Raw genomic sequence first — 55,086 nt, 5'->3', positions numbered from 1 at the left:
TTGCGCTCGAGCCAGGACACCAGGGGATCCAGGCCCAGTGCGAAGAACAGCGCCACGAAGACGTAGGTGAGCACCGTGCTCAACTCGACGACCAGGCCGCCGAGCACGAGGGCCACGAGCACGCCGAGCCCGCCGAACAGCCCGATGCGGAACGAGCGGATGGTGAAGACCGGGCGCTCCTGGTCGGCCGTCACGACGATGTCGGAGTCGACCGGCGGCGGTGTCGGCGCGGCCGCGCGCCGTCGGGCGCGGGCGAACATGCGTCTGGTCCTCATGGGACGAGCGTAGCGGCGCCCAGGAGGCGCTCCTCCGCGCCCGGAGGGACTTGACGCGGACCTCGCCGGCCCCCGCTCAGCCCTCCGGATCGTGGTCGTCGACGACCGGATCGTCGCGGTGGAGCGCCGCGTGGCGGTCCCACTCCTCGAGCAGGTGCTCGATCGCGGCGTGGAACCGCGCGGTCGCGGCTCCGGGGCGGGTGTCGCCGAAATAGTGGGCCACCCAGCGCTGCAGCCGCTCGACGGCCGCCGCGTCGTGCTCGACGCCTGCGAGGCGCGTGGTGATCGAGGACGCGTCGGCGGCGAGGAGCCACTCGGCGTCCCCGAGGTAGCCGGACTCGTCCACGTCCGCCTCCGGGCTCACGGGACGCGTCACCATCAGGGGCAGGCCTGTCGCGAGCCGGTCGTAGACCATGGCCGAGACGTCGAGGACCGCGACGTCGGCGGTGAGCTGCCAGCCGAGCTCGGCCGCGGTGTCGTGGACGTGGGCGGCGGTGCCGTCGGCGGCGTTCGCCGCGGCGATGAGGGCGATGATCTCGCGGTTCGCCGCTCCGTACGCGGGGTCGACCGCCCCGCTGCGGGGGTGGGGGCGGTAGACGAGGCGGTAGCGGGGGTCGGCGAGCAGGGCGCGCACGAGCGCCACTCCGTGGCTCGCGACGGAGCCGTAGCCGGCGGCCGCCCGATCGCCCTCCCAGGTGGGCGCGTAGAGCACCACGCGGCGCTCATCCGGCGTGAAGGGCGTGCGACCGGCAAGGTGGTCGGCCTGGGGGCGTCCGATCGGGATCGCCCGCTTCTCGAAGTCGAAGTCCCAGAGCACGCGGTGCAGCCGGGCGAGGGCGGCGTCGCCGGCGATGAAGCTGTAGTCGTAGGCCTTGAACTGGTTCGTCGTCATGTACATCTTGTCGCTCTCGCCGTGGTTGACGAAGACGTGCCAGCGGCGCCCGTAGCGCATCATCTGGAAGTTGCGGGAGTTCTGGTTGACGTACAGCACGATGCGCAGCGGCTGCCGCGCGATCGTCTCCTCGAGGTCCACGACCGAGCGGACGTAGGCCACCGGGACGGGCTCTCGCGGAGCAGGACCGCTGCGGCGCTCGCGTTGCGCGTCAGCAGCACCACGGGCCGCGTCGTCGCGAGCTCGACCAGAGGGCGGTACCACTGGCGCACCTGGTAGAGGTTGATGTCGCCGTCGGCGAAGTACACGCCGATCTCGAAGCGCCCCTCGGGCAGCGGGGCTCGCGCGGCGAGGAGCCGGGCGACGGTGTGCCGGGCGCGGCGGGCGGCGAGGAGGTCGGCTCCGACCTTCCGCGCCAGCCGCGCGTCCCTGACGAGTCGGAGGAGGAGATCGCGGGACGTCATCGCTCCAGGCTACAAGCCGCCCCTCCGTCCAGGGGGCGCCGCGAGGGGCGTCAGGAGAGGGGGTCACCCGGAGCCAGACGAACTGCAGCGGTGCGAGACGGAAGCCCTCGCGGAGGTCCACGGTGACCTCGGTCACGAGATCCAGGGCCCACGGATCCACGCCGCCGAACCGCTCCGGGGCGATCTCCTGCACCTCGTCCGAGACGTTCGCCAGCACCAGCAGCGCCTCGCCGTCGCCCGGCCGCTGGTAGCCGAGCACGTGGTTGTTCTGCGCGTCGAAGACGGTGAGCGCGGTGCCCGCGAACAGCGGGACCGACTTGCGGATGGCGATCAGGTGCAGCAGGCCGCCGAAGACCTCGCCGGCGACGGTGCCCGGCGTCTCGCGCTCGGCGTAGCGCTCCGCCGGGCGGCGGGGCCGGTTGACCCATCGGGAGTCCCCCGCGGTGGCGGGGTCGTCGCGGTAGGAGTAGTCGTTCAGCTGGCCGACCTCGTCGCCGAGGTAGAGCAGCGGGAGCCTCCTGTGCTGAGCGCGATCGAGTGCGCGAGCAGGACCCGCTCGATCCCGTAGGGGTCGCCCGCCTCGATGCCGGCGAGGGACGCGGTGGTGCCCGACACGCGGCGGTCCCCGGTGCGCGGGTTCTCCTGGAACGGGACGCCGCGGGCGAACGTGCCCTCGAAGCGATCGGTGTAGAAGTCGTTGAGGAAGCGGCGGTGGCCCGCGGCGTCGATCCCGAGCTCGGCCGCGTCCTCGTCGGCGAAGGTCCAGCCGATGTCGTCGTGACCGCGGACGTAGTTCACCCAGGCGGTGCCGTCGGGCAGGGCGTGGCGGCGCTCGAGCGCCTGGGAAAGCAGACGGACGTCGCGGGTCGCGAGCGCCTCCACGTCAGTGCCATCTGCAGCGGGTTGTACGAGAGCTGGCACTCCTGGACGTCGATGTACTCGACGACCTCGTCCGGGTGCACGATCGCCTCCGACTTGAACAGCAGCGACGGAGCGGCGAGACGGCAGACCTCGTTGAAGGCGCGCAGCAGCAGGTGCGCCTCGGGCCGCGACTCCGAGGTCGTGCCGAGCTCCTTCCAGATGAACGCGACCGCGTCCATCCGCAGGGCGTCGATCCCCTGGTTGGCGAGGAAGAGCATCTCGCCGGCCATCGCGCGGAAGACCTCGGGATTGGAGTAGTTGAGGTCCCACTGGTAGCGGTGGAAGGTCGCCCAGACCCAGCGGCCGTCCTCGAGCGGCACGAAGGAGCCCGGGTGGTCCTCGGGGAAGATCTCGCGGGTCGTCCGCTCGAAGGCGTCGGGCTGCTCGCGGTCGGGGAAGATCCAGTAGTAGTCCTCGAACCGCTCCTCACCGGCGAGCGCGCGGCGCGCCCACTCGTGCTCGTTCGAGGTGTGGTTGAAGACGAAGTCGACGACGAGCGCGATCCCCTGGGCGCGGAGCTCGGCGGCGAGCAGGCGCAGCTGGTCCATGTCGCCCAGGTCGGGCCGGACGCGGCGGTAGGCTCGAGACGGCGTAGCCGCCGTCGGACTCCCCCTCCGGGGCGTCGAAGATCGGCATCAGGTGCAGGTAGTCGAGCCCGATCTCGCGGAAGTACGGGATCTCGGCGCGCAGCCCCTCGAGGTCGCCGGCGTAGCGGTCGACGTAGCAGACGCCGCCGAGGGCCCTGTTCGAGAGGAACCAGTCCGGGTGCTGCTCCACGCGACCGGTCGAGCGCCCGCAGCTCCTCGGGTCGCTGCGCCCAACGACGACGCTGCGAGCGCGACGACGCCGAGGATCTGCTCGGCGAGGTCCTCGCGGTGGCCGTAGACCCCGGCGAGGAGTTCCACCAATCGGGGCAGGTGCTCGTCCAGGCGGGCCTGGAACTCGTCGTCGTCCCCGACGACGGCCCCCTCATCGAGGTGCGTGCGCACCGTGGCGAGCAGCTGCGTCGAATCGAACACCGTCGTCCTTCCGGGGGCAGCCGCCCCGGCGGAGCGGCTGCCCCGATGCTAGACGATGGGCGGACGCCCGGCGAAACCCATGCGGAGCACGGTCCGCCAGGACATCGCGCGGCGCGGGCCCGGGTCCGCGAGCCAGCCCTCGCGCCATCCCGCGAACCAGGCCCGGAGCGCCGGGAGGTCGCGCGCCCAGCGCAGGCACTGGATCGCGGTCCAGGAGCCCACGTAGGCGAGCGCGAGCGGAGCCGGCAGATTGCGCCGCGCGAGCCAGACGCGGTTGCGCGCGTTCAGCCGGTAGTAGTCGGCGTGCCGGGTCTGCTGGATCACCGGGTGCTGCGCGACGAGCTCGCCCGCGTACCATGTGGTGCGCCCCGTGTCCCAGACCCGCCAGGCCAGCTCGATGCCCTCGTGGGCGTAGAAGAACGGATCCGCCCAGCCGCCCGCCTGCTCGAACACGTCGCGGCGCAGCACGACCGCGCCCTCCCAGACCGAGAAGACGGGGCCGGAGCGGCGGGGGTCGCCCTTGAGGATCCGCGGGATCCAGCGGCGCGGCGCGGGGGTGCCGTCGGTGCTGTCGACCCGCGGCTGCACGAGTCCGATGCGCCGGGGCGAGTCGAGCAGGGCGATCGCGTCCCGGAGGAAGGTGGGCGACGGAACGCGCACGTCGTCGTCGAGGAAGAAGAGGTGCTCGCCCCGAGTCGCGGGAACACCGGCGTTGCGTCCCGCGGGGATCCCGAGGTTCTCGGGCAGTGCGAGCGGGCGGACGCCCTCCGGCATGCCGCGCGCTCCCAGCCGTTGCCGACGCAGACCACGTCGAGCTCGACGCCCTGCTGCGCGAGCACGCTCGCGAGCCCGGCGGCCAGGTCGTCGGGGGCGCGTTCCCTGCGTCAGGACGACGACGCCGACTCAGGGCAGCGGCGCCGTCCGATCAGGAGCGGACACGCTTGGACGCCATGATCGCGACGAAGTGGCCGACGAGGGCGAGCACGGCCAGCGGCAGGAGCGCCGCGACCAGCACGCGGTCGGCGGTGCCCGCTCCGACCACGAGGCCGACGAGGGAGGCGGCGAACGCCAGCATGGTCAGCTCGACCGAGTGGTAGAGGCGGTGGAGGGCACGAACCGGGCCGCCCGGCGGAGTCTCGCGAGTCCGGAGAGACGGCACCGCCTCCCCCTTCGTGTCGGCGAGCTTGGTCAGTCCCGCGTTCGCGCGGGCGACGCGCACCATGTCGTTGAGCGCCTTGTTGAGGACGATCACGAGCGCCGGGCGAGGCCGATCGTCGTCCAGGGAAGTCGCCCGGCGTCTCCGAACGGGAACCAGCGGCGCGGAGCCCGAGCGCGATCGGGATGAGCGACTCCGTGTGTAGTGGCCGACCTTGTCGAGGAAGACCCCGCAGGGACGACGTGCGGCGCCAGCGGGCGACCTCGCCGTCGCAGCAGTCGACGAGCACCTGCAGCTGCCCGAGCAGGGCGCGACGCCGCGCCCGCGACGCCCGGGATCAGCAGCGCGGCGGCCGCGCTCCAGCCCACCAGGATCATGCAGCCCGGTGACGCCGTTCGCCGAGATCGAGGTGCGCAGCAGCACCCAGGTCAGGTACGGCGAGAAGCGCCGCAGGTAGAGCGACGCCGTCCAGTGCTCGGCGCTAGCGGCGCCCGCGCACCTCGGGGGCTGCGCGACCGCCTTCAGCTCGGCGATGGATCGGGGTCTCGTGGTCGCGGTCATGCGCCCTCGCAGTGTCGGTGCCGTCGTCGCCGGCCGTCGGGACCCCGCCGGTGCGCGGCTGGTTGCGCGCGGCCGAGATGTTGCTGGTCAGACCTGCGAACCCGAGCACGAATCCGGTGCCCCACGCCACGTGGATCGACGGGATCACGACGGCGAACCACAGCATCGCGGGGGACCGTCGACCCGGGCGACGGCGACCGTGGCGGCGGCGACCAGCACGAGGTAGCCGAGCGGCACGACCAGGCCGAGCAGGAGCCAGGGCGCGGCGCCGACCAGCGCCTGGACGACTCCGGCGGCCCCCGCCAGCAGTCCCAGGGCGAGCAGGGCGACGAGCACGGGCGGCGCGAAGTAGCGCAGCGACCGCGAGGCGGGGAACAGCCGGGTCAGCTCCCGCGCCACATCCCCGTCGAGAGGAACTGGCGCAGCAGCGCCCGCATCGACGGGCGGGTCGGTAGGTCACGGTGAGGCGCGGCGTGAACCAGACGGTGCCGCCCAGCTCCCGCAGGCGCCGGTTCAGCTCCCAGTCCTGGCCGCGCTTGAACCGCTCGTCGAAGAGCCCCGCGCGCTCGAGTGCCGCGCGCCGGAAGACGCCGAGGTACACCGTCTCGGCCGGTCCCTCCTGCCCGCCGACGTGGTGCGGGGTGCCGCCGAGGCCGATGCGGGAGCCGTAGGCCCGCGCGACGGCGCGCTGGAACGGGGTGAGCCCCTCGGCCGCCATCACGCCTCCGACGTTGTCGGCGCCCGAGCGCTGCAGGGTCTCGACCGGCGATGCGCGCGTAGTCGCGCGGCAGAACGGAGTGGGCGTCGACCCGGACGACGACGGGATGCGTCGACGCGCGGATCGCCGCGTTCAGGCCCGCGGGAGTGGAGCCGACGCTGTTCGCGACCACGCGGATCCGCGGGTCGGCGGCGCTCAGCTGCTCGACGAGCGCCTCGGTCCCGTCGATGCTCGGCGCCGACCGCGAGGACCACGTCGAACGGCCCCGGGTAGTCCTGCGCGAGCAGCGAGTCGACGGCGGCGCGCACGTGGGTGACCTCGTTCAGGACGGGCATCACGTACGAGACGCCGGGGAGCTCCGAGAGGTCGTCCGTCGACGCCTTGTCCGTCGGGTTCTCGGGCTGCATGTGTCCAGTTCGTGCGGGGAGGAGCCGGTCGTCCACGAGGATCCGGGCGGAAGTCCGCACCACCTAGCAGCCCTCGAGGACGGATCCTCGGGGGCTGCTCGGGAGTGCGGGAGGAGCGTCAGCTGGTCGCCATCGTCCCCAGCGTCGCGTCGAGCTCGTAGCTCTGACCGCTGCGGACGTAGGTGATCTGCACGTCGGCGTTCGCGGCCCGAGCGCGCACCTGCGCGGTCAGGTCGGAGGCGTTCGTGATGGGGGTGCCGTCGATCGCGGTGACGATGTCGCCCGCCTTCAGACCGGCCGCCTGCGCGGCACCGCCCGAGGTCACCTCGCGGATCGCGGCGCCGAGGACGTCCTCGGTGGAGTCGGTGACGCTCGCTCCGAGCAGGCCGTGGGTGGCCGACCCGTTCGCGATGATCTCCTTCGCGATGCGCTCCGCGACCGCGCTCGGCACGGCGAAGCCGACTCCGATGTTCCCGCTCTGGATCACCCGAGCTCGAGGAGCCCGCGCTGGCGATCGCCACGTTCACGCCGATCAGCTCGCCGTCGCTGTCGAGCAGGGCACCGCCCGAGTTGCCGGGGTTGATCGCCGCGTCCGTCTGGATGACGGGGAGGAGATCGTGCTCGTGGCCTGGGTCTGCGGGGCCTGACCGGGGATGTCGAAGTTGAACGGGCTGTCGGTGCTGCCGCTGGAGCTGTCGCCCGAGTCGTCGGGCGCCGCCGAGGAGGCGACCTGGATGCTGCGGTTGAGCGCGCTGACGATGCCGTCCGTGACGGTTCCGGAGAGGCCCAGCGGCGCTCCGATGGCCACGGCGGTGTCGCCGACGTTGATCTCGGAGGAGTCGGCGAAGGTGATCGGCGAGAGATCGGTCGCGTCGGTCAGCTTGATCACCGCCAGGTCGAGCGTGGGGTCGGTGCCGACGACGGTGGCGTCGTAGATCCGGCCGTCGCTCGTGGTGACCGTGACGGCGGCGTCCGCGACGCCTCCGTCGAGCGTCACGACGTGGGTGTTGGTGAGGACGTAGCCGTCCTCCGACAGCACGATGCCCGAGCCGGTGCCGGCGGACGAGCCGCCGCTCACCGCGATCGTGACGACGCTCGGAGTGGCCTTCGCCGCCACCGCCGTCGCGGTCGTCGCGTCCTCGGCGTTGTTGACGGTGATGGTCTGCGAGCCGCCGGACGACACCACGCGCGTCGCGGAGCCGTTGGAGGCCGACCAGAGTCCGAACACGCCGGCTCCGGCGACCCCGCCGACGACCGCGCCGATCGCGAGGGCGGCGACGACGCTGACCCCGGCGCGGCGCTTGGGGGCGGCGGGGGCTGCTCCCCGCGGGGCCGAAGGCGCTCGAGGACGGCGGGTTCTCCGAGCTGTGCACCGTGTTCGCGGCGGGCGGCGCGTACTGGCCGTACCGGGGACCGGGGGCCACGGGGCTGCGGCCGGTTCTCCTCGGAGGAGTTCGACGTGTACGGGGCTGCGGCGAGGAAGCGCGCTGCGGCGAGGACTCGGGCAGCGGGACGGTGGGGTGCTCGGACCCGCGGCCCTGCTCGGGGGCCGGGGACGCCTGAGGGCCCGTCGGCGTGGTGGGATCCTCGGGCTGACGGGGACCCTCGTGACTCTCGGTCATGGGTAGTGCTCCTTCCAAGCGGGGATAGCTTGACCAGCGAACCCGGGGGTTCCTTATGACCGGGGCTGGAAGCGGGACTCGAAGACGGCGATGGCGCCACGGTGCAGACTGGTGGCGTGAGCATCCACGGATCCTGGACCCGCGCGGCCGCGGGCGCCGGACTACTCGGGCCCCGCGGCGAGGTCGCCGCCACCGTCTTCAGCGAGATGAGCGCGCTCGCGCAGCGCACGGGGGCGATCAACCTCGGGCAGGGCTTCCCCGACGAGGACGGCCCCCGCGAGGTGCTCGAGACGGCGCGCGAGGCGATCGCGAGCGGTCTGAACCAGTACCCGCCGGGCCCGGGCTTCCCGGCGCTCCGCGGTGCGATCGCGGCGCACCAGAAGCGGTTCCACGGGCTCGAGCCCGATCCCGACGGCGAGGTCCTCGTGACGACCGGAGCGACGGAGGCGCTGGCGGCGACCCTCCTGGCCCTGCTCGAACCGGGCGACGAGGTCGTGACCTTCACTCCGCACTACGACGCCTACGGGGCGCTGATCGCGCTCGCCGGCGGCGTGCACCGGACCGTGCTGCTGCGCGGTCCGGACTTCTCGGTCGATCCCGCCGAGCCTCGCGTCGGCGGTCTCGGACCGCACGCGCATCATCCTCGTCAACGATCCGCACAACCCCACCGGCGCGGTCCTGCCGCACGGGACGCTCGAGCTGATCGTCCGCCTGGCCGAGCGCCACGACGCGGTGATCGTCACCGACGAGGTCTACGAGCACCTGCGCTTCGACGGGCGGCACGTCCCGATCGCGACGCTGCCAGGAGCCTGGGAGCGGACGCTGACGATCTCCTCCGCCGGCAAGACCTTCAGCACCACGGGCTGGAAGATCGGCTGGATCACGGGACCGCGCGAGCTGATCACCGCGGTCCTCGCGGTGAAGCAGTTCCTCACCTACGTCAGCGGCTCCCCGTTCCAGGGCGCCGTCGCCCGCGGTCTGGGCTTGGACGACGTGTTCTTCACGGGGATCGCGTCGACGCTCGAGCGCAAGCGCGACATCCTGTCGGCCGGGCTCGCCGCCGCCGGGTTCGAGGTCGCCCCCTCGCGGGGCGGGTACTTCGTCGTGGCCGACGCCGCGCCTCTCGGGTACTCGGACGGCGTGCAGTTCTGCCGGTCGCTGCCGGAGCTCGCCGGCGTCGTCGCGGTGCCGGTCTCGGCGTTCTGCAGGCCCGAGGACGCGGCGCCCTACCGCTCGCTCGTGCGCTTCGCCTTCTGCAAGCGGTTCGAGGTGCTCGAGGAGGCGGGCCTCCCGGCTCGCGGGCATGCGCGCCTGAGGGGCGGCCGACGGGCGCGGCATCGGGCGGGCGCGGCACGTCCGGCCCGCGCCGGCGCGGGCGGGGTCAGAGCGGACGGACGGTGAAGCGGCGCAGTGCGAGCGCCGGGTTCTTCGCCCGGGCGGCGTCGATCCGCTCGCGCGAGAGCCAGGCGACCGCGACGTCCTCCGCCTCGCCGAGGGTCGCGATCTCGACGCCCATCGGGTCGACGACCATGCTGTTGCCGACACCGATCGGCGGGGTCTGATCGGCCGCGACGAGGTAGATCGTGTTCTCGAGGGCGCGCGCGGTGACGAGCGTGCGCCAGTGCGCCTCCTCGAGCGGGCCCCTGACCCACTCGGCGGGCGCGGCGACCACATCCGCCCCGGCGTCGACGAGCCACCGCGTCACCTCCGGGAAGCGGAGGTCGTAGCAGGTCTGCAGCCCGACGACGAGGTCGCCCACCGCGAAGGTCTCGGGAGCGCCGATCTCGCCGGCGGCGATCCAGTCCGACTCCGTCGACCCGAAGGCGTCGTAGAGGTGGAGCTTGCGGTAGTGCGCGACGAGCCGTCCCTCGGGGTCGACGGCGACGAGCGTGTTGGCGACACGGCGGTCGTCGGCGACGGACTCGACCATGCCGGCGACCACGAAGACGTCGAGCTCCCCGGCCAGGGCGCCCAGCCCGAGCACGAACGGCCCGTCGAGCGGCTCCCCTGCGGCGAGCAGCTCGGGTCCGAGCGGGTCCGAGAAGGAGGAGCTGTACTCCGGGCAGCACGACGACGCGCGCCCTGCGCTGCACGGCCGTCGTGACTGGACGGCGGATGGTGGCGAGGTTCGCGTCGCGGTCGGCGACCGGAGCGAACTGCGCGACGGCGAATCCGATGCCGCCCGCGGCGGGGCCGGTGCTCACGCTCAACTCGGCGGGTAGAGGAAGAGCGGGACGCTCGAGGCCGGCACCGTGCGCGTGTGGTACGAGTGGTCGTTGCCCCAGTTGTACTTCCCGAGCGAGACCGTGCCGTCGGAGTTGACCGACTGCACGTACGCGACGTGGTTGCCCGTGAACCAGGCGACGCTGCCGGGCACCGGGGTGCTGCTGGTCACCCAGCCGTGCGACGCCCACTGGCCCGCCCAGGCGTAGGCGCTGCCTCCGCCCGGGGTCATGTTGCCCCAGGTCCACTTCCACGGAGCGCCCGTGGACCCCTGGTCGCGGTTGAGCCGCCACGCGACGAAGTCGACGCACTCGCGGTAGTAGTAGCGCAACGGCGAGAGTCCGCCGCCCTGGTCGTCCGTGAGCTGATCGCGCCACGGGTAGTCGTCGCCCTCCTCGCGGGGGGTGACCGAGGTGCTGGAGCCCGGAAGGGCCGTGCTCGTGCCGCTCGCAGCGGCCTCCTCTGCCTCCTGGGCCTGCTGCGCCTCGCGGGCGGCGCGGCTCGGCCGCCTCGGCGAGGGCGCGCGCCTGGGCGGCGGCCTCGTCGAGCTGCTGCTGCGTGGGGGCCGTGAACGAGTCGCGGATCACCTGCTCCTGCAGTCGCGGACGCCGAGACGGTGAGCTTCTGCGTGCCGAGTGCGCGGATGCGGCGGCGCGGCCTCGACGGCGGCCTGGGAGTCGTCGGCGGGATCGAACGAGTAGGCGGGGAGCGCCATGACCGCGACCATGCCCGCGATGGCGGCGACGGCGACGGTGCTGACCGCGCCGCGCAGCGCCCGGGCGCCGCGACGGCGGACCGGGGGCACGGACGAGAGGACCGGGGGAACCGACGAGAGGACCGGGGCTGCGACGGACGTCGCGGGATGACCCGGAGCCGCGGGGACGGGAGGCGTCGTCGCGGGGAGCGTCCGCGGGCACGATCGGCACGGCACCGGTCGTGGCGGAGCGGCGGCCGGCGGCGGGGCGCGCCGGTCGGTCGCCGCGGTGGGCGGCGTCGCCCTCGGACGAGTCCGAGCGGGGCTGCTGAGTTCCCGATGCGGAGGAGGACTCGGCCTCCCGGCGGCTGCGCCGGGTGGGGTGGTCGATCGCGCCCGTCCCGTCTCCGGTCGTCGGGCTCTCGTCCACCTGGTCGTCCGTCACCTCGTCACCCTTTTCATCCCGGACGAGAGATACCCCGGGGGGCACCGTCGTCGCAACCGTCCGGCGCGCCCTCACGACGTGCGCAGCGGGTGCGCCAGCTCGTCCGGTCCGAGGCGGGCGAGCAGGAGCGTGACGACCGCGGAGAGTGCCGCGAGGACTCCCACCACGGCGAACGTCCGACCGATGCCGACCGACTCGCCCACCGGGCCCGCGACGGCCATCGAGACCGGCATCAGCGCCAGCGAGACGAAGAAGTCCAGGCTCGAGACCCGGCCCAGCAGAGCCGGCGGCACCCGCTGCTGCAGCAGCGTGCCCCACAGCACCTGCGCGGCCGACCCGGTCACCCCGTCGAGGAACAGGATCGCCGCGATCATCCAGAGCCGGTCGACGAGGCCGAGGAGCGCGAACGGCAGCGTGCCCAGGCCCCACAGCAGGATCATCGTCGTCAGGTAGCGCCGCGGCACCGCGCGAGGAGACGACGAGGGAGCCCACGACGCCTCCCGCTCCGTACGCGGTGAGGGCGAGGGCGTAGCCTCCGGCTCCCGCACCGGTCTGATCGCGCACCGCGAAGGGCACGAGCACCTCGATCGGACCGACCACGAGGAACACGAGGACGACGGCGAACAGCAGCGTCGCCAGGAGCCAGCGCGTCCGCACCATGTAGCCGAACCCCTCGCGCAGGTCGCGGAGTGCGGAGCGCAGCGGTGATCCTCCGGCGGCCGGCGCGCGCTCGACGGGCACGGGTCCCATCAGGAGCAGGGCCGCGAGTCCGAGCGCGTACCCCAGCGCCGCGACGGCGAAGGCGGCCGAGGGAGCGGCCACCGCGATGACCGCCCCCGCGATCGCCGGTCCGGCCGCGCTCTGCGCGATGGGGCGCAGCGCTCCCTCGACGCCGTTCGCGGCGAGCAGCTGATCGGGCGGCAGCAGTCGGGGCAGGATCGCGGAGTACGCGGGGAAGAAGAACGCCTCGCCCACGCCGAGCACGAACGCGATCGCCGTCAGGTGAGCGACGGTGAGCACGCCGCCCGCCGCCAGGCCGACCGCTCCGAGCACCACCATGACCCGGGCGGCCTCCACCGCGACCAGCAGCCGGCGCTGGGGCACGCGGTCGGCGGCCACTCCCCGAGCAGCACGGCGAGCACGAGGCCCGAGGCGCTGGCGGCCGCGACCAGCGAGACGTCGCTCGGCCCGCCGCCCAGGGCGATGACCTGCCAGACCAGCGCGACGATCCAGACACCGCTGGCGACGAGGGACAGCGCGAGCGCGCCGGCGAGGAACCGGTAGCGGCGGGTGCGGAAGGGCCGGAGGGCGCGAGGGCAGCGCGACGGCCATGCGGGTTCCTCCTCCTCGTCGTCCGGAGCCGCCGGCGGTGGTGACGCGGGCAGCCGATCAGAGTAGCGTCCGAGGAGACGGAGCGGCAACGGAGCCGCCCGCGGGCGGAAGAGTGCGCCGTGGTCACGAGCGAGCGCGTGTTCAGCGGTTTCAGCGTCGACGACATCGAGGCCGCGCGGGCCTTCTACGGCGGCGCGCTCGGGTTCGACGTGTCGGTGAACGCGATGGGGATCCTCGAGATCGACCTGCCCGGCGGCGGGCACGCGATCGCCTACCCGAAGCAGGACCACGTCCCCGCGACCTTCACGATCCTCAACCTCGCGAGTCGACTCGGTGGACGACGCGGTCGCCGGGCTGAACGCCGTGGAGTGACCACGAAGATCTACGACGACGACGAGCTGCCGACGGACGCGACCGGAGTGATGCGCGGCCACGGCCCGGACATCGCCTGGTTCCGCGACCCGGCGGGCAACGTGCTCAGCGTGATCGACGCGGGCTGAGCGCCGCGCGGCACACGCTCGGGAGCCGCCCGTTAACGACGAAACCCGGCCTCTGACGAGACCGCTTCGCTTTCCTGTTGCGGGGCAGGATTTGAACCTACGACCTCTGGGTTATGAGCCCAGCGAGCTACCGAACTGCTCCACCCCGCGGCACAAGAAGAAACACTACACGCGGATCGGGAGGAGGCGCAAATCGAGGACGGAGCAGATCGGGGCGCTGCCCGATCAGGAGCGCTTCGAGGCCGTGATCGCGAGCGCGAGCGGCAGCCACTCCTGCTCGGGCCAGGCCCAGGCGCCGTCCTCGCGCTGCACCAGCTGGGGCGCTACGCGCCAGGGTGCGATCGGCTCCTCGCGCAGCTCGGTGATCGAGAGGCCCGCACCGAGCAGGGCGGAGGCGATCGACCCGAGCGAGTGGCTCCACTCGTGGGCGCGATCGTTCTCGAAGGCGACGTCCGTGCCTGCGCAGTCGCCGGCACCCTCGACGACGCGCGGCTCACCGCCGCCGTCGTACGGCTGCTGGAAGCGCGGCTCCGGCCCCTCGGGCGAGCCGGTGAGCACGGCCGCGGCCGGATGCGTGTCGACGAACACGAACGAGCCGCCGGGCGCGAGGAACCACTCGACGATCCGCGCCCACTCGACGAGGTCCGGGAGCCACACGACGGTGCCCCAGGTCGTCACGACGACGTCGAAGGAGTCGGGCTCCGGCAGCATGTGCCGCAGCTCGTAGAGGTTGGAGCAGACGAAACGGGCGCGGCCGGCGAGTCCGAGCTCGGTCGCGAGACGACGCGCCTCGCGGACCGCCGCCATCGAGAAGTCGACGCCGATGACCTCTGCGCCGCGCTGGGCGAGCGCGAGGGTGTCGGCTCCGAAGCGGCACTGCAGGTGCAGGACCCGCTTGCCCTCCCAGCCGCCGGGGGCGACGCGGGCGAGCGACTCCTCCTCGACCGGGAAGAGCCGGCCCGCGCCGCCCCGCAGCGCCGACAGGTCGTAGAACGCGCTGCCGGCGTGCGCGGCGACGCGCTCGTCCCAGAGGGCGCGGTTCAGATCGAGCCACTCCCCCGAGCGCAGGTGCTCGCCCCGGTCCACCTGGACCATCGTGCCACTGCTGCCCCCTCCGCCTCGAGCGCCCGGGGTGAGGGCCTCGGTCAGCTGCTCGTCGGCTGCGGCGAAGGCGGTGAGGTCGCCGTCGCGCAGCGCCGCCTCGCGGGCTGCGAGCGCCGTGCTGGCGTCGGCGAGGGCCTGCTGCAGCGGCGTCTGGTCGCCCGTGCCGGTGTCGGTGTCGGTGCCGCCGGTCTCGGTGTCCGTCCCCGGTCCGCACCGGTGTCGGTACCGGGATCGGTCCCGGTGCCGGTGTCGGGTGTGACCGGGGTGCCGGTGTCGCCCGCGTCCGCGCCCGAGTCCCCGCCGAAGAGGCTGTCGAGAGCCGCGTCGAGGGTGTCCTCGAAGGCGATGTCGTCACCGAACGCGACGAGCACCTTCTGCAGGAGCGGGAAGCTCGTGTCGCCGTTGGAGCTCACGTAGATCGGCTGCACGTAGAGCAGTCCGCCGCCCACCGGGAGGGTGAGCAGGTTGCCCTGGGTCACCGTCGTGTCGCCGCGCGAGAGCAGGGCGAGCTGGTTGGCGACCGTCGGGCCGGTGTTGAACGCGTTCTGCACCTGACCGGGGCCGGGCACCGTGTCGTCGCTCGGGAGCTCGAGCAGCCGCAGGGTCCCGTAGCCGTCGGCGACGCCCTCGGTCGCGCCCGCGTCGGAATCGGCCACGAGGTACCCGGTGAGCACGTTGCGGCTCGCCTGGCTTCCGGGCGTGCTGGCCGGGATGTACGTCGAGTAGAGCGAGTACGACGGCACCTCGACGTCGGGCGTCTGGAGCGTCAGGTAGTACGGGGGCCGCAGCAGTCCCCGCCGACCGCCGCGGCGGTCGAGGTGCCGCTGGTCGGGTCGTTCGGAGTCGACCAGGCCGCCTCGCGCGAGTAGAAGGAGCCCGCGTCCGTGACGTGGTAGGTGCCCAGGACCGCGCGCTGGACCTTGAAGAGGTCCTCGGGGTAGCGGACGTGGCTGAGCAGGTCGGCCGACATCTCGCTGATCGGCTCGACCGTGCTCGGGAAGATCTTCTGCCAGGTCTGCAGGATCGGGTCCTCGGTGTCCCACGCGTAGAGCGTGACGCTGCCGTCGTACGCGTCGACGGCTCGCCTTCACCGAGTTGCGGATGTAGTTGACGTCGTCGGTCGGGAACTGCTGCTGCGTGTTCGTGTCGGCGATCGCCTGCGAGAGGCTCTGCACCTCCGAGTACGGGTACTCGGCGGAGGTGGTGTAGCCGTCGACCACCCAGACCACTCGGCCGTCCACGACGGTCGGGTAGGCGTCGGAGTCGAGCGTCAGGTAGGGGGCCACCTTCTGCACGCGGTCGACCGGATTGCGGTCGTAGAGGATCTGCGACTCGGTGTTGACCCCGTCCGACAGGAAGATCTGCTCGGACTGGAACTTGATCGCGTACACGAGCTTCTTGAACACGTTGTCGAGCGCGGGTCCGCCCTCGCCGTCGAAGGTCGTGTAGGTCTGCTGCTCGCCCTCGGTGCCCGACGGGTAGTCGAGCTCGATGTTGCGGTCGCCGTTCCCGCCGACGATCGAGTACGCCGGGGAGTTCTCGCCGAAGTAGATGCGCGGCTGGTAGTCGCCGAGATCACCGGTGGTCGGCACGCCCGACTCGATGAAGACGGGCTCGCCGTCGGCGGAGCGCTGGTTGCCGTACGCGGCGACCAGTCCGTAGCCGTGGGTGTAGACGAGGGTCTGGTTGTACCAGGTCTGGTTGTTGCCCAGACCGTTGAGGTTCAGCTCGCGGACGCCGACGACCGCGTCCTGGGTCGCGCCGTCGATGCTGTAGCGGTCGACGTCGAGGGCGTTCTGCTCATCGCCGAACGCGTAGTACTGACGGAACTGCTGGAGCTGCGAGAACGCGTCCGTCACGACGGCGGGGTCGAGGATGCGGATGTTCGCGGTGGTCTCGGCGTCGGAGCGCAGCGCGCCCGGCTCGGCGTCGGTGGTCGCGTCGTACGGGATGACCTGGACGTCGTCCACGCCGTACGCCTGGCGGGTCATCTCGATGTTGCGCTGGATGTAGGGCTCCTCGAGCGTGCGCTCGTTGGGCTCGACCTGGAACTTCTGCACGACCCACGGGTAGAGGGAGCCGACGAGCAGGCTCGGGACGATCAGGAGCGCGGTGCCGATGACGGGGAGGCGCCAGCGTCCGATGAACGCGGTGACGACGAAGAGGACCGCGACGAGCACGGCGACGCCGGCGAGGATCTGCAGGCCTCGGGATGGTCGCGTTGACCGACGAGCAGGTCGCTCCGGTGATGCGGGCGCCCTGGTCGGTGAGGGTCGCGTACTGGTCGAGCCAGAGGCTGACGGCCTGCACGAGGAGGTAGAGCGCCGCGATGATCGCGAGCTGGATGCGCGAGGACTTCGAGATCCGGACCTCGCGGCCGTTCACGCGGATCGCGCCGTAGAGGTAGCCCGTGGCCAGAGTGGCGAGCGCCGAGATGATGAGGACCGCCGAGGCGAAGCCGACGAGGCTCTGGTAGAAGGGCAGCTCGAACAGGTAGAAGGACGTGTCCAGCCCGAACTGCGGGTCGATGTCGCCCGAGGGGGTGCGGTTCCAGAAGGTCGGGCTGGTCTGCCAGCGCGACGCCGACGAGACGCCCGCGAACAGTCCCAGGACCGCGGGGATGCCGAAGGTCGCCAGACGGCGCAGCGGCTCCACGACCTGCTGGTAGCGGTCGATCTGCGAGTTGAGCTTCGCGTAGACCGGGCGCAGGCGGTAGGCCAGCGTGAGGCTGATGAAGACCGGGATCGCCATGGCGGCGAAGCCGATGACGAAGAGCCCGCCGGCCGCCGCCCACTGCGTCGTGAGGACGGAGAGGAAGCCGAGCTGGTCGTACCAGAGGATGTCGGTGTAGAGACCGGCGAAGACGAAGAACGCCACCACCAGAACGGCCACCACCACGACAGTGACGGCGAGGACGCTCCGTCTCTTCCGCTGCGGGGTTTCGGTTGCTGTGGAACTCACGGATAGGCCTCTTGCTGTCGAGATGTGAGGGGAGGCCACCCATGCTATGCGACGGGTGCGGGCCCCACCTGAGCGTCGGCCTCGACAGCAGGAGGCGCGCGTCAGCCGATCGGAGTCGCCCCGTCGCAGGTGGGCAGTCCCGAGACGTCGCCGGAGGCGATGCCGTCGAGCGCGGCGAGCGCCTCGTCGAGCGTCGCCACGCTGAGCACGTCGATGCCGTCCGGCACGTGCCCGACGACCTCGCCGCAGTTCTGCGCGGGAGCGAGGAACCAGTCGGCGCCCGCCGCCACCGCGCCGAACATCTTCTGCCGGATGCCGCCGATGGGCCCGACCTCGCCCGTCCGCGTCGATGGTGCCGGTGCCCGCCACCTCCTCGCCGCCGTTGAGCGAGCCCTCGGTGAGCTTGTCGATGATGCCGAGGGCGAACATCATGCCCGCGCTCGGGCCGCCGACGTCGTTCAGCTGGATGTCGACCTCGAAGGGGAAGTCGAAGGCCAGGCCGGCGACGATGCCGATCACCGCGGCGCCGTCGCTGTCGACGGGCACCACCTCGACGTCCTGGCGCGCGCCGTCGCGCTCGATCGTGAGGTCGACCGGGACACCGGCACCGGACGCCTGCACGGCGTCGCGGGAGAGCGGCGACGTGCGGACACGGGGGCGCCCTCGACCGCGACGACCGCGTCGCCCGGCTCGAGCACGTCGACGGAGGGCGAGTCCTCCGGGATCTGCACGACCGACACCTGCTGGGCGACCGGATAGCCGAGCTCGGTCAGCGCCACGGCGATCGCCTCCTGCTGCGAGTCGGTCATCTCGGCCTGGTTGGCCTCGTCGCGCTCCTGCACCGTGACCGATCTCGGGAAGATCGACTCCACCGGGACGACGGCCTTGCTGCGGTCGAACCAGGCGCCGACGATCTCGACCCAGTTGGGCAGGCTCTCGGGATTCCCGACGACCGAGACGGTCAGCATGTCGAGCGTGCCGGTCGCGGGTAGGTGGGCTCGTCGGGGATGGAGATGAGCGGGACGTCCTCGCCGTCGGCCTCGCTGGTGCCGAGGGTGTCGAAGACGGGACCCGGCTGCTCGATGACGTAAGGGGCGGGCGCGATGCCCAGCGCGACCACCAGGGCGACGCCCGAGAACAGCACGGTCGGTCCCACCCACGCCCGCTTCCCGCGTGAGGGCGAGTGCCGGGGATCGTCGGAGAACAGCGTCACGGGGGCCTTCCTCAGGGCGTGCGGGGAAGCTCCGCCGGAGTGTTCGCGGCGGGCGGAAGCGGGCCCTGCGGCTGCGGTCGTCTTCAGGCCGATCGCCCGGGCACTCGGGCTAACGTAGCTTGCACGACTGGGAGTCGAGTCACGATCCCGCGCCCGTCACGGGCGTTCACCCGAACGACGGAGGGCTGATCCGAATGGCCGCAGGCGACAGTGCTGACCGACCCGGCGAGGGGTCGGAGGACGAGTTCCGCGAGATGCTGAGCCGGTTCCTCTCGGGTGACGGTCCGATCGATCCGTCGCAGCTCGCGGGCGCCGCCGGACTCCCGAACGACCCGGTCGCCCTGCAGAACCTGCTCTCGCAGCTGCAGCGCGCGATGCAGCAGAACGGCGACGGCATCAACTGGACGCTCGCGAGCGAGCAGGCCAAGCAGCTCGCCCGCGCCGACCTGCGCCGGTCACGGACTCAGTGCGGGCCCCCTTCGACGCGGCCTTCGGCGTCGCGGCCCTCTGGCTGGACGAGGTCGCCTACGTCTCGGAGCTCTCCCGCCCGCCGCGCACGATCAGCCGCCTCGAGTGGATCTCGCTCACGATGCCGGTGTGGACGCAGCTCGCCGAGCCCGTCGCCCTGAGCATCTCGGACGCGCTGACCCGCGTGATGCGCGAGCAGGCGCCGGAGGAGATGCGCGAGATGATCGCCGGAGCCGAGGGCATGATGCGCGGCATCGGCGGAACGCTCTTCGCCCTCCAGCTCGGCCAGGTCGTCGGGCAGCTCGCCGCGGAGGTCGTCTCGGGAGGCGAGCATCGGGATCCCCCTGCTCGAGGAGAACGACGCCGCGATCCTGCCGCAGAACGTGGCCGCGTTCGGCGAGGGACTCGACATCCCGATCGACCAGGTGCAGATCTACCTGGCCGTGCGCGAGCTCGCTCACGCCCGCCTCTTCCGCCACGGCAAGTGGCTCCGACTGGCCCTCATCTCGCAGATCACCGACTTCGCGCGCGGCATCAGCATCGACACCACCCGCCTCGAGGAGCTCGCCGGGAACTTCGACCCGTCGAACCCCGAGGAGCTGCGCGACGCGATGACCTCCGGCGCGCTGATCCCGCCCAAGACCGAGGAGCAGCTCGCGGCGCACGGCCGCCTCGAGACGGTCCTCGCGCTGATCGAGGGCCGGGTCGACGTCGTGACCGCGGCCGCGACCACCCGCCTGCCCAGCGCCGGGGCGATCGCCGAGACCGTCCGCCGCCGCCGCGCCTCGGGCGGCCCGGCCGAGTCCGCGTTCGCGACGCTCGTCGGCCTGGAGCTGCGCCCGCGCCGGCTCCGCGACGCCGCCGCCATGTGGCAGGCGGTGACCGACGCCGTCGGACCGGAGGCGCGCGACAGCCTGTGGTCGCACCCCGATCTGCTGCCGGGTTCCGAGGATCTCGACGACCCGAGCCGCCTCGTGGCCCGCCTGAGCGCGGAGGCCCGCGGCGAGACCCCGGAGCCCGACGAGATGGACCGCGCGCTCGAGGAGCTGCTCAACGGCGGCACCCCCGACGCTCCCCCGGCCGACGGAGCGGGCGACGGCCCGGACGACGCGGCCGGCCCGACGGGCGACCGCCCGGTCTGATCGCCTCCCGGCGGCGGGACCTGTGGAGAACTCCCCGGCCCCGCCGCCGACTCGGCCATGCTCTCGGCACGGTCCTCCGACTCGATCCCCGGTTCCCTGCTCCTCTGGCGCTCAGCGACCGCGATGCAGGTCGGGCTCGACCGCCCGCACGTGGTCCTCGACGGCGTCGGCTACGCGGAGGAGCTGCTGCTGCACGCGCTGCGGGTGGGCACCAGCGCCGGAACCGCGCGGCTGATCGCGCGGCGGGCGGGCGCGTCCGACGAGCGGATCGACGAGCTGCTCGAAGCGCTGCGCCCGGTGCTGTCGCGCAACGTCTCACCCGGCCCTCCCCCGCACCGCGCGTGGTCGTCGAGGGCGACGGCACCGCGGCGGACGCCCTGCGGAGCCTGCTGCGTGGCGAGGGCTGCGAGCTGGTCGGGGAGGACGCGGTGCCCGACGTCGCCGTGCTGCTGGCCGACTTCGCGGTCGCTCCGGTCCGGGCCGCGCACTGGCTGGCCGCCGACGTGCCCCACCTGGCGGTCGTCTTCGGCGACGAGGCGGTGCGGGTCGGGCCGCTGGTCGAACCGGGCGCGGGCCCGTGCCTGCACTGCGCCGAGCGCGACCGGATCGACCTCGATCCCGAGTGGCCGCGGCTCGTCATCCAGGTGCTCGGCCGACGCGCGCCGACCCGACCGCGCTCGCGAGCGCCGCGATCGCCGTCGTGGCGGCCGACGCCGTGCTGCGCCGCGTCCTCGCGGGCGGGACGGCGCTGAGCGACCGGGAGCGGATCTACTCCGACGCCTCGGGCGGCTTCAGCGAGCGGCGGCTGGAGCCGCACCGCGAGTGCGCGTGCCGAGCTCTTCCAGGAAGCGGGACGGCTCCCTCCGCGTCACCCGGCCCACCGTCGAGCGCGACCACGAGAGGCGCAGGCGCCGCCGCGCGCGGGTGATGCCGACGTAGAGCAGGCGGCGCTCCTCGTCGATGCCCTCGGAGTCCGCTCGCGTAGGAGATGGGGAGCAGTCCCTCCGAGAGGCCCATCAGGTGGACCGAGTCCCACCCGAGGCCCTCGGCCGAGTGGATGGTCGCGAGGGTGACCGCCGCGCGGTCCGGCTCGTGGTGCACCTGCTGCCGGGCGAGGAGGTCGTCGGTGAACTGCCGGAACGTCCAGTCGGCGGGAGCCTCGTCGACGAGGCGGGCGAGGGTGTCGAGCGACTCCCACCGATCGCGCACGGCACCGGGGCCGACGGCGGCTCCGCGCTCCAGCCGAGCGAGCGGAGGACGTCGCTGACCGACTTGAAGAGCGGCTCCCCCGCGATCGAGACGGAGGCGGCGCGCAGCTGCATCACCGCCTGCTTCACCTCCGGCAGGTCGAAGAACCGCTTGCCGCCGCGCATGTACGCGCTGACACCGCGCTCGGTGAGGGCGTGCTCGAGCACCGCCGACTGCGAGTTGGTGCGGAACAGGATCGCGATGTCGGAGGGCCGCACTCCGCCTCGATGTCGGCGGCGACGCGGGCGGCCACTTCGCGCGCCTCCGCGATGTCGTCGGGGTACGCGTCGATCGACGGCTCCGGCGCCTCGCCCTTCTCGACCGCGTGCAGCACGAGCGCACCCGGGCGCCCGCGCATGAGCCGGTTCGCGGTCTGCACGATCGGGGTCGCGGACCGGTAGTTCTCCTCGAGGCGCACCACGGTGGCGGCGGGCCAGTGCGCGGGGAAGTCGAGGAGGTAGTCCGCCCGCGCGCCGGCGAAGGAGTAGATGGTCTGGCTCGCGTCGCCCACGACGCAGAGGTCGCTCCGGTCGCCCAGCCAGAGCTCGAGCAGCCGCTGCTGCAACGGGTTCACGTCCTGGTACTCGTCGACGACGAAGAAGCGGTACTGCTCGCGCACCTGCATGGCCATCGCGGGCTCGGACTCGAGCATGCCGGCGGTGACGAGGAGCACGTCCTCGAAGTCGATCTGCCGGCGCTGGTCCTTCAGCCCCTCGTACTCGTCGACCAGGGCGACGGTCTGATCGAGCGTGAGCCGACCGGGCAGGGTCCGCGTGCGCGCGGCGACGGCGTACTGCTCGAGCGACAGCGCCGAGACCTTCCGCCACTCGATCTCGGCCGAGAGGTCGCGCAGCGTCGCGGTGTCGAGCTTGAGACGGAGCCGCTCGGCCGCGTGGCCCAGCAGGCGGGCCTTGCCGTCCAGCAGCTGGGGCATCGTGCCGCCGACCAGCTGCGGCCAGAAGTAGCCGAGCTGCGAGAGCGCGGCGGCGTGGAACGTGCGCGCCTGCACCCCTCCTGCACCGAGGACGCGCAGGCGCAGAGCGCAGCTCCGCGGCCGAGCGGCTCGTGAAGGTCAGCGCCATCACGCGGCCCGGGGTGTAGACGCCCGTGGCCACGCCGTGCGCGATGCGGTGCGTGATGGTGCGGGTCTTTCCGGTGCCCGCTCCCGCGAGCACACAGACCGGCCCGAGCAGCGCCTCCGCCGCCTCCCGCTGCCCCTCGTCGAGCCCGTCGAGCAGGCTCACGCGATGGGCCCGTTCTCGAGCTCGCCCCCGTACCAGTCCTCGATCATGGCGCGGGCGATGGAGGAGCGGCCGGGCAAAAGCACCGACTCGAGCGAGTCGCGCAGCTGGTCGCGGGTGAACCAGCGCAGGTCGACGATCTCCTCGCCGTCCGGTCGCAGCGCCGCGGGCTCCTGATCGGGCGCGAGGCGGGCGGTGAAGCCGACCATCAGCGACGCGGGGAACGGCCACGGCTGCGAGCCGAGATAGGCGGGGTCGACGACGCGCATGCCCGACTCCTCGAAGATCTCGCGCACGACGGCCGCCTCGAGCGACTCGCCCGGCTCGACGAAGCCGGCGAGCAGCGAGAAGCGGTCGCTCCCCCACATGGCGTTCGAGCCCAGGGAGCAGGCGGTCGTCGGCGTCGAGGACGCAGACGATGATCGCGGGGTCGGTCCGCGGGAAGACCTGGCTGCCGTCGGTCGGCGAGCGGCGGACCCAGCCGCCCTGCTCGACGACGGTCGGGTCGCCGTTGCGCGGGGAGTAGGCGTGCACGGCGTGCCAGTTAGCCATCGCGAGCGCCTCGGCGAAGAGGCCCGCGTCGCGGCGGCTGAGGCGCTCGGCGATCGGGCGCAGCTGGCTCCAGCGCGACTCGTCGGGCTCGAGCTCGAGGGCGGCCGCCTCGGTCAGCACGGTGGCGACGACCGGCGTGCCCGCGGGCTCGCCGTCGGCGTCGACCGTGGTCCGACCGAGGTAGACGCGGAGCGTGCCTGAGGTGACGGAGTCGGCCCTCTGCAGCGCGAGGCGGTCGCCGTCGACCAGGGCGCGGTCCTTCCGCAGGGCCAGGACGCGCGTCGCCGGGTCGGCGAGAAGCTCGTCGTAGAGGTCGGGACGGGCTCGGGAGAGGTAGTCGCGGTCGACGGCCTGGCGAGCGAGCGGGAGGCGATCGGTGAAGGGCGTGGTCATTCGGGGGCTCTTTCCAGGAGGCGGTGCCGCGGGACGGGAGACGCCCGCGGGTCGGTCCGCAGCGGGTCGGCGTCCGGCGGTGCCGGGGCCGGATCCCGAGCACGGCATCGGCGGGAGAGCGCGTGGCGGTCGGGCCGGTCGGGCGCGGAGCGACCTAACCTAGAACCCATGGCCAGATCCCATCTCACTCTAGCCGCGCTGGCCACTTCGGCCGTCGAGGGCCTCGACGTCCGGACCGCGCGAGCGTTCACCCACTCGACCCACGGCGACTTCGACTCGGCGCTCGTCACCAGCCGCGACGGCGCCCGCCTGCTCGTGCGGGTGCCGACCTCCGCTCTGGCCGAGCAGGAGCAGCTCGGCGACCTCGTGGCGCTGCGGGCGCTGACCGCGGGGATCCGCAGCCGACTGCCCTTCGACCTGCACACGAGCGTCGGTCAGGCCCCCTACGACGGCACGCGCGCCGTCGTCTACGAGTTCCTCGACGGCGACCGCGTGCTCATCGACGACGTCGCCCTCGAGCGGACTCGCCGACTCGGTCGGCCGCGCGATCGGCGCGATCCACTCGCTGCCCGCGTCGTTCGTGCAGGAGGCGGGACTGCCCGTCGCCACCGCCCGCGACAGCCTGAACGAGACCGTCGCCGTGATCGAGCGCGCCGCCGACACGGGCACGTGCCCGCCGCGCTCGTCGCCCGGTGGGAGACCGCCTCGTCGGACGAGGCCCTCTGGCGGTTCGATCCGACGGTCGTCAACGGCTCGATGACCTCCGACTCGTTCCTGCGCTCCGGCGACGTCGTGACCGCGGTGCTCGGCTGGGCCGCCCTGCGCGTGGGCGATCCCGCCCGCGATCTGCACTGGCTCCTCAGCGCCCCCGGCGCCGGGACCGCCTTCGCCGCCTACTCGCGGATGCGCGCGGGAGCGGTCGACCTGGACCCTCCGCCAGCGGGCGCAGCTCTACGCCGAGCTCGAGCTCGCGCGCTGGCTGCTGCACGGCACCGAGACCGACGACTCGGCGATCGTCGACGACGCGGTCGCGATGCTCGACACCCTCGTCGACAGCGTGCTGGGCGACCTGTCGGCTCCGCTCTCGACCGACACCGGGCCGGTGCTCGAGGTCTCGGAGGTCGAGGAGCTGCTGAACCGCACTCCCGGCGCCCGGACGGGCTCTCACGGACGCGGCCTCGCCCCCAGGGCCGAGGAGAGCGACTCCGACAGCTCGCGCTCCGAGTAGAAGCGCTCGGGCCGGAGCACCAGGTCGTCGGCGACGAAGTAGAACACGGCGTCGATGCTCTCCAGCGGCACGCCCTTCCACTTCGCGAAGGCGAGCCGGTAGAGCGCGAGCTGGAACTGCTTGAGCTCGAGGTCGGCGGCGTCCTCCGGCGCACGCCCGGTCTTCCAGTCGACGATCTGGAAGCCGTCGCCGTCGGGGTACACCGCGTCGATCTTGCAGACCACGACGTGCTCGGCGAGCTGCAGGTGGATCTCGATCTCGACGGCCTCCGGGCGGCGGTCCGCCCACTCCGACCGCTCGAAGGTCTCGACGAGGGCCGCGAGCCGCTCCTGCTCCACCGTCGTCGCGCCCGGATCGTCGAGCTCGTCGGGGAAGGTGTCGACCGCCTCCGCCTCGCCCTGGATGCCGAAGCGGTTCTCGACCCACGAGTGGAAGGTCGTGCCGAGCCGGGTCTGCCGGTACGGCCGCTCCGGCATCGGCCGGCGCAGCTGCGCGGCGACCTCCTCGGGAGCGCTCACCACGTCCTTGAACCGCGAGGCCGGGATGCGGACGGGCAGCGCGACGCGCTCGCCGCCGGCGAGGCGGACGGCCCGCTCGGCGAGCAGCAGCCGGACGTCCTCGCCGCGCGCACCGAGGAGGGCCGGCTCGGCCAGGCGGACCCGCCCGGCTGCGGCGCGGACCCGCTCACCGCGCGAGCCCAGCGGATCGTGGGGCCAGCGGAAGGTCCGCGGGGCCCGCTCGAGCGGGTTCTCGAGGTTCGCGGGCTCGATGGGGAGCTCCGGGAGGGTGCCGGCCTCGGCGAGGTCGCGGAGGAAGACCCCCGGACCGCGGGGCTTGGACTGACCCGCCCACCACGATCCGCTCAGCAGGAGGTGGTGACGGGCGCGGGTGACGGCGACGTAGGCCAGCCGGCGCTCCTCCGCCTCGTTGCGCTCGCGCAGGACGGCGCCGAAGTCGCCGATCGCGTCGACCACGTCCTTCTGGGTCTCGCAGCCGCGCCAGTCGAGGTCCGGCAGCTCGGCGGCGTCGCCGCGAAAGGCGTACGGCATCGCGCCCAGGCGCACCCAGCCGCGGAACCCCTCGACAGGGTGCCGGGAGCTCGCCGTCGACCATGCGCGGCACCGCGACGAGGTCCCACTCCAGACCCTTCGAGCCGTGGATGGTGAGCAGCTGCACGGTGCCGGGCTCGGGATCCTCCGGGCGGGGCGCCAGGCCGTCGCGCTTGTCGGCGAGGACGAGCCAGCGGAGGAAGCCGCGGAGGGACGAGCCGGTGCCGGCACCCCGGTCGTCGGTCTGCAGATAGCCGGAGACGGCGTCGCGGAAGGCCTCGAGATTGGCCCGGCCCTCGCTGCGCGACTCGTTGGCCTCCACCTCGATGTCGAGTCCGAGCTCCTGCTCGACGAGGGTGGTGAAGTCGAGGAGGTCCAGGCCCGCACGGGCCCGGAGCCGCGCGAACAGGGTGCCGGCGTCGTGCAGCCGCGAGAGCCCCGCCTCGCTGAAGGCCGACAGTGCGGAGTGGTCGATCCGGCCGTCCTCCCCCGGTCGACGCGACGCGATGAAGTCGAGCGCCTCGATGATCGAGCCGCCCTCCCCCTCGGTGACGGACGCGCGCATCCGCTCGCGCACCTCCTCGGGGAGCAGGCGGTGCGCGTGATCGCGCGACGCGAGCCAGGAGGCGAGATCGCGGAGGGCGCGCAGGTCGCGCACTCCGATCCGCCAGCGCGCTCCGGCGAGCAGGCGCACGAGCTCGCTGCCCGCGGCCGGATCCTCCACGACGGTGAGGGCCGCGACCAGGTCGGCGATCTCGGGCTGGCGGAGGAGCCCGCCGATCCCGAGGATGTGGTACCTGACCCCGTGCTTCGCCAGCGCGGCGGCGAAGCGGTCCATGTGCGCGCGGACGCGGAAGAGCGCCGCGGCCGAGGGCGGCTCCGGGCTCTCGGCGAGGCGGCCCGCGAACCAACGCGCGACATCGTCGGCCTCCTCCTCGATCGTCTCGGGGAAGGTCAGCTCGACCGGGTGCCCGCTCGCCGCGGGACCGGCGGCGAGACGGTCGACGGGGACCGCGCTGCCCGCCGCGAGCGGCTCGACCACCGCGCTTCGCCGCCGCCAGGACGCCGTGCCCGTTCCGCCAGCTCGTCGAGAGCGAGAAGCGCGCCGCCGAGCCGAAGTCGACGCCGAAGCGGCCGAGCCCTCGGCGCTCGCCCCGCGCCAGCCGTAGATCGATTGGTGCGGGTCGCCGACCGCCATCACGCCCTGCTCGGCGAAGAGGCGCGAGAGCAGTCGCGTCTGCAGCACCGAGGTGTCCTGGTACTCGTCGAGCAGCACCACCCGGTACCGCGCCCGGTGCTCGTCGATGAGCTTCGGCACCCTCTCGGTGATCCGCAGGGCGAGGGCGACCTGGTCCGAGAACTCCACGAAGCCGCGCTCGGCCTTCGCCTCCTGGAACCGCCCGGCGAGCGCGGTGAGGACGGGCAGCGCGCCGACGGCCTGGACCGCCTTCTCGACGTCGCGGTAGGCGCCGCTGCCCTTGGAGCCCCGGGCAGTCCGCCGATGCGCACGAAGTCCTCGGCGAAGGCGGCGACCTCCGCGGGGTCGGCCAGGTTGTCGGCGAGGTCGTGCGCGAGGGACACGACGAGGTCGGTGAGGCGGTCGACGCTCGCCTCGACCTCGAGGATCCGCGGATCGGCAGTGTCGGCGACCACTCCGCGCGCCAGGTGCCACGCCGACGCCTCCGACAGCACGGTCGCATCGCCCTCGCGGCCGATCAGCGCCGCGTTGTCGCGGAAGATCGTGTTCGCGAAGGCGTTGTAGGTCGAGACGGTCGGGGCGTCGAACGGATCGGGCTCCGTCCGCCCGTCGGCGAGCGGGAGCAGCCCGGCGGCACCGAGCTGGTCGATGCGGCGGCCGATGCGCTCGCCGAGCTCGGCGGCCGCCTTCCGCGTGAAGGTGAGTCCGAGCACCTCGGAGGGAGCGGCCATGCCGTTCGCCAGCAGCCAGAGCACGCGGTTCGCCATGGTCTCGGTCTTGCCGCTGCCCGCACCCGCGACGACGAGCGCCGGCGAGAGCGGCGCCTCGATCACGGCGCGCTGCTCGGCCGTCGGCGGGCGCAGATCGAGCTTCTCGGCGATGGTCAGGGCGTCGATCACGCGCTCGGCTCTCCTCGTCGACGGCGTCGTCCTGATCCTCCTCGGGCTCGACCTCGTCGAGCGCCAGGAGTGCCGTCGCCCGAGACCTCGGGCACGGCGTGCAGGCGGTACCGGAGGGAGTCGCCCGGCGAGAACGGCACGGCGTCGAGCAGGCCCGAGAAGGCGGGAGCGGCCATCCCGGTCGCGGCGGCACGCACCCGCTCGCGCAGGCGCCTCGGGCTCCTCCTCGCCGAAGCGCGGCTGCACCACCTCGCGGTAGCGCTTGCCGCCCACCCCGCCCGAGACGAACAGCAGCTTGGCGCCGCCGCGCGCCGCCTGCCCCGCCGCCTCGATGGCGCCGCTCGCGACGGCGAGCTGATAGCTGCCCAGCTGCGCGTGCTCGGCGACCGCGGACTTCGGGGGGATGCTGCGGCCGGTCGTTGAGATCCACGATCGTCACGGAGCCGTCGGCCGCGCGCTCGACGCGGTCGATCGAGCCCCGCACGCGCGCCGGAGGTACTCCGATCTCGAACTGCTGCTCGCGCCCGAGCACCTCTCCTCCCGCCTCGCGGAAGTCGACCAGGTACTCGGCGAGCCCTTCGACCAGGCGCCGGGTCAGCCGCTTCTGCCGCTCGCCCAGCCAGGGCGATTCGAACACCAGCTCTGGCCAGCGCGACTCGAGCTGAGTCCACAGCGTCTCGGTGTCGGGCTCGGCGGCGTTCTCGAGCACCCAGTGCACCAGGGTGCCGACGCCCATGGCCGTGCTCGTGGTCGAACCCGACACGGCATCGACGAACCAGTTGAGCGGCGAGCTCTCGAACGCCTCCAGACGGCTCGGCGAGACCGAGACCGGCCGCTCCGGGTCGTCCAGCTCGAACAGCGGCTCGCTCGTCGAGGGCTCGAGGACGCCGTACCAGGAGGAGGGATCGGCACCGGGCACCTCGGCGAGCGCCAGGGCCCGCAGTCCGCGGATCGCCGCGGGTGCGTCGGGCGAGTCCGGAGTGGTCGCCGTGCGCCGCCAGCGCCGCGACCGCTCCGCGCAGGGTGAGGGGCACCGCCGGAGGCGGCGTCGAGGTGCGGTGCATCGGGAGGCGTGAGCCGGAAGAAGAGGGACGGGGTCTCGTCCTCGCCGGCGACCGCGCTGAGCACGAGCTGCCGGCGGGCGCGCGAGGCGGCCAGTGCGAACATCCGCAGCTCGTCGTCGAGGGTGGCCTTGCGCCCGTCCAGCGGCAGGCCGCCCTCGCCGCGGGCGGCGCGGACGAGGCCGTCGGGGTCGAGCAGGGAGCCGCGCTGCCGGAGGTTGGGCCACACGCCGTCCTGCAGCCGGGCGATGACGACCACGTCGAACTCGAGTCCGACGACGGAGGAGGGCGTGCCGATGAGCACCGCGTCGTCGACCGAGCGCGGCGCCAGGGTGTCCTCCGGGACCTCCGCCTCCGAGGATCTCGGTGACGAAGCCGATCGCGGAGGATCCGGCGGCCCGCTCGACGAAGCGCCGCGCGGCGCTGGAAGAGGGCGACGACGCCGTCGAGGTTGCGGTTCGCCTCGGCGGCGGTGAGCCCGGTGCCCAGGGCGAGCTCGCGCCACGACGAGGCGACGCGGCTCGACTCCCACGCCGACCAGAGTGAGCTCCTCGATCGAGCCGTGCTCGGCGTGGAGGCGCCGCACACGGTCGATGGTGACGGCGAGGCGCTCGGCCTGGCGGGCGGGGGCGGAGTCGATGGTGGCGAAGCGCCCGGTGGCCGAGAGTGCCTCGACCAGCAGCGCGTCGCTGGGGCGGATGCCGTCGCCGGCGAGCTCCTCGGCGCGCAGGGCGAGGAGCCGGAGGCGGCGGAGCCCGAGCCGGTCGACGCCGCCGAAGGGCCCGAGCAGGAGCTCGGACGCGAGCGCCGCATCGAGGGGCCTCTCGCCGATCGCGACGCCGACGAGCACGAGCAGGGCGCGCGCGGCGTGGTCGTCCCGCAGGGCCCGGCCGGCCAGGACGGACCGCGTGGGCACCTCGGCCACGGCGAGCGCCTTCACGAGCGGCTGCACCGCCGCCCCGGAGCGCACGACGACGGCCATCCGGTGCCACGGGACCCCGTCGCGCAGCCGGCGCTCGCGCAGGAGCCGCGCGAGTGTCGCCGCCTCGCGCTGCGGGGGTAGGCGCCTGGAGGACGAGGATCGGCTCCGGGGCGCCCCCCGCCTCGTCCTCGGCGACGGCGGTGCGCTGCCGGCCGGCGGCGGCCGTGCCGATCCTCTGCACGGCGCGCGTGACGAGCGCCCGCAGCTCGGCGCCGTGACGGTGGACCCGCTCGAGGACGAGCGTCTCGGCGCCCTCGACCCCGATGCTCGACGAGAAGCGGCCGAGCGTGTCGGAGGAGGCGCCGCGGTAGGCGCTGGTCGCCACGTCCGGGTCGCCGAAGGCGATGATCGTCACCCCGCGCGCGGCGAGGGCCCGCAGCAGCACGACGGTGAGACTCGCTCGCCTCCTGCAGGTCGTCGACGATCACGAGCCGGAGCGCGGTGATCCGCTCGCCCCCGCCACCCGCGCGGATCGTCTCGGCGGCGAAGGCCGCGAACTCGGCGGCGTCGAGCTTGGTGCCCGCGTCGGGGGACATCCAGTCGACGACCTCCCGGAACTCCTCGAGCACCTCGGCGGCCGCGGCCCACTCGCCCCGCTCGGCGTCGACGGCGAGCGCGCGTACGGCGGCGGTGTCGAGGCCGTGCTCGGTCGCGCGCATGCCGAACTCGCGCAGCTCGGTGCGGAAGGTGCGGAGCCGGAGGACCTCCGGGCCGAACTCGTCCGGCACAGCGCGGGCCCGTGCCCTCCTCGAGGTGGCCCTCGATCAGCTCCGAGAGCAGGACGTCCTGCTCGCCGCCGGTGAGCAGGGTCGGCCGCTCGACGCCGAGCTCCTTCGCGGAGGCGGTGACCGCCTCGAACGCCAGCGACGTCGCCGTGCGCGCCAGCGGCCCCCGCGTCGGCACGCCGATCCGGAGCGCCAGGACGTCGCGCAGTGCGGTGGCGGCCGTGCGACTGGCCGCCAGCACCGCGACCGACTCCGGCGCGTACCGCCGCTCGAGGATCCGGTCGGCGACGAGCTCGACGAGCGTCGTGGTCTTGCCGGACCCCGGGGCTCCCGAGCACGGCCGCGCTCCGCCCGTCCGGCAGGAGAGGACCGCCTGCTGCGAGGCGTCGAGCCGCACGCGCGCACCGCCGGACTCCCGCTCCTGGACGGAGGACGGGGAGGCGGAGGACGAGGCGGTGACGGGCACCCCACCACGCTAGCCACCACCGCCGACACTCCCCGACGACCGGGCGGACGGCACCCGGAGCCCCGATCCGCTCAGCGCGAAACCCGCGTCGGCGCTCTCGCACGGTGCCGTATCGTGACAGCCACGTCCCTCCTCCCGAAAGGCAACTGCTGGTGGAAATCCGTATCGGAATCGTCAACACCCCGCGAGAGCTCAACTTCGAGTCCTCGATGTCCGCGACCGAGGTCGAGAAGACGGTCACCACCGCTCTCGAGGCCGGTGCGAAGGTCCTGCGCCTGCGCGACGAGAAGGGCAAGATCTACATCGTCCCCACCGACACCATCGCCTTCGTCGAGCTCGGCTCCGAGGAGTCGCGCCGAGTCGGCTTCGTCGCCTAGCCCCTCCGGGAACGTCGTGGAGCTCCTCTTCGTCACGATCGGAGGAGTGCTGCTCGGTCTGGCCGCGCGGTACTCGCTCCCGCACCGGCACCTGCACGGCGCCGTGCTCGTCCCGGCCCTCGGCGGCGTCGTCGCCGCCGTGCTCTGGGTGGCGCTGACCTGGGCGGGCCTCCCTTGGGACGGCGGGCTGATCTGGGTCCTCGCACTGGCACTCACCGCGATCGCCGTGGTGGTCGCCGACCTGGCCCTCGGCCGGGCCCGCGCCCGCCGCGACGACGCCTCCCTCGAGGCGATGCTCGCGGGGCGGGTCGCCGCGCAGTAAGAACGCACCACCACGAACGGCGCGGGAGTCCTCGACTCCCGCGCCGTTCGTCGTGCCAGGCCCGCTTCAGGCCGGTGACGGCGCCATCGGCGAGGTGGCCACCAGCGCCTCGGCCATCGCCGCCCGGATCGGCTCCACTATCGGCAGGCGCCCCGCGAACTCCGCCGCGAGCAGCTCGGCCGCCGCGCTCAGGAGGCCCGCCGCCGATGATCACCGCCTCGGCCCCGGCCGCCTCCGCCCGCAGCACCGCCTCGCGCAGCTCGGCGTGCAGCCGGACCGGATCGCGCAACTGCTCCGCGTCCGAGGCGGTGAGGAAGCATCCTGCGTAGTCCCGGGGGTCCCCGGCCGACGCGACCAGCGCCCGCAGCGTCCCCTCGAGCCGGGACGTGGTCGTCGCGATCGCGAAGCGCCGCCCGGTCGCACCGGCCGCGCGCACGGCGGCCGCACCGATGCCGACCACCGGCAGTCCGGTGGCCTCCGCCGCCTCCGCCGCTCCCGGATCGCCGAACGCCGCGACCACGAGGGCCGCAGGGTCGTGCAGCAGCACCGAGCGCCGGGCGGAAGCGACCACCTCGCCGGCCGATGCCGCCAGTGCCGCCGGATCGGTGATGATCGACGGCCCCCGCTCCGCCGTCTCCCCCACGACGTGCACCTCCTCACCGCGCACGGCGTCCCGGGCGATCGCCACGAGCAGCCGCGTGGTCTCGGCCGAGGTGTTCGGGTTCAGGACGACGAGGGTGCGGCTCATCGTCAGTCCTCCGCCATCGGCCGGCCGACCGTCTCGCGCGGGGAACTGCACGGCGATCGCGCAGATCGCGAAGAGCCCGGCCAGCAGGGCGAACATGCCCCCGACGCCCGACGCGTCCAGCACTGCTCCCCGCGAGGAGCGGGAAGAGGCCGCCCGACAGGGAGCCGAGCGCCAGGATCACGGAGGTGCCGAGCCCGCGGATCCGCGTCGGGTACTGCTCAGGAGCGAAGAGCCAGATGGTGGTGTTGAGCACGATCACCGAGAAGTTGAAGAGGAAGCCGAACGCCAGCACCAGCGCGATCGTCGTGCCGAGGAAGCCGAAGCCGAGACCCGCGCCGACGCCCAGGATCGCGGCGACGGTGAGCGTGAGCTTGCGGGGCAGGCGCTGGGCCGCGAGAGCCGCCACGAGCGCTCCGACGAGGGAGCCCGACTGCATCACGAGGGTATACCAGAGGGCGCTGGTGATGTCGAAGCCGCGGGAGGTCAGGATCAGCGGGATCAGGGTCAGCATCGAGATCTGGGCCGCGTAGGACATGCAGACGGCGACACCGAGGGCGATCGTGGTGCGGCGGTGCCGGCGTCCGAAGAGCTCGGTCCACCGGGGAGTCGCGGGGACCGTGACGGCAGCGGCTCCAGCGGTCCCGAGGTAGTCGACCTCCTCCTGGAGCGGCCGGTGCAGCCTGCCCTGAGCGAGCCGGTTGATCACCGTGTTGGCCTCGGCGGTCCTGCCGCGGGCGGCGAGGTAGCGGGGCGTCTCGGGCAGGGCGCGGCGGTAGAGGACGACGGCCAGCGCGGGCACCACGAGCAGACCGAAGAGCCAGCGCCAGCGGTCGTCCCCGGTGAAGACCGAGAAGACGATCACGCCGAACAGCGGCGCCAGCATGTTGCCCAGTCCGGCGGCGGCGACATTGATGAGGCCGACGGCGGTGCCGCGGTGCTTCGCCGAGAAGAACTCGGCCAGCATGATCACCGCGGTCGCGATCTCGCCGCCGAGACCCAGACCCACGAGGAAGCGGGCGGCGACGAGGATCTCGTAGCTCGGTGCGAGCGCGCAGAGCAGGCTGCCGACGGCGAAGACCAGGAGGTTCGCGCCGAGCAGCGTGCGGCGCCCGACGCGGTCCATGACCACTCCCGCCAGCACGCGCCCGAGGGCGACGGCGGTGAACGTGGCGGTGTTGAGCAGCCCGAGCTCGGCTCCCGCGAGGCCCCAGTCCGCTGCGAGCACCGGGCCCGCGACTCCCACCGTGTTCTGCTCGATCGCGTCGAAGAACACCCCGAAGAGGATCATCGCCACGATGCCGACGTGGGCGCCGGTGATCCCGATGCGCGAGTACGCGGCTTCGATGCGGTCTCCCGTCGTCGTCGTCGAGGGCGGCGGGTCCGTGACGGTGCTCATGAGCGAGTCCTTCCGAGAGATGAGGTGCTTGGTATACCGAAGCACGACCGCCACGCTACGGTCGCTCACCCTCCTCCATGTTTCGCCCGCGTGAAATCGCTGTTACGGCTGCCGCCGCGCCTCGCCCGAACGCCCGCTACCCTGTCCCCGTCCCCCCTCCGGTAGACCGAGGAGCAGCGATGCCCGAGAAGACCCCCGTCAAGACGATGTCGCAGTCCGTCTACGAGGAGCTGCGGCGCCGGATCCTCGACGGGCGCCTGCCCGCCGGCGAGCCGATCCGGGAGCGCGATCTCGCCGCCGAGCTCGCGGTCTCGCGCGTGCCGATCCGCGAGGCGCTCCCCTGGCTCGAGCTGGCGGGGCTGGTCACGGTGCGCCCGCGCAGCGGCGCCGTGGTGACCGTCGTGACCCGGCGCGACGTCGACGAGCTCTACGACATCCGCTCGGCACTCGAGCCCCTCATCGCGCGGACGGCGGCCGAGGCGGTCGCCAGAGGGGCGGACGCCTCGGCCCTCGTGGCGGTGGTGACCGACGCCGGAGCGGCCCTCGCCGACGGCGATCTCGCGCGCTTCCACTCCGAGAGCGGCAGGATCCACGGTGCGATCGAGGCGATCGCCGGCAACCGGCTCCTGATCTCGACCATGGGTCCGCTCGACGAGCGCAGCAACCGCCTCAACATCGCCAACATCCAGGCGGAGCCGGGGGTGCGCCACGACGAGCACGTGCGGCTCGCCCAGGCGGTCGCCGCGGGGGACGCCCGCCTCGCCTCCTCCGTCGCGCACGCCCACGTCGAGTGGGGGCGGCAGCGGACGATCGCGACCCTCGCCGACGTTCCCGGCTTCTGGGCGGAGTGACGCGCAGGGCCCGGCGGACGGGATCCCGCGTCGCTCCGCCGGTCGCCGCGCCCTAGGCGGTCAGGCCGAGGGCGTCCATCCGCCGGGTGTGCGAGGCGATCAGCTCGGTGAACACGGGTTCGATGCGCGACTCGTCCGAGTCGTGGTTGCCCGAGCCCATCAGCGCCGAGCGCGCGACCAGGAGGGTGTCGCCGACGAGCCGGCGACCCCAGACGGCCAGCCGCGAGCCGAGACGGTCGTCGGCGGCGATCTCGCGGCGGAGGATCGTGATGAGCCCGTCGATCCCGGTGTCGGCGCCGAGGGTCTGCGCGATGCGCGGTCCGACGTCGCTCGGCAGTCCTCCCGTGAGGCGGATGAAGAAGTCGTCGAGCAGCCCCGCCGTGATGTAGGCCGAGAGCAGCGTCTCGTGCAGGTCCGCGCCCCGCGTCAAGTGCTCGAACGTGTCGATCGCGGGACGGAACGGAGCCATGGCCTCCCACGGCTCCACGTCGCGTCGGCGCAGTTCGGCGACGACCGCATGGTGCTTCGACAGGGCGGTGCCGGCGGCGGCCGAGATCGCCTCCTTGTCGGCGAGGTCGTCGGTGCCCGCCACCGCGCGGGCGAGGGCCTCGAAGATAGCGAGCTGGAGGTAGGCCACCTGCCCGAGGTAGGGCAGGACCTCGGAGGTGAGGTCGGCCAGGTCGACGCGGTCGCGCTTGGCGGACTCGCCCTCGGGGTCAGGCGCGGGGTGTCGCCGGAGGGACGTCGGCGTCGGAACCAGGCTGCCATGGGCCCAGCTTAGAGCGAGGCGCTCCGCCCCGCCGACGCCCTCCGGGGCGCGAGAGGCGGGTGCCGGTAGACTCGCCGGGATGTCACCGGCGCTGGATCGGTGACCCTGCGCCCGGAGTCGTACAGGGGCGTAGACCGTTCGACACGACAGGCGCTTCACTCCCGTGACTTTCTCCGATCTCAACATCGACGACGACATCGTCGCCGCACTCGCCGCCAAGGGCATCCTCGAGCCGTTCCCCATCCAGGAGCAGACGATCCCCCTGGCCCTGCAGAAGCAGGACATCATCGGCCAGGCCAAGACCGGCACCGGCAAGACCTTCGGCTTCGGCCTCCCCCTCATCCAGGCGCTGGGCACCGACCCGGAGCCGGGTGTGAAGGCGCTCATCGTGGTCCCGACCCGCGAGCTCGCCGTCCAGGTGACCGAGGACATCGAGCTCGCGGCCTCGAACCGCCCCGCCAAGATCGTCTCGATCTACGGCGGCAAGGCGTACGAGGGCCAGATCGAGCAGCTGAAGGCGGGCGCGCAGATCGTCGTCGGCACCCCGGGGCGCCTCCTCGACCTCGCCGGTCAGCGCCTGCTGTCGCTCGCGAACGTCCAGGTCATGGTGCTCGACGAGGCCGACAAGATGCTCGACCTCGGCTTCCTCTCGGACATCGAGAAACTGTTCGCGCAGACGCCGCAGACCCGCCACACCATGCTCTTCTCGGCGACGATGCCCGGCGCGATCGTCGCGCTCGCCCGCCGCTTCATGAACAAGCCGATCCACATCCGCGCGACCGACCCCGACGAGGGCATCACGCAGGCGAACATCAAGCACATCGTCTACCGGGCGCACTCGCTCGACAAGGACGAGGTCATCGCGCGCATCCTGCAGTCGGAGGGCCGCGGCAAGACCGTCATCTTCACCCGCACCAAGCGCGCCGCGGCCCGCATCGTCGAGGAGCTGAACGACCGCGGCTTCAACGCCGCCGCCGTCCACGGCGACCTGAACCAGGAGCAGCGCGAGCGGGCGATGGCCGCGTTCAAGGCCGGCAAGAAGGACATCCTGATCGCCACCGACGTCGCCGCCCGCGGCATCGACGTGAACGATGTCACCCACGTCATCAACCACACGATCCCGGACGACGACCAGACCTACCTGCACCGCGTCGGCCGCACCGGCCGCGCGGGCAAGACCGGCATCGCGGTCACGTTCGTCGACTGGGAGGACCTGCACAAGTGGGCCCTCATCAACCGGGCGCTCGAGTTCGGTCAGCCCGACCCGGTCGAGACCTACTCGTCGTCGCCGCACCTCTACACCGACCTCGACATCCCCGTGGGCACGAAGGGCCGGCTCGAGCCGACGCCGATCCCCGCGGAGGCGAAGGCCGACGCCCAGCCCGAGCGCAGCACGCGGCAGCGCGAGCCGCGCGAGCCCCGCGAGGGCCGCGAGGGCCGCGAGCCCCGTCGTCGCAGCCGCGGCTCGTCCGAGCAGACCGAGGCCGCCGCGTCCGATGCGGGCCAGGCCCCCTCGAGCGAGAGCAAGGAGCACCACGACGGCAACAGCGAGCCGCGCCGTCGCACCCGCCAGCGCCGCCGGGGCCCGCGTCCCGACGCCCAGGTCTGACCCGCAGACCCCCTCGACCCCCTCCGCGAGCGATCGCGCGAGGGGGTTCGTCGTCTCCGGAGGGGCGGGCCCGCTCAGTTCCGGGCGGCGGCGCGGATCGCGTCCACCGTCGCGCGCGGCGTCGTGTTCTCGCCGATCCGGTTGGGCTTGCCCGTGCCGTGGTAGTCGCTCGACCCGGTCGTGACCAGGCCGTACCGCTGCGCGAGCTCGCGCAGCCTGCGCTTGCCGTCGGCGGTGTTCTCGCGGTGCTCGACCTCGAGGCCGAACAGCCCCGCGTCGACGAGGTCCGGGAGCATCGACTCCACCACGATGCCGCGGGTGCTGGTGGCCGGGTGCGCGATCACGGGGACGCCTCCCGCCGCGCGCACCAGGCGGACCGCGTCGACCGGATCGGGTGCGTAGTGCGGCCGGTAGTACCCGCCCCGCCAGTCGAGGATCCCCGCGAACGCGGCCGAGGCGATCGGTCGCGAGACCGCGGGCCACGAAGAGCGTCGGCGATGTGCGGGCGCCCGATCGTGGAGCCGGGGGACGTCTGCGCCAGGACGTCGTCCCAGGTGAGGTCGTAGTCGACGGCGATCGCGGTGACGATCGCCTCGGCGCGGTGCATCCGCTCGGAGCGGATCCGCGCGGTCTCGGCGACCAGGCCCGGATCCTCCGGATCGACGAGGTACGCGAGCACGTGCACGCTCGCCCAGCCGACCCGCGACGAGAGCTCCATGCCGGGGAGCAGCTCGATCCCCGCCGCGTCGGCGGCGGCGCGAGCGGCCGCCCATCCGCCGGTCGAGTCGTGGTCGGTCAGGGCGACGCCCGCGAGACCCGCGTCGGCGGCCGCGCGCACGAGCACCTCGGGCGGCTCGGTGCCGTCGGACACGAGGGAGTGGGTGTGGAGGTCGAACCCGCCTCCCGCGACATGCATGCCGCCCATCGTAGACGCGCGTCCTGCGCCTGCGGCCGGGAGGATGCCCTACCCTGAGCCGGGATGGGGACGAGACTGGTGAAGTTCGCGGTGGCCGCTGCAGTGGCGATCGTCCTGCTCGTGGCGACCGCTCCCGGCTTCTTCGGACTCGCCCGCGAGGCCCCGTTCGCGCAGCTCGTGTCGTTCCGCCTCGGGACGGCCCTCGGCGCCGTCGTCGTGGCCCTGGTGGTCGTCGTCGTGGCGGTCCTCGATGCCGCCCGTGCGCCGCCTCGCCCTCGCGCTGGCGGCCCTCGGAGTCGTCTTCGCCGTGGTCCTCGCGGGGCTGCAGGGCGTGCGGGGCTACGAGGACAGCGCCCCTCGCGCGCACCGCCTCGCCGATCTGCGCATCCTCACCTGGAACACGCTGGACTCGGTCGCCGTCGCGGACGTCGTCGCGCTCGCGGACGAGAGCGCCGTCGACGCCCTCGCCCTCGTCGAGGTCTCGGAGGCACCGGCTCAGGAGATCGCCGCCGCGCTCGCCGCCGCCGGCCGCCCGATGACCCTGCACTACGCCGCGGGCGGAGGAGGGATCGCCGGCACGGCGCTCCTGCTCGCCCCGTCGCTGGGCGCCTATGCGGTCGATCCCGGCAGCACGCCGACCGGCACCCTGCCCTCGCTCGTCGTCCGGCCGGACACCCCCGAGCGCCCGGTGATCGCCGCCGTTCACGCCGCACCGCCGATCCCCGCCCTGATGGCCGACTGGCGCAGCGACCTCTCGCGCCTCGCCGCGCTCTGCAGCACCGAGGAGGACGTGGTCGTGGTCGGCGACCTCAACTCCACCCTCGACCACTGGTCCGGGCTCCCGGGTACGGCCGACCTCGGCGGCTGCAGCGACGCGGCCGCGCTCGCGGGCGGCGGCGGCACCGGCACCTGGCCCGCCTCCGTCCCCGCCGCGCTCGGCGCCCTGATCGACCACGTGCTCTTCTCGGGACGCCGCGAGGTCTCGGGCTACGTCGTCGTCGACGACCGCGACGACGCCGGGAGCGACCACCGCCCCGTGCTCGTGCAGCTGTCCGTGCGGGGCATGGTCAAGGACTCCTCCTGACCCCCTCCTCCGCCCGCCGAGGAGGAGAATGGGGTCATGACGAACACGGACGAGCAGACCACCCCGACGCCCGACCCCGCCGCAGCACCCACCCCCGCGCGACCGCGAACCGCTCGACGACCCCCGCCTCGGACCGCTTCCGCGACTTCATCGCCGCGGGCTGGGCCGACCGCGAGGAGCCGCTGCCGGAGCCCCGCGAGCAGGCCTCCTTCGCCGCCTCCCGACGCGACCGGCTCTCGGCGCTGCACCTCGGCGAGCGCGTGGTCGTCCCCGCCGGGCGGCTCAAGCAGCGCGCCAACGACACCGACTACCCGTTCCGCGCGCACTCCGCCTTCGCCTGGCTGACCGGCTGGGGCGCCGACTCCGAGCCGGGCGCCGTCCTGGTGCTCGAGCCGGGCGAGTCGGGCCACTCGGCGGTGCTCTACTTCCGCGAGCGCGCCGGACGCGACTCCGACGAGTTCTACGCGAACCCCGAGATCGGCGAGTTCTGGATCGGCCCCCGTCCCTCGCTCGCGCAGGTGTCGGCCGACCTCGGCCTCGAGGCCCGCGGCATCGACGAGCTCGACGCCGTGCTGGACTCCGCGGACGACGTGGCCGTGGCCGTCCTCCGCGAGGCCGACCCTCTGGTGGCGGAGCGCCTGGCCGGGCGCACCTCCGCCGACTCGGACGCCGCCCTCGAGCGGGACCTCAGCGAGCTGCGGCTCGTCAAGGACTCCTACGAGATCGCCGAGCTGCGCGCCGCGGTCGACGCCACGGGCCGCGGCTTCGAGGACGTGCTCTCGGATCTGCCGCGCATCATCGCCCACGAGCGCGGCGAGCGCCTGATCGAGGGCGTCTTCAACGGACGCGCTCGCGCCGACGGCAACGCGGTGGGCTACGACACGATCGCGGCGGCCGGACCGCACGCGTGCATCCTGCACTGGACCCGCAACGACGGACCGGTGCGCCCCGGCGAGCTCGTGCTGCTGGATGCCGGAGTGGAGCAGGAGAGCTACTACACCGCCGACATCACCCGCACCTTCCCGGTCGACGGCGTCTACACCGACGCGCAGCGCCGGGTGCACGAGACGGTGCGGGAGGCGGCGGACGCGGCCTTCGCGATCGTCCGCCCGGGCATCCGCTTCCGCGACGTGCACGCGGCGGCGATGGCCGTGATCGCCCGCCGGACCGCCGAGTGGGGTCTGCTGCCGGTCAGCGCCGAGGAGGCGCTCGAGGCCGACAACCAGCAGCACCGCCGCTACATGGTGCACGGCACGAGCCACCACCTGGGTCTCGACGTGCACGACTGCGCGAAGGCCCGCCGCGAGATGTACCTCGACGGAGTCGTCGGGGCCGGCATGGTCTTCACCATCGAGCCCGGCCTCTACTTCCAGCCCGACGATCTCACCGTGCCGGAGGAGCTGCGCGGCATCGGCGTCCGCATCGAGGACGACGTGCTGGTCACCGAGGACGGCGCCGAGAACCTCTCGGTCGGCATCCCGCGCTCCGCCGACGAGATCGAGGCGTGGATGGCGCGGCTGGCGGGCTGAGTCCGGCCCCCGATCGTCGGGTCGGGCGGTTCGACGAGCCCGTCAGGCGGCGAGCGCCTGCGGGACTGCTCGTGCCGCGGCGAGACCCTCGAGGAGCGCCGCGAGCTGACCGGCCGGCGCCTTCGGGTCCTCCGGGTGCCACTGCACGCCGACGATCGGCGCGCTGAGGTGCTCGATCGCCTCGACGACGCCGTCCTCGGCGCGCGCCACCACCGAGAGGCCCGGGGCGAGCACGTCGACGGCCTGGTGGTGCGCGCTCTGGACCGCCAGGACCTCGGCGCCGAAGAGTCCGGCGAGCGTCGAGGCGGGAGCGATCTCGACCGCGTGGCCGTGCATCCGCTCGTGGGCGGGAGCGGCCGCGTTGACGTGCGCGGCACCCGGCCCGAGATCGGGGACGAGCGTGCCGCCGAGGGCGACGTTGACGATCTGGAGGCCGCGGCAGATGCCCAGGAGCGGCGTGCGCCGGGCGAGAGCGCGGTGCACGAGGGCGATCTGCGCCTCGTCGGCCCGTTCCGCGTGCGGGCCCTCGCCGGGATAGCCCCGGTCCGCTCCGTAGCGCTCGGGGGCGATGTCCTCGCCGCCGGCCAGCACGATCGCGTCGGCGCCGTCGGTCTCGGCGAGGAGGCGGGCGGCGCCCAGGTCCTCGGCGGCGTAGCGCTGCGCCTCCCAGCCGAGCTCGCGGGCGAGCGTCAGCAGCCGGCCGTTGAGGATCTGCACGTAGGCGTGGTAGTCGTCGCGGCCGGGGCGGGTCCAGGCGACCTCCACGATGGCGAGCGAGCGGGTCATGCGCTCCATCCTGCGCGGGGCGCGGATCGCGGTCGAGTCGGGGCGACACGCTCCGTAACACGGGGGCCGTACGATCACGGAGTGACCTCCGCTCCCCCGCCCCCGCCGGAGCGGCCTGCAGCGCGTCCGTGCCGACGTCTCGGTCCTCGCCGGCCTCACCTCGGAGCGGCAGGTCCGCCCGTTGCGCGAGGCCGCGGACCGCGTGGCTGCGGACCCGGAGGCCGACTCCGACGCCCTGCTCTCGGCGATCGAGTCCCTGACGGCGCTCCTCGCCCGCGCGGAGGCGCAGCTGAGCGGACTGGAGCGCTCGGTGCGGGACGATCTCGCCCGGGCCGACACGCTCTCCGACGTCCGGACCGCCGCCCAGGTCTCGTCGGCCGCCGACGTCGCCGTCGCGGGCGCCGCCGCGCGGGCGCTCCTGCTCGACGCGGACGAGGCCCGCGCGGCAGGGGCGCGCCACGATCCGGCGGCGGTCCTCGCGCTGCTGCTCGAGGCCGACGCCGCGCTGGACGCGGTCGTCGCCGGATACCGCGATCCGCACGCGCAGGCCGAGCGCCAGCTCATGCTCTTCGAGGCGGCGCGGACCCGCGGCCAGGCTCGGCGCCGACGCCGTGGCCCTCCTCGCGCTCGTCCACGGCGACAGGATCACCGCGGCGCCCCGGATCCTCGCGGAGGAGACCGGCGAGCAGCTGGCCGCGGCGGCGCGACTCGCCGCCGGGGATCCGGCTGCGGCTCTCGAGCAGGCCCGGGGGGCGGCCGACCGCTCGCGCTCGGCTCTGGACGAGGCGCTCGTCGATCTCGACGGCCCGCCGGCGGCCGTGCCCGCCACCCCGGGCGCCGACGCCTCACTAGGGCGCGCTCCCGACGGTCTGAGGGTCCCGCGTGCCGCGTGCCATAGTGAGGGGCATGGCGTCCTTCCTCGTTGTCCCGCAGTGGCAGGGTTCGGCGTCGACCCGCGCGATGCGCCTGGTCGACGGCGCCGAGAGCGATCCGCCGGCGATCTGCCCTCCTCCGCCACCGTCGCCGTCGAGATCCCCGCCGAGGCGGGCGACGCGCAGGACACCGGGATCCGCCGCTACGCCTCCGTCGCGACGACCGCCGAGCGGATCCGCGAGGCGCTCGCCGAGCCGGCCCGGCCCCGTGATCACGATCCGGGGGCGACTGCGGCGTCGAGTTCGCCGCGATCGGCCACGCCGTCCGCACCGCCGAGGGGCCGGTCGCACTCGTCTGGCTCGACGCGCATCCGGATGCGAACACCCCCGCCACGTCTCCCAGCGGCGCCTTCTCGGGCATGGTCCTCTCGGCCGTCCTCGGCCGCGGCGTCGGCCTGCTCAGCGCGGGCGCCGGGGAGCGCGTCGAGGACTCGAGGCGTCGTCCTCGGCGCCGTGCGCTCGATCGACCCGGGCGAGATCGAGGGACTCCTCGAGCGCGGTGCGCAGAGCCTCTCCGCCGACGAGCTCGATCCCGAGTCGCTCGTCGCGGCCGTCGAGGCCACCGGCGCGCGCTCCGTCTACGTGCACATCGACCTCGACGTCCTGGACCCGGCCGAGATCGCCGGGCTGTTCGACCCGGTGCCCTTCGGCGTCCCCGCGGCCCGGCTCGTCGCGAGCCTCGAGAGCGCTGCGCGCCCGCTTCCCGCTCGCCGGCGCCGGAGTCACGTCCTTCGCCCCCGTCTCCCCCGCGGCCGCGGTCGACGACCTGCCCACGATCCTCCGCCTGCTCGGCGCGCTGGCCCGCGGGGCCTGAGCGACCACTCGGAATGCGGACCGTCGGACGGCGCGATGTCGGCGGCACCGGGCAGGATGGTCGGACGCGACCGAGCGGAGGACCGACGTGCGAGAGCCCAGCGTGAGCGAACCCCGCGAGAGTGAGCCCCCAGTGAGCGAGCCCCGCGAGAGCGAGCGGGGCGCGAGCGGCGAGCGACCGCGCGTGCGCACGGAACGGCGCGGGCACGTGCTCGAGATCGTCCTCGACCGCCCCGAGAAGCGCAACGCCGCCGATCTCGCGATGCTCACCGCCCTGGCCGGGGCGTACGGCGAGCTCGACCGCGACCCCGAGCTGCGCGTCGGCGTCGTCCTCGCCGCGGGCGAGCACTTCACCGCCGGGCTCGACCTCGCCGACATCGGCCCGCGGGTCGCCTCCGGCGGACTGGACTTCGTTCCCGAGGGCGGCCTCGACCCGTGGGGACTGCGGACCCAACCCGTGTCCAAGCCCGTGGTCATCGGGCTGCAGGGCACGTGCCTGACGCTCGGCATCGAGCTCGCTCTCGCGAGCGACGTGGTGGTCGCGGAGGAGTCGACGAGCTTCGGCCAGATCGAGGTCGCCCGCGGCATCCTGCCGTTCGGCGGCGCCACGCTGCGCTTCCCGAGGGCCACCGGCTGGGGCGACGCCATGCGGTGGATCCTGACGGGCGACTCCTTCGACGCCGCCGAGGCGCACCGCATCGGACTCGTGCAGGAGGTCGTCAGCGACGGAGCGGCCGCCGGCGCCGCGCGAGCGATCGCCGAGCGGATCGCCGCCCAGGCGCCGCTCGCGGTGCAGGCGGCCCTCGCGAACGCCCGGCTCGCCCTGTCCTCCTCCGACGACCAGGCGGCGCGCGCTCTGCCCGCCGAGCTCGCCCGACTCGCCGCCTCCGAGGACGCCGGCATCGGACTGCGCGCCTTCTCCCTCACGGACGACCGCGGAGTTCACCGGACGATGAGCGACGAGATCCTCGCCCCCGCGGCCGCCACCCGACCCGCCACGGCCTCCCACTCCGCCGAGCAGGCCTCCTCGCCCGAGTCGCGGCAGGAGCGCGCCGCCCGCCAGCTCGAGGTGCGCCTGCGCTACGGCGACCAGGTGTGGGAGCTGCGGGAGGTCGACCACTTCGCCGTCTTCTCCCGCGCGAGCCGAGCCCGACGGGCCGGGCGTGCGCTCGTCGCCTCCGGCTACGAGATCGCGATCTCCCGGCTGCGGCTTCGGCACGTCCTCGTCGCGAGCCACCACGCCGCGGTCCACGAGGAGGCCACCACGGCGTTCCTCCGCCAGGTCATCGACGCCGTCGAGAGCGAGGGCGGCCGCTACGACGGCTGGCGAGCCGAGATCGTGCCCGCCCACTGACCTCCCGCCGGCCGCGCCGGCACCCCTGCCGGGACGGAGCGCCCCGGCCAGCAGTCACGGGCGGACGCCCGAGAAGGATCCGGACACCATGAGCACCGAGAAGACCCCCGCCGACGAGTTCGACCTCATCGTCATCGGAGCGGGACCCGTGGGCGAGAACATCGCCGACCGGGCCGTCCAGGGCGGCCTCACCGCGGCGGTCGTCGAGAGCGAGCTCGTGGGCGGCGAGTGCTCGTGCACTGGGCCTGCATGCCCTCCAAGGCGCTGCTCAGGGCCCCCATGGCGCTGCGGGCCGCGCGCGACCTTCCCGGCGCCGCGCAGGCCGTGACCGGCGGCGTCGACGTCGCCGCGCTCCTCGCGCACCGCGACTCCGTCACGAGCGGCTTCGACGACCACGGCCAGGTGCAGTGGCTCGAGGAGCGGGCATCGAGCTGGTGCGCGGGCACGGTCGCCTGAGCGGCGAGCGGGAGGTCACCGTGACCACCCCGGACGGCACCGAACGCGTCCTCCGCGCCCGGTCGGCCGTCGCCGTCGCGACCGGCACGACCGCCGTCGTCCCCGATATCCCCGGACTCCGCGACGCCGCTCCCTGGACGAGCCGCGAGGCGACCAGCGCCGAGACCGTGCCGCCCCGGCTCGTCGTCATCGGCGGCGGAGTGGTCGCACTCCGAGATGGCCACCGCGTACGCGGGGATGGGCTCCTCCGTCACCCTGCTCGCGCGCAGCGGACTGCTCGCCCCCTTCGAGCCCTTCGCCGGGACGCTGGTCGGCGACTCGCTCCGCGGGCTCGGCGTCGACGTCCGCCTCGGAGCCTCGCCCGCCTCGGTCGAGCGCCGCGCCGACGGCACCGTCTCGGTCGTCCTCGAGGACGGCGGCACCGTCGAGGCCGACGAGATCCTCGCGGCCACCGGCCGGGCCCCGCACACCCGCGACGTCGGACTCGAGACGGTCGGCCTCGAGCCGGGCTCGTCCTCACCGTCGACGACACGATGCTCGTGCTGGACGCCGACGGTGCGCCGATCGGCGGATCCACGCCGTGGCTCTACGGAGTGGGCGATGTGAACCACCGCGCCCTCCTCACCCACCAGGGCAAGTACCAGGCCCGCGCGGCGGGCGACGTCATCGTGGCCCGCCCACCGGAGCCGAGGTGCACGACTCCCGTGGGGCGCGCACGTCGCGACGGCCGACCACGAGGCGGTGCCCCAGGTCGTCTTCACCGATCCGAGGTCGCCTCGGTCGGCCTCACCGCGGCGGCCGCCGAGAAGGCCGGCTACCGCACCCGCGTCGTCGACTACGAGATCGGCTCCGTCGCCGGAGCCTCGCTGGCCGCGGTCGGCTACACGGGCACCGCGCGCATGGTCGTCGACGAGGACCGCCGCGTCGTGCTGGGCGTCACGTTCGTGGGCAAGGAGGTCGGCGAGCTCCTCCACTCGGCCACGATCGCGGTCGTCGGCGAGGTGCCGCTGTCGCGGCTCTGGCACGCCGTCCCCTCCTGCACCCCACGATCAGCGAGGTGTGGCTGCGCCTGCTCGAGACCTACGGTCGCGAGAGCGCGTGAGCACGCTCCGCAGGGCGGTCTCTCGGCCGTCGCCCTCCATCCCGCGATCACCCGCCCCGGGTACCTCTTCGGGTGCGCGGTGGGGCTCGCGTGGGGCGCCGTGTGGAGCACCGGCCGGATCGAGCGCCGGAACGGCCTCGTGGTCTTCCGCGGCATGCCGGACTGGTCCTACGGCCGAGGCGGCTCGTGCGTCGGCACGAGCTACTTCACCGGCACCAACGCCTCCGACCGCGTCCTCGAGCACGAGGCCGTGCACAAGCAGCAGTGGAAGCGCTACGGGATGTGGTTCCCGTTCGCCTACCTCGTGGCGGGTCGCGATCCGCTGCGCAATCGATTCGAGATCGAAGCCGGTCTCGAGAAGGGCGGATACCTCCGTGGTCGCTGACATGAAGGGGCGCGTCGTCGTGCTCACCGGGGCGAGCTCCGGGATCGGGAGGATCGCCGCGGGCGAGCTGTCGCGTGCGGGGGCGACCGTCGCGGTCGTCGGCCGCAACGCCGAGCGCACCCGCTCGGTCGCCGCCGATGTCGGAGGAGTGCCCTTCGTGGCCGACTTCGACCGGCTCGACGACGTGCGCGCGCTCGCGGGTGCACTCCTCGAGCGATTCGACGGGATCGATGTGCTGGCGAACAACGCCGGCGGTCTCGTGTCGGAGCGGGGGGTGTCGGCCGACGGGTTCGAGCGGACGATCCAGAGCAATCACCTCGCGCCGTTCCTGCTGACCCGCCTGTTGCTGCCGCGCGCCTCATCGAAACGGGCGCCTCCCGCCCCGGGCGCGCGTCGTCTCGACCGCGAGCGTCGCCAACCGGTTCGGGCGCCTGGATCTCGAGGACCTCGACCGGAAGAAGGGGCCGTGGCTGGGCGGATGGCGCGCCTACGGCACCTCCAAGCTCGCGACGATCCTGTTCATCCGCGAGCTGGCCGAGCGCCTGCTGCCGACAGCCGTGGACGCCTACTCGTTCCACCCCGGATTCGTGGCCACCGGCTTCGGCGCCGACTCCCGTCTGATGAAGACGCTGCAGACCCTGACCTCGGGCTCCTACGGCATCACCGCCGAAGCGGGGGCGGTGCCGCTGATCACGCTCTGCTCCGAGCCCGACGTCGGAGCCGCGAGCGGCACCTACTTCGACGGCCTGAAGCCCGGGCGCCGTCGCACCCCAGGCCCGCGACCGCCGCCTCGGCACCGACCTCTGGGACCTCTCGAGCAGCCTGGTCGGCGTGCCCCCGACCCTCTGAGCTCCTCCCGCACCCCTCCTGCAGGCGTATGCCTCGCAGAACCTCAGCTGCGGAGGGGCCCGACGGCTGACAGCCGCGAGCCCCCTCCTCACCTGACGTCGCGCAAGGGATGCAGCGGGTCGCAGAGGCGTCGTCTGCAAGGCGGACGAGCTCCGCACGGTGGAACCCTGCAGTGCGAGGACAACGCCGCGGAGCGGCGCCCCTCTTCAGTCCCCCAGCGGGTCGCAGGGGCGTCGTCTGCAAGGCGGACGAGCTCCGCACGGTGGAACCATGCAGTGCGAGGACAACGCCGCAGACGGCGTCCCCTCCACCGGACCCCGAGCGGGTCGCGGGGGCGTCGCCTGCAAGGCGGACGAAGCTCCGCACGGTGGAACCATGCGGTGCGAGGACAACGCCGCAGACGGCGTCCCCTCCACCGGACCCCGAGCGGGTCGCAGGGGCGTCGTCTGCAAGGCGGACGAGCTCCCGCATGGTGGAACCATGCGGTACGAGGACAACGCCGCAGACGGCGTCCCTGCGGCCCGCTCGGTCGGTTGGCTTCGGAGCGGCCGAGGCGCCAATATCCCATGAACGCCACGCGCTTCCGGTCGACGCCGAGCTCGGTGACGAGGCAGCGGCGGATGCGCTTCACGGCGCCGGCCTCGCCGGCGATCCAGGCGTAGAGGCCGGGGTCCTTCGTCTCCTCGGGCACCTCCCACAGGATCTCGCTGTCGACGTCGACGTCGGACACCTCGACTCCGCGGTGGTGGGCCGTGAGGAACCGGGTCGCCCAGGTGCGGACGGAGGCGTCCAGCGCCGCTCCGCAGTCCGCTCCGCTCTCCCGGACGATCCAGGTGACGTGCACGCCCGCGGGGTGGCGCAGCTCGAGGCGGTCATCGGCGGTGGGCACCTCGAGGAACGCGGCTCCGGAGGCGTCTGCCGGCAGGGCTCTCGAGGATCGCGCCGATCGCGGGCACGGCCGTCTCGTCACCGGCGAGCAGGAGCGAGGTGGCGGCTCCCGGGTGCCACTCGACACCGCCGCCGGGGAGCTCGGAGCGGGAGTCGGGGGCGATGATCACGACCTCGGCGCCCGGGGCGGCGGTGCCGACCCAGGCGGAGGCCGAGGCCGGAGTCGCCGTGCGCGACGAAGTCGATGTCGACCTCGGACAGCTCGGGGCGCACGGCCCGGATCGTGGTAGGTGCGCAGCGGGTTGCGCTGCTCGTCCGGCAGCGTGCGCCAGCGTCCGTGCCAGTCGGCCGCGACGCCGTCGGGGGCGTCGAGGTCGGCGACGGAGGACAGGAAGGCGCGAGCGTCGGAGGTCGGGGTCGGCACCACCAGCTTGATGCGCTGGTCGGGGCCGGTGCAGCCGACGGAGTCGAGGTCGTCGCCCGTGAGGGTCACGCGGATGAAGTGCGGCGCGATCCTGGTCGCCCGTGCGACGGTCGCGAGGTACGGCCGGTAGGCCGGGCGGGCGGGGGCGGCGGTCGTCGGAGGCATCGCCCTCGGTATCGCATAGTGAGGTGAGCCTGCACCTAACTCCGAGAACGGAACGGGAGCGCGGGTCAGCGGGCGGCGTGCTCGGCCGAGACGCGCAGGCGAGCCTCGACGTCGGCGGCGAGCTCCGCGATCAGCGGGCCCGCTCCACCGATCCAGGCGCAGAAGTCGTGGCGCTCGTCTGCCCACGGGTAGTCGCCGTCGACGACGGACATCTCGCCGACCCAGGCGCGCACGGCGCGCTCGAGCGCCATGCCCCGACGGCAGAGACCGCCGGTGCCGGGGGCGCCGGACCGGGTGGAGCGCCCCAGCCACGTCACCGTGACGCGACCCGGCGCCGACAGGGGCGGCAGCCCGCGGGCGTCGTCGACCTCGACGAACACCTGGCCGCGCGCGTTGGCGGGGAGGGAGTCGAGCATGCTCTGGATCCACGGCACGACGGTCTCGTCGCCCGCGATCAGGAACTGCTTGACGCCCGTCGGCTCCAGGCCGTCGCGTCCCTCGAACATGCACATCGAGAGCAAGTATAGGCATGCCTTACCTAAGCGCCAAGCGATCCGACCTGATGATCCGCCGGGGTCTCACCACTGCGGAGGATGCCGCCGCTGCCAGCGCGCACGGCGCTCGAGCTGCGCTCCGATCGAGAGCAGCACCGCCTCGCCGCCGGGCCGCCCGATCAGCTGGATCCCCATGGGCAGACCGCCCTCGGTCATCGAGAGCGGCAGCGTGATCGCGGGCAGGCCGCTGACGTTCACGAAGGACGTGAACGGCGTGTACTGCACCTGCTGGGCGAAGTTGCGCTCCGGATCCTCCGCGTCGTACCAGCCGACGGGTCGCGGGGTCATCGTCATCGCGGGTGCCAGCACGGCGTCGAACGTCGAGAACGAGGCGATCACGGCGCGCTCGTAGGCGGTGAGGACCGAGGCCGCCTCGACGATGTCGCGCGCGCTGAGACTCCTGCCCTCGAGGACGAGCCAGCGGGTGAGCGGTTCGAGGAGCGCGAGATCCTCCGCGGTCTCGACCGGCAGCGTCGAGGCTCCGCTCTGCCAGAGCGTGCGGAAGGCGGCGGGTACGCCGCGCTGGGCGGCAGCGACGCCTCCTCGAGGCCGTGCCCGAGGGCGGCGAGGGCGGCGACTCCCTCGTCGAAGGCGGCCTGCGCCTCGGGCTCCAGCCGGATGTCCTGCACGTCGTCCCAGGGGGACGCGGTGAGCACGCCGATCTGGAACCGGCCCTCGCCTCGGACCGCGGCACCGAGGAACGAGCCCTCCCGATCCTCCGGAGCCGCCACCGAATAGGGATGCGGGATCACGCCGTTGCGGCGCTCGAGCATCCCCTCGAGCAGGAGGCCCGCGTCGGCGACCGAGCGGGCGATCGGCCCGGCGACGACCAGACCGCCGACCCCGCCGACGCCGGACGTCGCCGGCACGCGGCCGCGCGAGGGCTTCAGCCCGACGAGCCCGCAGGCGGCGGCCGGGATGCGGATGGACCCGCCGCCGTCCGACGCCGGCGCGAAGGGCAGCAGTCCGGCGGCCACCGCCACCGCCGCTCCTCCCGCTCGAGCCCCCGGCGCCGAGTCGGGTGTCCCACGGCGTGACAGCCGGCGGTCCCACGCGGCTCTCGGTGTAGGACGGCATGCCGAACTCGGGGGACGCCGTCTTGCCGAGGCTGATCGCCCCGGCCGCGTCGAGCACGTCGACGATCTCGTCCGAGACGTCCGGCGAGCGAAGTCCTCGCGCAGTCGCGAGCCGGACGTGGTCCGCACCCCCTGCGCCGCCACAGGTCCTTGTCGCCGCTCGCGAGCCCCCACAGGGCCGCGGTGCGCGGCAGGGCCCCGGAGGTGAGAGCCGCGGCCCGCTGCCGGGCGGCCTCGGGTGTCACCGTCGTGAACGCTCCGAGCTCCCCGTTCCACCGGTCGATGCGCGCGAGGTAGTGGTCGACGAGCTCGAGAGCGCGAGACCTCTCCGCGCTGCAGCTGGTCCCACTGCTCCTGGGCGCTGAGGTGGTGGAGTTCGAACATGGTGAACGACCCTATTCCGCCGCGCTCGAGAGCCGCGGGGAACAGGGTCGTCCGGGGTGCGAGGGTCAGGCGGCGCGCCTGCCGACCTCGCGGGTGCTCTCCTCGGCGCCGTGTCGGCCACCGGCCGGCACGACCGTGTCGCGGTCGACCCGCGCTCCGGTCGCGACGACGGCCGAGCCGCCGATGCGCGTGTAGCTGCCGATGCGGGCACCCGGGCCGATGATCGCCTCCGGCCCGACGTGCACGTTCGCGCCGATGAAGGCGCTGTGCCCGATCATCGCGTCACGGTCGATCCAGCTGCCGGCGCCGATCCACGCCCGCTCCCCGACCGTCGCGCCGGGCTCCACGTAGGCGCCCGTCTCCACGTAGGCGGACGCCGAGACGCGCGAGCCGGGAGCGACCATGCCGCGTCCGTTCGCATGGCGACGGTAGACGATCTCCTCGTCGCCGCCGCGCGTCCCACGTCCCTTGTTCACTGCTGTTCCTGCCATCTGCGTCGTGCTCCTCCGAGCGGTCCGGTCGGATGGGGCTCCAGGCCCCACCCCGTCATCCCTACACAACGCCGAGCAGCACTCGGGCATTCCCCGTTCGGCGGCACGACCAGGGCGGATGCGGTGACTCAGCGCGGTTCGACGCGGTCGGCGACCGCCGTGACCACCGCTCGGAAGCGCTCGGGCGCCTCCGGATCCGCCGACGGGCCAGGACCCCGGCGAGAGCCGACGACGCGGACGAGGCGACAAGCTCGCACTCGACGCGCGCTCCCCCCTCGTCGGCCAGCACTCGCCACTGCTCGACACCCGCGAGAGGGAGCCGTCGCTCCGAACCCGTCCGCGGTGCGGATGTAGGCGCCGTCGTCGGCGAGCACATCGGCCAGCGCGGCGAGCACGGGAGCGGTGCCGGCGTGGAGGATCGAGGCCGGGGCGAGGAGGCTGCGCACCGCGGAAGTCTGCCACGCCTCCCGCCACGGCCGCTCAGGACGCGCGTCGAGCACCCGCCTCAGCCAGTCGAAGGACGCCTTCGGCACCCGGTCGCCGCCTCGTGCGCCGAGGGCGACGAGCCCGTGCGGCCGGCGTAGCCGTGCTGCCACTCGAACGCGTCGACGAGGGTCCAGAGCTGGACGGACTCGACGGGCAGGCGCCTCGCACGGCCTCGGCGAGAGCGCCGAGGTGCGAGCCGAGCCAGCGGATCCGCTCGGTGTCGACGATCGCGCCGTCCTCGTCGAGCACGTCGGGGAAGCTCGCCCCCAGCGAGGTGACGACCAGCGGGGCAGCGCCTCGCCGTACCGCTCCACCAGCCGCCGGAGGACACGACACCGGCGCCCAGGAGGCCGACGGCGAGCCGTCGCCGGTGCGGTCGAGCTCGGGCCACGGCCGCTCGTGGAACGGGAGGAGCGGGGCGCCCCGACGCCGGTCGGGGCCGACGGATCCCGGCCCGCCGCGATGCGCTGCGGCGGCAGCGGGGCGACGGCGTAGAAGTCGAGGGGCGCGGCGATGCGCTCGAGGTCGCGGGGATCCACGCGGGCGAGGCGCTCGAGGAAGGGCGGCAGCTCCTCCGGCCCTGCGGGTACGCACCGGTGAGCACCGCGTCGGCGACGAGCCGGTTGCGGAGGACGTCGGCGAGACCGGCCCACGCGACGTCCGCCTCGGAATCCGTCGCGGGCTCGAGGGGCGCGAGGGCGTCGACGAGGCCGATCCGTCCGCTCACCTCGGCCGAGCGCAGCGCCTCGACGGCGATGCCGTGCCCGAGGAGCTGGTGGTGCAGCGCCGGCAGCGCGTTCAGGAGGCGGCCGGCCGCGGGCGCCTGCCTGGTGAGCGCGTAGCCCTCGAGCATCACGGTCGACGGCTCGTCCACCGTCACCCAGTCGGCGACCCGGTCCCCAGCTTCGCTCCGACGTCGAAAGCCAGATCGCCGAAGCGGAACGCCGTGTCGCGGTTCATCCACCCGCCCGTCAGCGCGGAGGGGGTGTCGCGGTGGTGCAGCGTCAGCACGGTGCGGATCCCCGCTTCGGCGAGCGCGTCGAGGAGCCGGTCGTAGAAGCCCAGTCCGCCGCGGTCGAGCGGCTCGCGGCCGTCGGGCTGCACCCTGGGCCACGAGAGCGAGCCGCAGCTCCTCCGGCCCCCAGGTCGACGAGCAGGGCTAGATCCTCGCGCCAGCGCAGGAGGAAGTCCGTCGCGATCTCGGGCGTCGCCTCCTCGGCGATCGTGCCGCGCCGCAGCGCGAAGTCGTCCCAGACCGAGCGGCCGCGCCCGCCGGTCTCGAGCGACCCCTCGGTCTGGAAAGCGCTCTGGGCGAGCCCGATGCGCAGTTCGGACGGCAGCAGCCGCCCGAGCTCGCGGGGGTCGTCGAAGCGCGCGGCCTCGGCGCGCACCTGCCGCCGATCGCGTCCGCGTGCCGCGTCCTCGCTCATGGTTCCTCCGAAGGGTCGAGGGCTGTATTCTCGCGGAAGCGCTCTCCCGTCCGCCGACCACTCCGCCGACCGGCGGAGTCGCCGTCCGCCCGCAGGTGTCCATCCGGTGACGACGGGCGCGCCCGCCTGACAGTGCCCGCGCGCGACCGTGCAATGGACGCACAGTGCCAGGACGTGTCGACACAGCGGGACCGGGGGGTTCATCGGGGTCTCCGATGAGCCGTGTCCGTCGATCCCGGATGCGGCGCGCTCGGCGCCCCGCGCTCCTCGCCGCCCTCGTCGCGGTGGTCGTCGGAGCACTCGCCCCGGCCGCGGCGGCCGCGCCGCTGGCCGTCTCCTCGCCCGCATCGGGATCCGTGATCCCCGGTGGCCCGACCGCGGTCAGCGGGACCGGCACGGCCGGGAACCAGATCCAGGTCGGCGTCCGCGGCGGAGGCGATCCCCTCTGCATCACGACGGTCGCGGCCGACGACCACCTGGAGCTGCACCGCGACGCTCGCCGACGGACCCGCGGTGCTCACGGCCGTCGAGCTGCTCGCCGCAGGAGGAACGACGACCACGACCGCGCAGCTCGCCGTGCTGAGCCCGCCGGTGATCGGCTCCGTCGACGGCTCGGCCACCTCCGCGGGCTCGGTCCGCGGGACCGCCTACCCGGGCGCGAGCGTGGCGGTGACGACCGACGGCGGTGCCTCGTGCGTCGCCCGGGCCGACGGCTCCGGCGCCTGGTTCTGCCAGCTCGCTCCGGACGCCGGCTCCGGGGAGCTACCGCGTGACCGCGACCCAGACGGCCTCGTTCGCCGGCGGCGCCGTCTCGCGGCCGAGCGCCGCCGTCACGCTGGTCGTCGACACCGCCGCCCCACCCGCGCCCACCGCTGACCTCCCCGGGTGCCGGCGCCTCCCTCCCCCGCGTGGGCGCCGTGTACTCCGGCACCGGCGTCGAGGGGACGCGCGCCTACGTCTACGTCGACCGCGTGAACACGTGCGAGGCGCCCGTCGGTGCAGGCGCGTGGACGTGCACCGGCGGCACCGTCACCGCCGGGCCGCACCGCGTCTCGGCGATCCTCGGCGACTCGGCGGGCAACTACAGCTCGCCGAGCCCCTGGATCGACGCCGTCTTCGCCGCCGCGACACCCGGACCGACCGCGACGGCCCCGCCGGGAGCCCCGCACCCGGCGCCGCCACTCCCGGCACGACGACCGGCGCATCCCCCTCCGGCACCCCGGGCTCCGCCGTGCCGACTCCGGGATCGACCGCACCGCGCCCGACGGCGACCCCCGCTCGTCCCGGCAGCAGCGCGACGGCGTCGGCGCGGCCCGAGCCGACGGAGGGCGCCACCGCAGCCCGCACCCGGCGCCGAGCCGTCCGCCCCCGACTCCGCGCCCGCTCCCGCCCCGCGGGACGACGACCGCGGCACCCCCGGCGACTGGAGCGCCGCGACCGGCATGACGACCGCGCTCTCCTCCGGCGCACCGCTGGGCACGATGGCCGACTGGATGCGCTCCCTGGCCCTGGCCGTCGCGTCGCTCGCGCTGGTGGTCGTCCCCGCGAGACTGGCCGTGGCGGGCCGCGCACCCCGCGAGGCCCGCACCTGGCAGCTGACCGGCCGCAACCGGGCGCGCGTCGAGTTCGACGACAAGCCCGAGCGCGCTCCGCCTCGACCCGCACCATGGTCGTCGGCATGATCGGCTGCGCCGCCGGGCTCAGCCTGCTCTCCGGACGCGTCGACAGCCAGCCCGCCTACCTCAGGCTCC

The 55,086-nt window shown here is 73.8% G+C and carries 53 protein-coding genes, 1 tRNA gene and 20 pseudogenes (2 of these 74 cut by a window edge); 26 read left to right on the top strand and 48 right to left on the bottom strand.

What is annotated here, in order from left to right; translation table 11 throughout:
• The 7 genes and pseudogenes from AC0CII_RS24085 to AC0CII_RS24055 all read right to left on the bottom strand — a co-directional run.
• A protein-coding gene (locus AC0CII_RS24085; RefSeq protein WP_465230812.1) for an AI-2E family transporter crosses the window boundary here: on the bottom strand, window positions 1-260 show its 5' portion. It extends 370 nt beyond the left edge of the window; only the first 260 of its 630 coding nucleotides appear in the window; the start codon lies at window positions 258-260; the stop codon falls past the left edge of the window.
• Between the two features lie 1,429 nt (window positions 261-1,689).
• Window positions 1,690-3,553 (bottom strand): annotated as a pseudogene (locus AC0CII_RS24080) (alpha-amylase family protein); the annotation flags it as partial.
• 66 nt (window positions 3,554-3,619) lie between these two features.
• Window positions 3,620-4,459, bottom strand: a pseudogene (locus tag AC0CII_RS24075) (glycosyltransferase family 2 protein).
• A 37-nt stretch (window positions 4,460-4,496) separates the two neighbouring features.
• Window positions 4,497-5,288 carry a CDP-alcohol phosphatidyltransferase family protein gene (locus tag AC0CII_RS24070; RefSeq protein WP_465230811.1) on the bottom strand — a complete coding sequence of 264 codons (792 nt, stop codon included), beginning with the start codon at window positions 5,286-5,288 and terminating at the stop codon, window positions 4,497-4,499.
• Window positions 5,289-5,358: 70 nt separating this feature from the next.
• Window positions 5,359-6,413, bottom strand: a pseudogene (locus AC0CII_RS24065) (glycosyltransferase family 2 protein); the annotation flags it as partial.
• A gap of 118 nt (window positions 6,414-6,531) precedes the next feature.
• Window positions 6,532-6,900, bottom strand: coding sequence for a S1C family serine protease (locus tag AC0CII_RS24060; protein ID WP_465230810.1), 369 nt, complete (start codon window positions 6,898-6,900; stop codon window positions 6,532-6,534).
• 291 nt (window positions 6,901-7,191) lie between these two features.
• A pseudogene (locus AC0CII_RS24055) lies at window positions 7,192-7,491 on the bottom strand (S1C family serine protease); the annotation flags it as partial.
• A 660-nt stretch (window positions 7,492-8,151) separates the two neighbouring features.
• Between AC0CII_RS24055 and AC0CII_RS24050 the strand changes: the two are divergent.
• Window positions 8,152-9,319, top strand: a pseudogene (locus AC0CII_RS24050) (aminotransferase class I/II-fold pyridoxal phosphate-dependent enzyme); the annotation flags it as partial.
• 97 nt (window positions 9,320-9,416) lie between these two features.
• Here AC0CII_RS24050 and AC0CII_RS24045 read toward each other — a convergent pair.
• Window positions 9,417-10,019, bottom strand: a complete 603-nt coding sequence (locus AC0CII_RS24045) for a nitrilase-related carbon-nitrogen hydrolase (RefSeq protein ID WP_465230809.1) — start codon at window positions 10,017-10,019, stop codon at window positions 9,417-9,419.
• A gap of 222 nt (window positions 10,020-10,241) precedes the next feature.
• Entirely contained in the window at window positions 10,242-10,589 is a 348-nt protein-coding gene (locus AC0CII_RS24040; RefSeq protein WP_465230808.1) for a CHAP domain-containing protein, read from the bottom strand.
• A gap of 73 nt (window positions 10,590-10,662) precedes the next feature.
• Here AC0CII_RS24040 and AC0CII_RS24035 point away from each other — a divergent pair, with 73 nt between their 5' ends.
• On the top strand, window positions 10,663-10,878 hold the full coding sequence (locus AC0CII_RS24035; protein ID WP_465230807.1) for a hypothetical protein: 216 nt from the start codon (window positions 10,663-10,665) through the stop codon (window positions 10,876-10,878).
• Here AC0CII_RS24035 and AC0CII_RS24030 read toward each other — a convergent pair.
• The 4 genes and pseudogenes from AC0CII_RS24030 to AC0CII_RS24015 form a co-directional block, all read right to left on the bottom strand.
• Complete coding sequence (locus tag AC0CII_RS24030) at window positions 10,842-11,063, bottom strand: hypothetical protein (protein ID WP_465230806.1); 222 nt, start codon at window positions 11,061-11,063, stop codon at window positions 10,842-10,844. The two genes, AC0CII_RS24035 and AC0CII_RS24030, sit on opposite strands and share 37 nt — an antisense overlap.
• Window positions 11,064-11,468: 405 nt before the next feature.
• Window positions 11,469-11,945: a hypothetical protein gene (locus AC0CII_RS24025; RefSeq protein ID WP_465230805.1), complete on the bottom strand. Its 477-nt coding sequence runs from the start codon at window positions 11,943-11,945 to the stop codon at window positions 11,469-11,471.
• Window positions 11,929-12,474, bottom strand: a pseudogene (locus AC0CII_RS24020) (MFS transporter); the annotation flags it as partial. The pseudogene AC0CII_RS24020 and the gene AC0CII_RS24025, both read right to left, overlap by 17 nt.
• Window positions 12,396-12,818 (bottom strand): hypothetical protein, encoded by a 423-nt coding sequence (locus AC0CII_RS24015; RefSeq protein ID WP_465230804.1) that lies wholly within the window; start codon window positions 12,816-12,818, stop codon window positions 12,396-12,398. The pseudogene AC0CII_RS24020 and the gene AC0CII_RS24015, both read right to left, overlap by 79 nt.
• A gap of 30 nt (window positions 12,819-12,848) precedes the next feature.
• On the opposite strand from AC0CII_RS24015, the gene AC0CII_RS24010 reads away from it, so the two are divergent.
• On the top strand, window positions 12,849-13,229 hold the full coding sequence (locus AC0CII_RS24010) for a VOC family protein (protein ID WP_465230803.1): 381 nt from the start codon (window positions 12,849-12,851) through the stop codon (window positions 13,227-13,229).
• Window positions 13,230-13,306: 77 nt separating this feature from the next.
• Here the strand turns inward: AC0CII_RS24010 and AC0CII_RS24005 are convergent.
• The 6 genes and pseudogenes from AC0CII_RS24005 to AC0CII_RS23980 all read right to left on the bottom strand — a co-directional run bounded on the left by AC0CII_RS24005 (window position 13,307) and on the right by AC0CII_RS23980 (window position 18,507).
• Window positions 13,307-13,379, bottom strand: a tRNA-Met gene (locus AC0CII_RS24005).
• Between the two features lie 75 nt (window positions 13,380-13,454).
• A complete protein-coding gene (locus tag AC0CII_RS24000; RefSeq protein WP_465231081.1) occupies window positions 13,455-14,315 on the bottom strand; it encodes a class I SAM-dependent methyltransferase in 861 nt (286 codons plus the stop codon).
• Between the two features lie 48 nt (window positions 14,316-14,363).
• A pseudogene (locus AC0CII_RS23995) lies at window positions 14,364-17,294 on the bottom strand (UPF0182 family membrane protein); the annotation flags it as partial.
• 101 nt (window positions 17,295-17,395) lie between these two features.
• Window positions 17,396-17,596 carry a hypothetical protein gene (locus tag AC0CII_RS23990; protein WP_465230802.1) on the bottom strand — a complete coding sequence of 67 codons (201 nt, stop codon included), beginning with the start codon at window positions 17,594-17,596 and terminating at the stop codon, window positions 17,396-17,398.
• A gap of 213 nt (window positions 17,597-17,809) precedes the next feature.
• Window positions 17,810-18,262: a hypothetical protein gene (locus AC0CII_RS23985; RefSeq protein ID WP_465230801.1), complete on the bottom strand. Its 453-nt coding sequence runs from the start codon at window positions 18,260-18,262 to the stop codon at window positions 17,810-17,812.
• Entirely contained in the window at window positions 18,256-18,507 is a 252-nt protein-coding gene (locus tag AC0CII_RS23980) for a hypothetical protein (RefSeq protein ID WP_465230800.1), read from the bottom strand. Before AC0CII_RS23980 ends, AC0CII_RS23985 begins: the two co-directional genes overlap by 7 nt.
• Before the next feature lie 194 nt (window positions 18,508-18,701).
• Between AC0CII_RS23980 and AC0CII_RS23975 the strand changes: the two are divergent.
• A pseudogene (locus AC0CII_RS23975) lies at window positions 18,702-20,117 on the top strand (zinc-dependent metalloprotease).
• 341 nt (window positions 20,118-20,458) lie between these two features.
• A complete protein-coding gene (locus AC0CII_RS23970) occupies window positions 20,459-20,869 on the top strand; it encodes a hypothetical protein (protein ID WP_465230799.1) in 411 nt (136 codons plus the stop codon).
• Window positions 20,870-20,908: 39 nt separating this feature from the next.
• Here AC0CII_RS23970 and AC0CII_RS23965 read toward each other — a convergent pair.
• From AC0CII_RS23965 to AC0CII_RS23955, 3 genes and pseudogenes are all read right to left on the bottom strand, one after another.
• A pseudogene (locus AC0CII_RS23965) lies at window positions 20,909-22,609 on the bottom strand (ATP-dependent helicase).
• Window positions 22,606-23,551, bottom strand: a pseudogene (nudC, locus tag AC0CII_RS23960) (NAD(+) diphosphatase). Before nudC ends, AC0CII_RS23965 begins: the two co-directional pseudogenes overlap by 4 nt.
• Window positions 23,552-23,740: 189 nt before the next feature.
• Window positions 23,741-24,403 (bottom strand): hypothetical protein, encoded by a 663-nt coding sequence (locus AC0CII_RS23955; protein ID WP_465230798.1) that lies wholly within the window; start codon window positions 24,401-24,403, stop codon window positions 23,741-23,743.
• A gap of 181 nt (window positions 24,404-24,584) precedes the next feature.
• On the opposite strand from AC0CII_RS23955, the gene AC0CII_RS23950 reads away from it, so the two are divergent.
• Window positions 24,585-24,779 carry a hypothetical protein gene (locus AC0CII_RS23950; protein WP_465230797.1) on the top strand — a complete coding sequence of 65 codons (195 nt, stop codon included), beginning with the start codon at window positions 24,585-24,587 and terminating at the stop codon, window positions 24,777-24,779.
• Here AC0CII_RS23950 and AC0CII_RS23945 read toward each other — a convergent pair.
• From AC0CII_RS23945 to AC0CII_RS23915, 7 genes and pseudogenes are all read right to left on the bottom strand, one after another.
• On the bottom strand, window positions 24,716-25,300 hold the full coding sequence (locus AC0CII_RS23945; protein ID WP_465231080.1) for a PD-(D/E)XK nuclease family protein: 585 nt from the start codon (window positions 25,298-25,300) through the stop codon (window positions 24,716-24,718). The genes AC0CII_RS23950 and AC0CII_RS23945 overlap by 64 nt on opposite strands.
• Window positions 25,301-25,463: 163 nt before the next feature.
• Window positions 25,464-27,194 carry a UvrD-helicase domain-containing protein gene (locus AC0CII_RS23940; RefSeq protein WP_465231079.1) on the bottom strand — a complete coding sequence of 577 codons (1,731 nt, stop codon included), beginning with the start codon at window positions 27,192-27,194 and terminating at the stop codon, window positions 25,464-25,466.
• 290 nt (window positions 27,195-27,484) lie between these two features.
• A pseudogene (locus AC0CII_RS23935) lies at window positions 27,485-27,925 on the bottom strand (UvrD-helicase domain-containing protein); the annotation flags it as partial.
• Window positions 27,922-28,122 (bottom strand): hypothetical protein, encoded by a 201-nt coding sequence (locus tag AC0CII_RS23930; protein WP_465231151.1) that lies wholly within the window; start codon window positions 28,120-28,122, stop codon window positions 27,922-27,924. The gene AC0CII_RS23930 and the pseudogene AC0CII_RS23935, both read right to left, overlap by 4 nt.
• A 281-nt stretch (window positions 28,123-28,403) precedes the next feature.
• Window positions 28,404-28,688 (bottom strand): annotated as a pseudogene (locus AC0CII_RS23925) (PD-(D/E)XK nuclease family protein); the annotation flags it as partial.
• A 410-nt stretch (window positions 28,689-29,098) separates the two neighbouring features.
• Window positions 29,099-29,968 (bottom strand): annotated as a pseudogene (locus AC0CII_RS23920) (ATP-dependent helicase); the annotation flags it as partial.
• Window positions 29,969-30,319: 351 nt separating this feature from the next.
• Window positions 30,320-31,159 (bottom strand): UvrD-helicase domain-containing protein, encoded by an 840-nt coding sequence (locus AC0CII_RS23915; RefSeq protein WP_465230796.1) that lies wholly within the window; start codon window positions 31,157-31,159, stop codon window positions 30,320-30,322.
• A 152-nt stretch (window positions 31,160-31,311) separates the two neighbouring features.
• Here AC0CII_RS23915 and AC0CII_RS23910 point away from each other — a divergent pair, with 152 nt between their 5' ends.
• Both AC0CII_RS23910 and AC0CII_RS23905 read left to right on the top strand, forming a co-directional pair.
• Complete coding sequence (locus AC0CII_RS23910; protein WP_055793661.1) at window positions 31,312-31,536, top strand: DUF3107 domain-containing protein; 225 nt, start codon at window positions 31,312-31,314, stop codon at window positions 31,534-31,536.
• A gap of 16 nt (window positions 31,537-31,552) precedes the next feature.
• Window positions 31,553-31,858 carry a hypothetical protein gene (locus AC0CII_RS23905; RefSeq protein ID WP_465226231.1) on the top strand — a complete coding sequence of 102 codons (306 nt, stop codon included), beginning with the start codon at window positions 31,553-31,555 and terminating at the stop codon, window positions 31,856-31,858.
• On the opposite strand, the gene AC0CII_RS23900 is transcribed toward AC0CII_RS23905, so the two are convergent.
• On the bottom strand, window positions 31,749-32,606 hold the full coding sequence (locus AC0CII_RS23900; RefSeq protein WP_465230795.1) for an aspartate/glutamate racemase family protein: 858 nt from the start codon (window positions 32,604-32,606) through the stop codon (window positions 31,749-31,751). The two genes, AC0CII_RS23905 and AC0CII_RS23900, sit on opposite strands and share 110 nt — an antisense overlap.
• Window positions 32,515-34,002 carry an MFS transporter gene (locus AC0CII_RS23895; protein WP_465230794.1) on the bottom strand — a complete coding sequence of 496 codons (1,488 nt, stop codon included), beginning with the start codon at window positions 34,000-34,002 and terminating at the stop codon, window positions 32,515-32,517. The genes AC0CII_RS23900 and AC0CII_RS23895 overlap by 92 nt, the downstream gene beginning before the upstream one ends.
• A gap of 179 nt (window positions 34,003-34,181) precedes the next feature.
• On the opposite strand from AC0CII_RS23895, the gene AC0CII_RS23890 reads away from it, so the two are divergent.
• Window positions 34,182-34,853: a GntR family transcriptional regulator gene (locus AC0CII_RS23890; RefSeq protein ID WP_465230793.1), complete on the top strand. Its 672-nt coding sequence runs from the start codon at window positions 34,182-34,184 to the stop codon at window positions 34,851-34,853.
• A gap of 52 nt (window positions 34,854-34,905) precedes the next feature.
• On the opposite strand, the gene AC0CII_RS23885 is transcribed toward AC0CII_RS23890, so the two are convergent.
• The gene (locus AC0CII_RS23885) at window positions 34,906-35,781 is read right to left on the bottom strand and encodes a ferritin-like fold-containing protein (protein ID WP_465230792.1); all 876 of its coding nucleotides are present in this window, start codon (window positions 35,779-35,781) and stop codon (window positions 34,906-34,908) included.
• A gap of 4 nt (window positions 35,782-35,785) precedes the next feature.
• On the opposite strand from AC0CII_RS23885, the gene AC0CII_RS23880 reads away from it, so the two are divergent.
• Window positions 35,786-37,231: a DEAD/DEAH box helicase gene (locus AC0CII_RS23880; RefSeq protein ID WP_465230791.1), complete on the top strand. Its 1,446-nt coding sequence runs from the start codon at window positions 35,786-35,788 to the stop codon at window positions 37,229-37,231.
• Between the two features lie 74 nt (window positions 37,232-37,305).
• On the opposite strand, the pseudogene AC0CII_RS23875 reads toward AC0CII_RS23880, so the two are convergent.
• Window positions 37,306-38,147, bottom strand: a pseudogene (locus AC0CII_RS23875) (PHP domain-containing protein).
• Between the two features lie 259 nt (window positions 38,148-38,406).
• Between AC0CII_RS23875 and AC0CII_RS23870 the strand changes: the two are divergent.
• Both AC0CII_RS23870 and AC0CII_RS23865 read left to right on the top strand, forming a co-directional pair.
• Window positions 38,407-39,231, top strand: coding sequence for an endonuclease/exonuclease/phosphatase family protein (locus AC0CII_RS23870; RefSeq protein WP_465231078.1), 825 nt, complete (start codon window positions 38,407-38,409; stop codon window positions 39,229-39,231).
• On the top strand, window positions 39,228-40,760 hold the full coding sequence (locus tag AC0CII_RS23865) for an aminopeptidase P family protein (RefSeq protein WP_465231077.1): 1,533 nt from the start codon (window positions 39,228-39,230) through the stop codon (window positions 40,758-40,760). The genes AC0CII_RS23870 and AC0CII_RS23865 overlap by 4 nt, the downstream gene beginning before the upstream one ends.
• 42 nt (window positions 40,761-40,802) lie before the next feature.
• On the opposite strand, the gene AC0CII_RS23860 is transcribed toward AC0CII_RS23865, so the two are convergent.
• Window positions 40,803-41,546 carry a gamma-glutamyl-gamma-aminobutyrate hydrolase family protein gene (locus AC0CII_RS23860; RefSeq protein WP_465230790.1) on the bottom strand — a complete coding sequence of 248 codons (744 nt, stop codon included), beginning with the start codon at window positions 41,544-41,546 and terminating at the stop codon, window positions 40,803-40,805.
• Window positions 41,547-41,748: 202 nt separating this feature from the next.
• Here AC0CII_RS23860 and AC0CII_RS23855 point away from each other — a divergent pair, with 202 nt between their 5' ends.
• The 11 genes and pseudogenes from AC0CII_RS23855 (at window position 41,749) to AC0CII_RS23805 (ending at window position 47,507) form a co-directional block, all read left to right on the top strand.
• Window positions 41,749-42,444 carry a hypothetical protein gene (locus tag AC0CII_RS23855; protein WP_465230789.1) on the top strand — a complete coding sequence of 232 codons (696 nt, stop codon included), beginning with the start codon at window positions 41,749-41,751 and terminating at the stop codon, window positions 42,442-42,444.
• A 285-nt stretch (window positions 42,445-42,729) separates the two neighbouring features.
• Window positions 42,730-42,798 (top strand): annotated as a pseudogene (locus AC0CII_RS23850) (hypothetical protein); the annotation flags it as partial.
• Entirely contained in the window at window positions 42,794-43,417 is a 624-nt protein-coding gene (locus AC0CII_RS23845; RefSeq protein ID WP_465231076.1) for an arginase family protein, read from the top strand. The pseudogene AC0CII_RS23850 and the gene AC0CII_RS23845, both read left to right, overlap by 5 nt.
• Before the next feature lie 58 nt (window positions 43,418-43,475).
• The gene (locus AC0CII_RS23840) at window positions 43,476-44,645 is read left to right on the top strand and encodes a crotonase/enoyl-CoA hydratase family protein (protein WP_465230788.1); all 1,170 of its coding nucleotides are present in this window, start codon (window positions 43,476-43,478) and stop codon (window positions 44,643-44,645) included.
• An 88-nt stretch (window positions 44,646-44,733) separates the two neighbouring features.
• A complete protein-coding gene (locus AC0CII_RS23835; protein WP_465230787.1) occupies window positions 44,734-44,973 on the top strand; it encodes a hypothetical protein in 240 nt (79 codons plus the stop codon).
• Window positions 44,970-45,101, top strand: coding sequence for a hypothetical protein (locus AC0CII_RS23830; RefSeq protein ID WP_465230786.1), 132 nt, complete (start codon window positions 44,970-44,972; stop codon window positions 45,099-45,101). The genes AC0CII_RS23835 and AC0CII_RS23830 overlap by 4 nt, the downstream gene beginning before the upstream one ends.
• Window positions 45,053-45,253, top strand: a pseudogene (locus AC0CII_RS23825) (pyridine nucleotide-disulfide oxidoreductase); the annotation flags it as partial. The gene AC0CII_RS23830 and the pseudogene AC0CII_RS23825, both read left to right, overlap by 49 nt.
• A gap of 64 nt (window positions 45,254-45,317) precedes the next feature.
• Window positions 45,318-45,707, top strand: coding sequence for an FAD-dependent oxidoreductase (locus AC0CII_RS23820; protein WP_465231075.1), 390 nt, complete (start codon window positions 45,318-45,320; stop codon window positions 45,705-45,707).
• Window positions 45,635-46,072: pseudogene (locus AC0CII_RS23815) on the top strand (pyridine nucleotide-disulfide oxidoreductase); the annotation flags it as partial. The gene AC0CII_RS23820 and the pseudogene AC0CII_RS23815, both read left to right, overlap by 73 nt.
• A 177-nt stretch (window positions 46,073-46,249) precedes the next feature.
• The gene (locus tag AC0CII_RS23810; RefSeq protein WP_207404052.1) at window positions 46,250-46,588 is read left to right on the top strand and encodes a Fe-S oxidoreductase; all 339 of its coding nucleotides are present in this window, start codon (window positions 46,250-46,252) and stop codon (window positions 46,586-46,588) included.
• A 1-nt stretch (window position 46,589) separates the two neighbouring features.
• Window positions 46,590-47,507 (top strand): SDR family NAD(P)-dependent oxidoreductase, encoded by a 918-nt coding sequence (locus tag AC0CII_RS23805; RefSeq protein WP_465230785.1) that lies wholly within the window; start codon window positions 46,590-46,592, stop codon window positions 47,505-47,507.
• 18 nt (window positions 47,508-47,525) lie between these two features.
• Here AC0CII_RS23805 and AC0CII_RS23800 read toward each other — a convergent pair whose 3' ends face one another.
• From AC0CII_RS23800 to AC0CII_RS23735, 14 genes and pseudogenes are all read right to left on the bottom strand, one after another.
• Entirely contained in the window at window positions 47,526-48,326 is an 801-nt protein-coding gene (locus AC0CII_RS23800) for a siderophore-interacting protein (RefSeq protein ID WP_465230784.1), read from the bottom strand.
• Window positions 48,310-48,495 (bottom strand): hypothetical protein, encoded by a 186-nt coding sequence (locus tag AC0CII_RS23795; protein WP_465231150.1) that lies wholly within the window; start codon window positions 48,493-48,495, stop codon window positions 48,310-48,312. Before AC0CII_RS23795 ends, AC0CII_RS23800 begins: the two co-directional genes overlap by 17 nt.
• Complete coding sequence (locus tag AC0CII_RS23790; protein ID WP_465230783.1) at window positions 48,404-48,598, bottom strand: hypothetical protein; 195 nt, start codon at window positions 48,596-48,598, stop codon at window positions 48,404-48,406. Before AC0CII_RS23790 ends, AC0CII_RS23795 begins: the two co-directional genes overlap by 92 nt.
• A gap of 61 nt (window positions 48,599-48,659) precedes the next feature.
• Window positions 48,660-48,914 (bottom strand): annotated as a pseudogene (locus tag AC0CII_RS23785) (siderophore-interacting protein); the annotation flags it as partial.
• Window positions 48,915-48,979: 65 nt separating this feature from the next.
• Window positions 48,980-49,420, bottom strand: coding sequence for an SIP domain-containing protein (locus tag AC0CII_RS23780; RefSeq protein ID WP_465226247.1), 441 nt, complete (start codon window positions 49,418-49,420; stop codon window positions 48,980-48,982).
• Between the two features lie 72 nt (window positions 49,421-49,492).
• Window positions 49,493-49,858: pseudogene (locus AC0CII_RS23775) on the bottom strand (amidase family protein); the annotation flags it as partial.
• Window positions 49,804-50,445 carry an amidase family protein gene (locus AC0CII_RS23770; protein WP_465231074.1) on the bottom strand — a complete coding sequence of 214 codons (642 nt, stop codon included), beginning with the start codon at window positions 50,443-50,445 and terminating at the stop codon, window positions 49,804-49,806. The pseudogene AC0CII_RS23775 and the gene AC0CII_RS23770, both read right to left, overlap by 55 nt.
• A 103-nt stretch (window positions 50,446-50,548) precedes the next feature.
• Window positions 50,549-50,602, bottom strand: a pseudogene (locus AC0CII_RS23765) (hypothetical protein); the annotation flags it as partial.
• Between the two features lie 391 nt (window positions 50,603-50,993).
• Complete coding sequence (locus AC0CII_RS23760; protein WP_465230782.1) at window positions 50,994-51,404, bottom strand: transferase; 411 nt, start codon at window positions 51,402-51,404, stop codon at window positions 50,994-50,996.
• Between the two features lie 143 nt (window positions 51,405-51,547).
• Window positions 51,548-51,952, bottom strand: a complete 405-nt coding sequence (locus AC0CII_RS23755) for a hypothetical protein (protein WP_465230781.1) — start codon at window positions 51,950-51,952, stop codon at window positions 51,548-51,550.
• Window positions 51,925-52,785, bottom strand: a complete 861-nt coding sequence (locus tag AC0CII_RS23750) for a family 1 glycosylhydrolase (RefSeq protein WP_465230780.1) — start codon at window positions 52,783-52,785, stop codon at window positions 51,925-51,927. Before AC0CII_RS23750 ends, AC0CII_RS23755 begins: the two co-directional genes overlap by 28 nt.
• Window positions 52,782-53,009, bottom strand: a complete 228-nt coding sequence (locus tag AC0CII_RS23745; RefSeq protein WP_465230779.1) for a family 1 glycosylhydrolase — start codon at window positions 53,007-53,009, stop codon at window positions 52,782-52,784. The genes AC0CII_RS23750 and AC0CII_RS23745 overlap by 4 nt, the downstream gene beginning before the upstream one ends.
• Window positions 52,910-53,335: a family 1 glycosylhydrolase gene (locus tag AC0CII_RS23740; protein ID WP_465230778.1), complete on the bottom strand. Its 426-nt coding sequence runs from the start codon at window positions 53,333-53,335 to the stop codon at window positions 52,910-52,912. Before AC0CII_RS23740 ends, AC0CII_RS23745 begins: the two co-directional genes overlap by 100 nt.
• Window positions 53,336-53,535: 200 nt before the next feature.
• Window positions 53,536-53,856 (bottom strand): hypothetical protein, encoded by a 321-nt coding sequence (locus AC0CII_RS23735; protein WP_465230777.1) that lies wholly within the window; start codon window positions 53,854-53,856, stop codon window positions 53,536-53,538.
• Here AC0CII_RS23735 and AC0CII_RS23730 point away from each other — a divergent pair.
• The 3 genes in view from AC0CII_RS23730 to AC0CII_RS23720 are tightly spaced (at most 41 nt apart) and all read left to right on the top strand, a layout consistent with a single transcriptional unit that may run on beyond the window.
• On the top strand, window positions 53,849-54,211 hold the full coding sequence (locus tag AC0CII_RS23730; RefSeq protein ID WP_465230776.1) for a hypothetical protein: 363 nt from the start codon (window positions 53,849-53,851) through the stop codon (window positions 54,209-54,211). The two genes, AC0CII_RS23735 and AC0CII_RS23730, sit on opposite strands and share 8 nt — an antisense overlap.
• Window positions 54,212-54,252: 41 nt before the next feature.
• Window positions 54,253-55,017, top strand: coding sequence for a hypothetical protein (locus AC0CII_RS23725; protein WP_465230775.1), 765 nt, complete (start codon window positions 54,253-54,255; stop codon window positions 55,015-55,017).
• A protein-coding gene (locus tag AC0CII_RS23720) for a hypothetical protein (protein ID WP_465230774.1) crosses the window boundary here: on the top strand, window positions 55,014-55,086 show its 5' end (the start). The gene runs 623 nt beyond the window's last position; the window shows 73 of its 696 coding nt (coding positions 1-73); the start codon lies at window positions 55,014-55,016; its stop codon lies off the right edge, out of view. The genes AC0CII_RS23725 and AC0CII_RS23720 overlap by 4 nt, the downstream gene beginning before the upstream one ends.

The sequence above is a fragment of the Rathayibacter sp. AC182 genome (genome assembly GCF_979253875.1).
Note: the sequence above shows the minus strand (reverse complement) of the source record. Positions and strands in the feature narration are given on the sequence as shown.

Coding starts and splice junctions, on each gene's coding strand:
- AC0CII_RS23845 (WP_465231076.1), top strand. CDS start 42,794: ATGCGAACACCCCCGCCACGTCTCCCAGCGGCGCCTTCTCGGGCATGG.
- AC0CII_RS23860 (WP_465230790.1), bottom strand. CDS start 41,546: ATGACCCGCTCGCTCGCCATCGTGGAGGTCGCCTGGACCCGCCCCGGC.
- AC0CII_RS23895 (WP_465230794.1), bottom strand. CDS start 34,002: ATGAGCACCGTCACGGACCCGCCGCCCTCGACGACGACGACGGGAGAC.
- AC0CII_RS23820 (WP_465231075.1), top strand. CDS start 45,318: ATGGCCACCGCGTACGCGGGGATGGGCTCCTCCGTCACCCTGCTCGCG.
- AC0CII_RS23835 (WP_465230787.1), top strand. CDS start 44,734: ATGAGCACCGAGAAGACCCCCGCCGACGAGTTCGACCTCATCGTCATC.
- AC0CII_RS23740 (WP_465230778.1), bottom strand. CDS start 53,335: ATGAGCGAGGACGCGGCACGCGGACGCGATCGGCGGCAGGTGCGCGCC.
- AC0CII_RS23890 (WP_465230793.1), top strand. CDS start 34,182: ATGCCCGAGAAGACCCCCGTCAAGACGATGTCGCAGTCCGTCTACGAG.
- AC0CII_RS23900 (WP_465230795.1), bottom strand. CDS start 32,606: ATGAGCCGCACCCTCGTCGTCCTGAACCCGAACACCTCGGCCGAGACC.
- AC0CII_RS23805 (WP_465230785.1), top strand. CDS start 46,590: ATGAAGGGGCGCGTCGTCGTGCTCACCGGGGCGAGCTCCGGGATCGGG.
- AC0CII_RS23780 (WP_465226247.1), bottom strand. CDS start 49,420: ATGTTCGAGGGACGCGACGGCCTGGAGCCGACGGGCGTCAAGCAGTTC.
- AC0CII_RS24070 (WP_465230811.1), bottom strand. CDS start 5,288: ATGACCGCGACCACGAGACCCCGATCCATCGCCGAGCTGAAGGCGGTC.
- AC0CII_RS23985 (WP_465230801.1), bottom strand. CDS start 18,262: ATGCTGACCGTCTCGGTCGTCGGGAATCCCGAGAGCCTGCCCAACTGG.
- AC0CII_RS23990 (WP_465230802.1), bottom strand. CDS start 17,596: ATGTTCGGCGCGGTGGCGGCGGGCGCCGACTGGTTCCTCGCTCCCGCG.
- AC0CII_RS23950 (WP_465230797.1), top strand. CDS start 24,585: ATGCTCGACACCCTCGTCGACAGCGTGCTGGGCGACCTGTCGGCTCCG.